This window comes from Streptomyces sp. NPDC037083 (assembly GCF_055606485.1).
In genome coordinates this window covers 339,185-391,648 of record NZ_JBVJSQ010000006.1, presented here as the reverse complement: position 1 = coordinate 391,648, position 52,464 = coordinate 339,185, and the positions used below count along the sequence as shown (strand labels likewise).

Sequence of the window (52,464 nt, the reverse complement as noted above, 5' to 3'; positions counted from 1 at the left end):
GGGATAGCTGAAATGGGATGCTCCGACCCCCCCGTGGGGGTGTGGAAACTTCCGAGGACCCACACCTGTTTTTTTGGGACCCCCCTGCCTTCCCCCCGCCCCCAGGGGCGCGGGGGAACTGCGCGGCGCGCCGTGGACGGCCCGCAGACCGCTTCACGGCCCGGCAGTTCCCCGGCCACCCGCGGGGCTACTCGCGCCGCAGGGACGGCTTGAGCTCCTTGAGGCGGCCGAGCAGGCCGTTGACGAACGAGGGCGACTCGTCGGTCGAGAATTCCTTCGCCAACTGCACCATCTCGTCGAGAACGACCGCGTCCGGGGTCTCGTCGGCCCAGATCAGCTCGTAGGCGCCGAGCCGCAGGATGTTGCGGTCGACGACCGGCATCCGGTCCAGCGTCCAGCCGACCGAGTACTGGCTGATCAGGTCGTCGATGCGCCGCGCGTGCTCCGCGTAGCCCTCGACCAACTGCATCGTGTACTCGCTCACCGGCGGCTGCCGAGTGTCGGCCCGGGAGAGCCGGACCCAGTCCGCGAGGACCGTCAGGACATCGGCTCCGCGCTGGTCGCCCTCGAAGAGGATCTGGAAGGCGCGCTTGCGGGCCGTGTTGCGAGCAGCCACGGTTAGCTGTTCACCCGGCCGAGGTAGTCGCTGGTGCGGGTGTCGACCTTGATCTTCTCACCGGTGGTGATGAAGAGCGGGACCTGGATCTGGTGACCGGTCTCCAGGGTGGCGGGCTTGGTGCCGCCGGTGGAGCGGTCGCCCTGCAGGCCCGGCTCGGTCTCCTGGACGACGAGCTCGACGGCGGCCGGCAGCTCGACGAAGAGCACCTCGCCCTCGTGCTGCGCCACGGTGGCCGTGAACCCCTCGATCAGGAAGTTGGCGGCGTCGCCGACGGCCTTGCGGTCGACCATCAGCTGGTCGTAGGTCTCCATGTCCATGAAGACGAAGTACTCGCCGTCCATGTACGAGAACTGCATGTCGCGCTTGTCGACAGTGGCCGTCTCGACCTTGACGCCGGCGTTGAAGGTCTTGTCGACCACCTTGCCGGACAGCACGTTCTTGAGCTTGGTGCGCACGAAGGCCGGGCCCTTGCCGGGCTTGACGTGCTGGAACTCGACGACGGACCAGAGCTGGCCGCCTTCGAGCTTGAGCACCAGGCCGTTCTTGAGGTCGTTCGTGGAAGCCACGGTTGCGGAATCTCCTGGACTGACGTGGACGACCCCGGGGCACGCACTCCTACAGCGCGAGCAGCTCCTTGGTCGTGATGGTGAGTAGCTCGGGTCCGCCGTCCGCCTCGGGGCGCACGACGAGCGTGTCATCGATCCGGACGCCGCCCCTGCCCGGTAGGTGGACCCCGGGTTCGACGGTGACCGGCACGCAAGCGTCCAGTTTACCCATGGCCGCGGGAGTCAACTGCGGGTCCTCTTCGATTTCGAGTCCGACACCGTGCCCGGTGAGGGCCGGGAGCCCCTCGGAGTACCCCGCGGAGCCGAGCACCTGGCGGGCCGCGCGGTCCACGTCACGGCAGGCCGCGCCGGGTGCCAGGGCCTCGCGTCCGGCGCGCTGAGCGGCGAAGACGAGGTCGTAGAGCTCGATCTGCCAGTCGGCCGGGGAGGTCCCGATCACGAAGGTGCGGCCGATCTCGCAGCGGTAGCCCCGGTAGGCCGCCCCCAGGCAGACGGAGAGGAAGTCGCCCTCCTCGACGCGCCGGTCGGTGGGCCGGTGCCCGCGGTGGCCGGAGTGGGGGCCGGTGCCGACGGACGTGGCGAAGGCGGGGCCGTCGGCGCCGTGGTCGACGAGGCGTCGCTCCAGTTCGAGGGCGAGATGCCGTTCCGTGCGTCCGACCAGGATCGATTCCAGCAGCTCCCCCAGGGCCTGGTCGGCGATCTCGGCGCCGATCCGCAGACAGGAGATCTCCTCCTCGTCCTTCACCACCCTCAACTGCTCCACCGCGCCACCCAGGTCGGCCAGGCGCAGCCGGGGCGCGACCGAGCGGAGTTCACGGTGCCGGGCGACCGTGAGGTGATGTTCCTCGACGGCGAGGGAGTCGCCGCCCTCGGCCATGAGGAGGCCGGCGGCCGCGACCGCCGGATCACCGCCGGAGCGCGGCAGGGCGTGGACGCGCAGGGCGTCGTCCGGCCGGCCCTCGCCCGGACGGTCGTCGGGCGGGCCGCAGCAGACCAGGAGGTCCTCCCGGCCGCCGAGCAGCAGGACGGCGCCGTTCGGGGCGGCGCCCGCGAGATACCTCACATTGGCGGGGCGGGAGATCAGCGCTGCCGCGCTGCCGGCCGCACTGCAACGTTCCCGTAGTCGGGTTCGGCGGGACGCGTAGACCTCTGACATGACACGAGCGTAGGAGCGGCGGCCCGATCGCGCCGGTTGGGACGGCGTTCGGGGGAACGGGACGGACCGGACGGCAGCCCGGCGGCCATGGCCCCCCTGCGGACCTCGCGCGGTCCCCGTGCGACGTGAGCGCCGGAGGCGCTCAGCCCTGCGTGCCCGGCAGGGCGTCCACGAGAGTGCTCACCACTTCGGCGGGCTCGCGATCGCCCGGGCCAGCACCTCGTCCAGGACCCGTGCCGTGGTCGGGACGTCCAGCTGCGAGTTGTCGATGATGGGCAGGCCGGAGCCGTACCAGCCGGCCATGCGGCCGTGGATGCGGGCGACCTCCTCGTCGGTGAGACGGCGGTTGCCGGAACGCTCGGCGTTGCGCTCCAGGACCACTTCGAGGCCGGGCAGAAGGACGACGGGCAGGAGGCCGGGGCCCACATGGCGTTTCCAGCCGCCCAGGCCCACCGCCGGGCGGTCGGGGAAGATCGCGTCGTCCAGGATGCACGAGATGCCGTTGGCCAGGAAGTTGCGCGCGGCGAAGCCGCAGGTGCGGCGGGCCAGGCGGTACTGGGCCTCGGAGTGGTCGTTCCATCCCGACTGCGGGTCGGCGAAGCCCGAGCGGACCCATTCGCGCACGTCGTCGAGGCTGACGTGGGCGGTGGGCACCCGGCGGTGGTCGGCCCAGTACTTGGCGACGCTGGTCTTCCCGGCGCCCGCGGGGCCGATCAGCAGCACCGCGAGCGTCGTGGCCGCCGGGTCGGGGACCGTCGGGGCGGGCGGCGCGCTGGGCATCGGGACGGGCCCGCCGGGCGGCAGCGGGACGTGCCCGGTGGTATCGGCGCCCTGCGGGACGGGGGCGTGCTGCGGGGCGGGCGGGGGCGGCACGGCCGGTACCGGCGGCTGGGGCGCGGACGGGACCGGACCCGAGGGGGCGCCGAGGTAGCCCGGCTGGTGCTGGGGGGTGCTGCCCGGCTGGTGCGGGCCGGGGTGTTGGGCGGCCGGCGACCAGCCGGCGGCCGGACCGTGCCCCGGCTGATGGGGCGGCGGCAGCGGAGAACCCACTGCGTGCTGCATCCGGTGCCACTCCGTCTCGTACAGGCAATGGGCGCTGGCTGTGGGGGCGCGGCCCCCTCTTCGCTACTGAACGGTACCGCCCCCGACCGTCGATTGGTGAACGGCCAAGGGCGGCCCGAAGTGCCCGGTGGGGAAAGCGAATCGGGCGGAAGCCGACCGGGCGGACGTACGCGACCGCCCGCGGTCCTACTCGCCCACCTCGCCGTACGCGGCGAGCAGGACGGCCGGGTCGGGGCCCTCGAGAACGGTCGGCTTGGCCAGGCCGTCCAGGACGATGAAGCGCAACAGGTCGCCGCGGGACTTCTTGTCGACCTTCATGTTCTCCAGCAGCTTGGGCCACTGGTCGTGGCGGTAGTGCAGCGGGAGACCCACCGACTCCAGGACCGTGCGGTGGCGGTCGGCCGTGGCGTCGTCCAACCGGCCCGCCAGGCGGCCCAGTTCGGCCGCGAAGTGCATACCCACCGAGACGGCCGCGCCGTGCCGCCACTGGTAGCGCTCGTTCTTCTCGATGGCGTGCGCGAGGGTGTGGCCGTAGTTGAGGATCTCCCGCAGGCCGGACTCCTTGAGGTCGGAGGACACGACGTCCGCCTTCACCCTGATGGAACGCTCGATGAGCTCGGCGGTGTGGGGGCCCTGCGGGGTGCGGGCGGCCTGCGGATCGGACTCGATGAGGTCCAGGATCACCGGGTCGGCGATGAAGCCGGCCTTGATGATCTCGGCCAGTCCCGAGACGTAGTCGTTGACCGGGAGGGAGTCCAGCGCGGCCAGGTCGCACAGCACGCCGGCCGGCGGGTGGAAGGAGCCGACGAGGTTCTTGCCCTCGGCGGTGTTGATGCCGGTCTTGCCGCCGACGGCCGCGTCGACCATCGCGAGCACGGTCGTGGGGACGGCGATCCAGCGCACCCCGCGCAGCCAGGTCGCGGCGACGAACCCGGCGAGGTCGGTGGTAGCGCCCCCGCCGACGCCCACCACGACGTCGGTGCGGGTGAACCCGGACTGGCCGAGCGCCTTCCAGCAGTAGGCGGCGACCTCGGCGGTCTTGGCCTCCTCGGCGTTCGGCACCTGGATGGCGACGGCCTCGAAGCCCTGCTCGGCCAGGTCGGCGCGGAGCGCGTCCCCGGTCTCGGCGAGCGCCTCGGGGTGGATGACGGCGACCCGCTTGACCCGGTCGCCGATCAGCCCGCCGAGCTCCCCCAGCAGCTGACGGCCCACCAGCACCTCGTAGGGCTCCGACCCCGCGCTGCCGCCGATCCGGATCCGCGTCACGGACTCGCTGCTCATGCTTCCTTCAACTCCAGTGCGTCCAGGGCTGCTTGGGTGACCTCTTCGGGCGTACGGCCGTCCGTCGTCACCACGGCCGTGGCCACGGACTCGTACAGGTGACGGCGGGCCTCCATCAGCTCGCGCCACTGCTTGCGCGGGTTCACGGCGAGCAGCGGGCGGGCCGCGTTGAGGCCGGTGCGCTTGACGGCCTCCTCGACGTCCATGGCCAGGTAGACCACGCGCTGCCCGGCCAGCAGGCCGCGTGTGTCCGCGTCCAGGATCGAACCGCCGCCGAGCGCCAGAACTCCGTCGTGCTCGGCGAGCGCGCGGTGCACGGCCCTCTTCTCGATCGCGCGGAAGGCGTCCTCGCCCTCGTCGACGAAGATCTCGGCGATGCTGCGGCCCTGCTCGTCGACGATGTCGTCGTCGGTGTCGCGGTAGCCGACGCCGAGCCGCTCGGCCAGCAGCCGCCCGACGGTGGACTTGCCCACGCCCATCGGGCCGACCAGGACGACCAGCGGCCCGCTCATCGGATGTGCAGGTTGTCGAGGTACGACCGAACGTTGCGGCGGGTCTCGGTGACGCTGTCGCCGCCGAACTTCTCCGCCACCGCGTCCGCGAGGACGAGGGCCACCATGGCCTCGGCGACGATGCCGGCCGCCGGGACCGCGCACACGTCGGAGCGCTGGTGGTGCGCCTGGGTCGCCTCGCCGGTGACGACGTCCACCGTCTGCAGGGCCCGCGGCACGGTCGCGATCGGCTTCATCGCCGCGCGCACGCGCAACAGCTCGCCCGTGGTCAGACCGCCCTCGGTGCCGCCGGAGCGGCCGCTGGCGCGTCGGATGCCCTCGGGCCGGGTGACGATCTCGTCGTGCGCCTTCGAGCCGGGCACGCGCGCGAGGTCGAAGCCGTCGCCGACCTCGACGCCCTTGATCGCCTGGATGCCCATCAGGGCGGCGGCCAGACGGGCGTCCAGTCGGCGGTCCCAGTGCACGTGCGAGCCGAGGCCGACGGGAACGTCGTAGGCCAGCACCTCGACGACGCCGCCGAGGGTGTCGCCGTCCTTGTGGGCCTGGTCGATCTCCGCGACCATCGCCTTCGAGGCGTCCGCGTCCAGGCAGCGCACCGGGTCCGCGTCCAGCTTCTCGACGTCGGCGGGGGTCGGGTAGACGCCGTAGGGCGCCTTGGCGGCGGCCAGCTCGACGACGTGCGAGACGATCTCGATGCCGGCCGTCTCCTTGAGGTACGACCGGGCGACGGCGCCGAGCGCGACGCGGGCGGCGGTCTCACGCGCGGAGGCGCGCTCCAGGATCGGCCGGGCCTCGTCGAAGCCGTACTTCTGCATCCCGGCGAGGTCGGCGTGGCCCGGGCGCGGGCGGGTGAGCGGGGCGTTGCGGGCGAGGCCGGCCAGGATCTCCGGGTCGACCGGGTCGGCCGCCATGACCTGCTCCCACTTGGGCCACTCCGTGTTGCCCACCATGACCGCCACCGGCGAACCCAGGGTGAGGCCGTGCCGGACACCGCCGAGGAAGGTCACCTCGTCGCGCTCGAACTTCATCCGCGCACCGCGGCCGTAGCCGAGCCGCCGCCGCGCCAGGTGGTCGGCCACCATCTCCGTGGTGATCGGCACGCCGGCGGGAAGGCCCTCCAGCGTCGCGACAAGTGCGGGACCGTGGGATTCCCCCGCGGTCAGCCAACGCAGCCTGCTCAACGATGCTCCTCAGTGCTCGCGCCTGTTGTGCCCTGCCGCACGCGCGTCCACGCGTACGTCGTCGGCGTGACCAGGTGCGCGGCCCGGGCCCGCCACCTCCGATCCTCCCACGTCCGCGGGCCGCGCCGGCCGCCGGTCCACGAAGCGGACGTGTCACGGTCCGGGCGGCACGGCCGCGGGGCGGTGGAGCGGATCAGGCGGAACCGTCCCGCCGGGGCTGCTGCTGCGGCGCGTAGGCGCCGAGGAAATCGGCGCCGCTCGGCTCCCGCGTCTGCTGTGCCTGCTGCGTCTGCTGCGTCTGCTGCGGCGCGTACGCGCCCAGGTAGTCCGCGCCCCGCCCCTGCCCGTGCCCGGCCGCCGCCTGGACGGGCGCGCCGGCGCTCACCCCGCGCCTGCGTGCGATCCAGTGCTTCAGCTTGAGGCCCCACGAGATCAGAACCGCCGCGACGACCAGGGCGAGCACGGTCAGCTGCACCCAGTCCGGCAGGAACTTCAGGACGATCTCGAAGATCTCGCTCTTTCCGGACGCTATGGGCACGCCTGTGGTCATGAGTGGATACCCCCTGGTACTCCGGTCTTTGCTCCGCCCCCTGCGGAACCGAGCGGATCCTATCGGGCGTCGAGCACGTGTTCGCCCGCTTTTCGCATGGCGTCCAGGGGAACCGGGCTGCGCCCCGTCATCTGCTCCACCTGCAGCACCGCCTGGTGCACCAGCAGGTCGAGGCCGCTGACGACGGCGCCGCCGAACATGGACCAGCGGGCGGCCAGCTCGGTCGGCCAGGGGTCGTAGAGCACGTCGAAGAGGGTGGCGGGGCGTTCCGGCACCGAGGCCGCGAGTGCGTCCGTGGCCCCGGCCGGCGTCGTCGCGACGACCAGCGGGAAGTGCAGGGCGTCGGCGGCGGCCGTCCAGTCGGCGATCCGGACCTCGACGTCGAGGCGCTCGCCCCACTGCCGCATCTCGGCGGCGCGGGCGTCGCTGCGCACGTAGGCGACGATCTCACCGGCGCAGACCCGGGCCAGGGCCGCCAGCGCGGAGGAGGCGGTGGCGCCGGCGCCGAGGATCGCCGCCGACTCGACCTGTTCGACTCCACGCTCGCGCAACGCGGCGACCATGCCGGGGATGTCGGTGTTGTCTCCGAGCCGGCGGCCGTCCTCGGCGAACACGAGGGTGTTGACCGCCTCTACGGCGGCCGCCGTGTCGCTGATCTCGTCGAGCAGCGGGATGACCGCGCGCTTGAGCGGCATGGTCAGCGACAGTCCGGCCCACTCGGCGCCCAGGCCCTCGACGAAGGCGGGCAGGGCCTCCTCGTCGACGTCGAAACGGTCGTACGTCCAGCCGGTGAGCTCCAGCGCCTCGTACGCGGCGCGGTGCAGCACCGGGGAGAGCGAGTGGGCGATGGGGCTGCCGAGCACCGCGGCCCGGCGTACGTCAGTTGCCCGAGCTGGCATCGAACTTGTCCTTGAGTCGCTTGAATTCCGCGTAGGTCTTGGCGAATTCGGTGTTGCTCTTGCCGTCGGTCGCCACGAAGTAGATCCAGCCGTCGGAGGTCGGATTCAGCGTGGCCTTCAGCGCGTCCTCACCGGGATTGCCGATCGGGCCGGGCGGCAGGCCCTTGTTGGTGTAGGTGTTGTACGGGTCCTTGTTGCTGTTGATCTCGGACTCGCTGATGTGGATGTTGCTCTCGCCCTTCAGGTAGTTGAAGGTCGAGTCGAACTGGAGCAGCTGGTTGGTCTGGTCGTTGGTGGGCTTGAGCCGGTTGTAGACGACCTCCGCCATCTTGCGGTAGTCCTCGTGCGTCTTGCCCTCGGCCTGGACCAGGCTGGCGACCGTGATGACCTGCAGCGGACTGTCCAGCTTGAGCGACTTGGCCTTGGCCTCGAAGTCGTACTCGCCGTACACGTCGTTGGCGTGGGCGACCATCGCCTTCAGGACCGTCTCCGGCTTCATGCCCTTGGCCGCGCCGTACGTGCCCGGGAAGAGGAAGCCTTCCAACGGGTCCTTGATGTCCTTGTTGTCGTTCGCCCAGGCGGGCAACCCGAGGGTTTTGTACTGCTTTTCCGCGACGTTCCTGGTGGTACCCGCGGAAAGACCCAGTTTCGTGTCGATCTTCTTGTACACCGCGACGTTCCGCTGCCCCGGCGTCACCACCACGTTGGCCTGGCTCTTCGGGTCGAGCATCATCTCCACGGCGCTCTTCGCGGACATCTGCTTCTTCAGGATGTACGCGCCCGCCTGGATGCTGCCGGCGTCCGGATTGTTCGTGAACGCCGACACGAACGCGTCGACGCTCTTGACCACGCCGGCGTTCTTCAGCAGTCGGCCGATCTCGGCGCCGCCGGAGCCCTTGGGCACCTCGACGCTCACGCTCGCGCCCGTGCCCGCGCCCGCGTAGTCCGGAGCGGAGCCGTAACGATTCTTGTAGTAGTCGTAGCCGAAGTAGCCGATGCCTGCGACGCCGCCGCCGAACACCAGCACGACCACGAGACAGGCGCAGCCGCTGCGGCCCTTCTTGCTCTTCCCGCCCTTCGCGCCCTTGCCTCCGCGGCTGCGGCGGCTCCCGCGGTCCGGCTCGTCGTCGTCCTCGTCGTCGTCGGCGCCGCCGCCCGCGAAGAAGGCGTGCTCACCCTGGTCGGGCCCCGGATCCCAGTCGGTCCTCTGCTCGGCTTCCGCTTCCGGCGCGGCCTCGGGCGCCGGTTCGGGCTCGGGCTCGGCGTACCGCCGGGCGGGCGGCTCCGGCGGCGGATACGCGTCGGGGGTGCCGTAGAGGTCGGGCTGCTCGGCGCCGTAGGCGGCGGCCTGCTGGCCGTAGGGGTCTCCGGGATCGGCCGCGTAGGGGACGTGGGCATGGGTGCCCGTGCCGTCCCAGCCGCCCTCCTGGTATCCCTCGTGGTACCCGTGCTGGTTCTGGTGGGCGTACTGCTGCTGACCCTGGTCGACGTACTGCTGCTGGCCGTAGCCCTGGTACTGCGGGTCGTCCTGGTACTGCGGGTCGTACTGCTGCTGGTCGTACTGCTGCGCCTGGCCCTGGTTCCAGTCGCCGTACTCCGACTGCTGCGCCTGCTGCTGCGGGTAGTGATGCTGCTGCTGGCCGCCGTAGGCAGGCTGATGACCCGTGTGGGCCTGCTGCCCTTCCCATCCGCCGTCCCCGTACAACGGGTCCTCCGGATGCCACGGTTCGGAGCCTGGGCCCCGGCCATACTCAGTCATCGATCCCCTAGAGCCGCGAGGCGGCGATCACTCGGCCTTCGCCGGGCCCGTCACCGTTCCGCCTCTCTCTGTGCGGCGACTGTTCGAACACCACCGCATCGCGCGGAACGTTACCGTATCGCGATCAGATGACCACTTCGACGCCCTCGCCCGGTTGTTTACCTGACACTCGTTCGGATTCCAGCGCCTGTTGAAGGATGATCACAGCGGCTGCCTGGTCGATCACCGAGCGGCCCTTCTTCGCCTTCACCCCTGAGGCGCGCAGTCCCTGACTGGCCGTCACGGTCGTCATCCGCTCGTCGACCAGACGGACGGGGACGGGCGCGATGCCCTTGGCCAGCTCCTGGGCGAAACCACGCACCTTCACCGCGGCGGGGCCCTCGCCCCCCTTGAGGGAGCGAGGGAGGCCGACGACGACCTCGATCGGCTCGTACTCGTCGACGAGCTGCCTCAGCCGGCGGTGAGCCGCCGGGAGGTCCCGGCCGGGGACCGTCTCCACCGGAGTGGCGAGGATCCCGTCGGGGTCGCACGAGGCGACCCCGATCCGGGCGTCCCCGACATCGATCGCGAGTCGACGGCCCTTGCGCATCGGATCGCTCACTTGGCCGTTTCCGCCACGAGCCGCTCGACGGCGTCGACGGCGTCACCGACGGCGGCCGGGTTCTGGCCACCGCCCTGGGCGACGTCCGGCTTGCCGCCACCGCCGCCGCCGAGGGTCTTGGCGGCGGCGCGGACCAGGTCACCGGCCTTGAGACCACGCTCGCGGGCGGCCTCGTTGGTGGCGATGACCGTCAGCGGCTTGCCGTTGTTGACCGTGAACAGGGCGACCACGGCGGCCCGGCCGCCCTGGATGCGGCCGCGCACGTCGAGGACCAGCCTGCGCAGGTCGTCCGGCGTGGTGCCGTCCGGGACCTGGCCGGTGACGAGAGCGACGCCGTGCACGTCCTTGGCCGACTCGACGAGACCGGCGGCGGCCTGCAGGACCTTCTCCGCGCGGAACTTCTCGATCTCCTTCTCGGCGTCCTTCAGCTTGCCGAGCATGGCGGAGACCTTCTCCGGAAGCTCCTCCGGACGGCCCTTGATCAGCTCCTGGAGCTGGGCGACGACCGTGTGCTCACGGGCCAGGAAGTTGTAGGCGTCGACGCCGACGAGGGCCTCGATACGGCGCACGCCGGAACCGATGGAGGACTCGCCGAGCAGCTTCACCAGGCCGAGCTGGGCGGTGTTGTGCACATGCGTGCCGCCGCACAGCTCCTTGGAGAAGTCGCCGATGGTGACGACGCGGACGCGCTCGCCGTACTTCTCGCCGAACTCGGCGATGGCGCCCTGCTTCTTGGCCTCGTCGATGCCCATGACCTCGGCCTGGACGTCCAGTTCGCGGGCGAGCACCTCGTTGATCTTCTGCTCGACGTCGGTCATCACGGCCGTCGGAACGGCGGACGGGGAGCCGAAGTCGAAGCGGAAACGGCCGGGCTGGTTCTCGGAACCGGCCTGGGCGGCCGTCGGGCCGAGGGCGTCGCGCAGGGCCTGGTGGGTGAGGTGGGTGGCCGAGTGGGCGCGGGCGATGGCCGTGCGCCGACGGGAGTCGATCGAGGCCTGGGCCGTGGCGCCGACGGTGACCTCGCCGACCTGGACGACGCCCTTGTGGACGTAGACCCCCGGAACCGGCTTCTGGCAGTCGCGGATCTCGATGACGGCGCCGGTGTCGACCTTGATCCGGCCGGTGTCGCCGATCTGGCCGCCGCCCTCGGCGTAGAACGGGGTGCGGTCGAGGACGATCTCGACCTCGTCGCCCTCGATGGCGGCGGGCGAGGACACACCGTCGACAAGGATGCCGACGATGGTGGACTCGCCCTCGGTGTCCGAGTAGCCGATGAAGTCGGTCTCGCCGGCCTGGTCGGCGATCTCGCGGTAGGCGCCGACCCCGGCGTGACCGGTCTTCTTGGCCTGGGCGTCGGCCTTGGCGCGCTCCCGCTGTTCCTTCATCAGGCGGCGGAAGCCGTCCTCGTCCACGGACAGCCCCTGCTCGGCGGCCATCTCCAGGGTGAGGTCGATCGGGAAGCCCCAGGTGTCGTGGAGCAGGAAGGCCTTGTCGCCGGCGAGGACCGTGCCGCCGGAGGCCTTGGTGTCGGAGACGGCGGTGTCGAGGATGTTGGTGCCGGCCTTGAGCGTCTTGAGGAAGGCGTTCTCCTCGGCGAGGGCGACCTTCTCGATGCGCTCGCGGTCGGTGACCAGCTCCGGGTACTGCTGGCCCATCATCTCGATGACCGTGTCGATGAGGTCCTTGACGACCGGGCCGGTGGCGCCGAGGAGGCGCATGTTGCGGATGGCGCGGCGCATGATGCGGCGCAGGACGTACCCGCGGCCCTCGTTGCCGGGGGTGACGCCGTCGCCGATGAGCATCACGGACGTGCGCATGTGGTCGGTGACCACGCGCAGGGAGACGTCGGATTCATGGGCCCGGCCGTACTCGACGCCGGTCAGCTCGGTGGCCTTCTTGATGACGGCCATGGAGGTGTCGATCTCGTACATGTTCTGCACGCCCTGCAGAATCATGGCGAGCCGCTCCATGCCGAGGCCCGTGTCGATGTTCCTGCTCGGCAGGTCGCCCAGGATCTCGAAGTTGTCCTTGCCGATGCCCTCGCCGCGCTCGTACTGCATGAAGACGAGGTTCCAGATCTCCACGTACCGCTCGTCGTTGACGGCGGGGCCGCCCTCGACGCCGAACTCGGGGCCGCGGTCGTAGTTGATCTCGGAACACGGTCCGCAGGGGCCGGGGACGCCCATGGACCAGTAGTTGTCCTTCATGCCGAGGCGCTGGATGCGCTCCTTGGGCACGCCGACGACGTCGTGCCAGATGCGCTCGGCCTCGTCGTCGTCCTTGTAGACGGTGATCCACAGACGCTCGGGGTCGAGGCCGTAACCGCCCTTGTCCTGGGGCGTGGTGAGCAGCTCCCAGGCGTACTTGACGGCGCCTTCCTTGAAGTAGTCGCCGAAGGAGAAGTTGCCGCACATCTGGAAGAACGTGCCGTGGCGGGTGGTCTTGCCGACCTCTTCGATGTCGGGCGTGCGCACGCACTTCTGCACGCTGGTGGCGCGCCGGAAGGGCGGCTTGACCTCACCCAGGAAGTAGGGCTTGAACGGCACCATGCCGGCGGGGACGAGGAGCAGAGTCGGGTCGTCCGCGATGAGCGACGCCGAAGGGACGACGGTGTGCCCGCGCTCCTCGAAGAAGCTCAGCCAGCGGCGGCGAATCTCGGCCGACTCCATCAGTGGTCCTCATTCCGGTTGTACGGGTTCTTCTTCTGCGAGTACGTCGTGTCGTCGAGGTGCTCGACGTGTCGGGGGGTGCTGCGGTTGTTCTCGATGGCGGGGTACCGCCGGGGTGCGGGGAGTTCGGGGTTCTCGCGGATCCCCAGCGCCTCCCCCAACTCGGCCTCCCGTTGCGCCATGTTGTCGCGGACGTCGAGCGCGAAGCCCACCGCGCGGTCCTTGAGGCGTGCTCCCGTCTCGAGCGCCTTGTTGGCCGCGGTCGCGGCAAGGCTCTCGGGGGTCAGCTGCTTCAGCTTGCGGTTGACCTTGGTGGTGGCCCAGACACCGGCGGCGACGCCCGTACTGAACCAGAAGGTGCGGCGGAACATCGCTGGCTCTCAGTCCCTCTTTCCACGGGGCTTGCGCTTCTCCCGCCGGGAGATCGTCCGGCCCACGATCACGGTACGTCGGGGGTCCCCGGCGGGTACGTCGTCCTGGCGGCCGCCGAGGGCCCGCCGGACGCCGTAGCCGAAGGCGGCGACCTTCACCAGGGGGCCGCCGAAGGTGGAGGCGACCGTGGTGGACAGCGCCGAGGCGTTCGACGTGACTTCCTGGACGTCGGTGGCGATCGCGTCGACCCTGTCGATCTGGGTCTGCGCCGAGCGCACCGCCGTGGAGGCGTCGGCCAGCAGCGGGACGGCCTGCTCGGTCACGTCCGCGACGAGCTTGGTGGTCGCCCTGAGCGTCTGGGCCAGCCTCGCCAGCGCGACGGCGAGGAAGGACACCAGGATCGCCCAGAACACGGCCACCAGGATGCCGGCCACCTCTCCACCGGACACTGCGCACCCGCTCCCTGTGCTGACGGACAGCTGTCTCTGCAGCTTCTCTGGAGGCGAGCCTATCGCGCCGACGCCGCCGGTCCGTACCGGATTAGGGGTACGCGAAGGCCCGCCGCCCCGCCCGCCCCGAGGGGCAGGGAGACGACGGGCCGGGGCGCAGAAGTCCTACGACCGCCGCAGACCGATCCGGGAGAGGATCAGCGGGCGTAGTACTCGACGACGAGCTGCTCGTCGCAGATCACCGGGATCTCCTTGCGGTTCGGCTCACGGTCCAGGCGGAACGCCAGGGCCTTGAGGTTCACCTGGAGGTAGCGCGGGGTCTCACCCTCGGGGGCGAAGCCACCCTCACGGGCGATGGAGAAGAGGGTCTTCTCGCGGCTGCGCTCGCGGACCATCACGACGTCGTCGGGACGGACGCGGAAGGACGGCTTGTCGACCTTCTGACCGTTGACCTCGATGTGGCCGTGGACGACCATCTGGCGGGCCTGGTAGATCGTGCGGGCGATGCCCGAACGCAGGACCAGCGCGTCGAGACGACGCTCGAGCTCGATGATCAGGGCCTCACCGGTCTTGCCCTGGACCTTCGAGGCACGCTCGTAGGCGCGGACGAGCTGGCGCTCGGACACGTCGTACTGCGCGCGCAGACGCTGCTTCTCGAGCAGACGGACCTTGTAGTCCGAGTTCTGCTTGCGGCCACGGCCGTGCTCGCCCGGCGGGTAGGGGCGGGCCTCGAAGTACTTGACGGCCTTCGGGGTCAGCGCGATGCCGAGGGCACGCGACTTCTTGACCTTGGGGCGGGACTGATTCGCCACTGTCTTTGTCTCTTTCCTGAATACGGCTCACCAGGGTTAAGGGAGGTCGCATCCGCAGCCGGGGAAACCCGTTCTCCGTCCTTGCGGACGGGCCGGGCAGCCGCTCCCTGGTCTGGGCACAACGTGCAGCACGCGAGTGGCCCACCGACCTGTCCCGGAGTTCCGGATGGTGGTGGGCTGCCCGCGACACCGTTCGACGGTGCGCGACGCTCCTGGAGACCCCTGCCCGAAGGCCGGGTCTCCGGCTGGATGTCCCGTTCTGGTGAACCGGCCTGGGGCCGGACACGGGACGCAGCACTTCGGGCGAGTCTACAGGGTGCTCACGACCCCTTGCGACCGAGGTGCTGTCTGGTCCACTCGACCGCGTCCGCGTAGCGGGCCTCGGCGCCGTGCCGGGTGGGCGCGTAGTACTCACGGCCGTGGATGGCGTCCGGGGCGTACTGCTGGGCTGCGATGCCCTCGGGCAGGTCGTGCGGATACACGTAGCCCTGGGCGTGGCCCAGCTTGGCGGCGCCCTTGTAGTGCCCGTCCCGCAGGTGCGGCGGGACCGGCCCGGCCAGTCCCTTGCGGACGTCGTCCAGCGCGGCCCCGATCGCGGTCGTCGCGGCGTTGGACTTGGGGGCCAGGGCGAGGGCGATGGTGGCGTGGCTGAGGGTGAGGGCAGCCTCGGGGAAGCCGATCATGGCGACGGCCTGGGCGGCGGCGACCGCGATCGGCAGGGCGTTGGGGTCGGCGAGGCCGATGTCCTCGCTGGCGGAGATCATCAGGCGGCGCGCGATGAAGCGGGGATCCTCGCCGGCCTCGATCATGCGGGCCAGGTAGTGCAGGGCGGCGTCGACGTCCGAGCCCCTGATGGACTTGATCAGGGCACTGGCGACGTCGTAGTGCTGGTCGCCGTCGCGGTCGTACTTCACCGCCGCACGGTCGACCGTCTGCTCCAGCGTCCGGAGGCTGATCTCGGTCTCGTCCTGGTCGAGGGCGGCGCCGGCGGCGGCCTCCAGCGCGGTCAGGGCGCGCCGGGCGTCGCCGCCGGCGATGCGCAGCAGGTGGTCCTCGGTGTCCTCGGGGAGGGTGACGGCGTCCTTGAGGCCGCGCTCGTCGGTCAGGGCGCGCCGGACGAGGCCGCGGAGGTCGTCGTCCGTGAGGGGTTCGAGGGTCAGCAGCAGGGAGCGGGAGAGGAGCGGCGAGATGACCGAGAAGTACGGGTTCTCGGTGGTCGCCGCGATCAGCGTCACCCAGCGGTTCTCGACGGCCGGGAGGAGGGAGTCCTGCTGGGCCTTGCTGAAGCGGTGGATCTCGTCGAGGAAGAGGACGGTCTCCTTGCCGAAGCCGCCGATGGCGCGACGGGCGCCGTCGATGACCGCCCGGACCTCCTTGACGCCCGCGGTGATGGCGGACAGCTCGACGAACCGCTTGTCGGTGGCCTTGGAGACGACGTACGCCAGGGTCGTCTTCCCGGTGCCGGGCGGCCCCCAGAGGATCACCGAGGAGGGGCCGGCCGGGCCCTTGGCGCCCTCGCCGACCAGGCGGCGCAGGGGCGAGCCGGGCTTGAGCAGGTGATGCTGGCCCACCACCTCGTCGAGGGTGCGCGGGCGCATTCGGACCGCCAGGGGGCTCCCTGCGGGGTCCTTCTCCTGGCGGTCTTCCGCTGCGGCGGTGAACAGGTCGGGCTCCACACGTCGGAGCCTACGTCAGGGGTCTGACAGTCCTGTCCGGAGTCCTGTGCGGCGTCCCGTCAGCCGTCCTGGCCGGTGCCCGGCCCTCGCGCCGCCGTCCGGTCCGGAACCGGGCTCAGGCCCAGAGGTCGGCGCCCCAGCGGGTCAGGATCAGCATGGCGATGATGCCGACGTGGGTGAGCGGCAGGACCCAGGTGAACTCGCCGAAGAACCGCTTCAGCCAGCCCGGCGCGGGCAGGAAGCCGTTGCGCACGTTGAACGAGGTGACGTACCAGAACATGACGATCGTCGCGACCCAGGCCAGCGAGCACCACAGGCACAGGGCGTTGATCTTGTACAGGGACTGGTACTGCAGCCAACTGCAGAACGCCACGCCGAAGAGCGTGCCGAAGTTGAAGGTCAGCCAGTACCAGCGGGGGAAGCGGGCGCGGGTCAGCAGGCTCATCCCGACGCAGATCACGATGCCGTACGCGACCAGGCCGAGCATCGGGTTCGGGAAGCCGAAGGCCGAGGCCTGCTTGCTCTCCATCACGCTGCCGCAGCTGATGATCGGGCTGATGCTGCAGCTGGGCGTGAAGGTCGTGCCCGCCACCTTGGCTTCGAGGATCTTGAACTTGTCGATCGTGATGACCCAGGCGGCGAGCAGGCCGGCCGCACCGGTGATCAACAGCAGGATCGCGAACGCACGGCTGCCGCCCTCCGTCCGCTGCTCGCTCGCGGCGACGCGCTCGGGCTCGGACTCCGTGGAGACGTCTTTGACTGTCGTCTTGCTCATCACGCCGATTCCGTCACTTGAGAGTTGGACCTTCTCCGGGCAGGGGCCATTGTGCCGCACGGGACCATGTCTCCACCGTTCGGTGGACATAAGGAAGTACGTTCACCCGCGCCCGAGCGTTCGGTTTCGGCCGATGGGCGAAGCGGGACAGCACACGCGAACGAAGGGTGCCGGATCGGACGACCCGGCACCCGGCGGCGCTAGCCCAGCCTCGACTCCAGCTCGGCCACGATCTCGTTCACGCCGATCGACGTCTGCTCGCCGGACTCCATGTCCTTGAGCTGGACGACGCCCTCGGCGAGATCGCGTTCGCCCGCGACGATCGCGTAGCGGGCGCCGCTGCGGTTGGCGTTCTTCATCGCGCCCTTCAGCCCCTTCGCGCCGTAGGTGAAGTCGGCCGCGACCCCGAGCTTGCGCAACTCGGTGATCTTGGCGAACAGCACCCGGCGGGCCTCCTCGCCGAGCGGTACGGCGTAGACGGAGGTCGCCGACGGGAGGTCGAGCTCGACGCCCTCCGCCTCCAGGGCGAGGACCGTGCGGTCGACGCCGAGAGCCCAGCCCACGGACGGCAGCGCCGGGCCGCCGATCATCTCCGACAGACCGTCGTAGCGGCCGCCGCCGCCCACCGCGGACTGGGAGCCCAGGCCGTCGTGGACGAACTCGAAGGTCGTACGGGTGTAGTAGTCCAGGCCGCGGACCAGCTTCGGGTCGTCCTCGAAGGAGACGCCCGCCGCCGTGATCAGCTCGCGGACCTCCTCGTGGTACGCCTTGCAGGCGTCGCAGAGGTAGTCGCGCAGCAGCGGGGCGTCCCCGAGCTGCTTCTGGACCGAGTCCCGCTTGTCGTCCAACACGCGCAGCGGGTTGATCTCCGACCGGCGCAGGGTGTCCTCGTCCAGGTCGAGGCCGCGCAGGAAGCTCTGGAGCGCCTCCCGGTACACCGGCCGGCACTCCTTGTCGCCCAGGCTGTTGAGCAGGATGCGGAAGTTCCGCAGGCCCAGCGAGCGGTACGCCTGGTCGGCCAGGATGATCAGCTCGGCGTCCAGCGCCGGGTCCTCGGCGCCGATCGCCTCGGCGCCGACCTGGGAGAAGTGGCGGTAGCGGCCCTTCTGCGGGCGCTCGTAGCGGTAGTACGAGCCGGAGTACCAGAGCTTGACCGGCAGGTTGCCCGCCTTGTGCAGGTTGGCCTCGAGCGCGGCGCGCAGCACGGACGCCGTGCCTTCGGGCCGCAGCGCGAGCCGGTCGCCGCCCTTGGTCTCGAAGGCGTACATCTCCTTCGTCACGATGTCGGTCGACTCACCGACGCCGCGCGCGAAGAGTTCCACGCTCTCGAAGCCGGGCGTCTCGATGTAGCCGTACCCGGAGTTGCGCAGCGGGGCGGCGATGGCCTCGCGGACGGCGAGGAACTTGGCGCTGTCCGGCGGGATCAGGTCGTACGTGCCCTTGGGGGCCTGGAAGGTACTCACGGAAGGTCTCTCGTCACATTCCTCGTCGGGGAGGGGTGTTCGAACCCGCACCCTGGCCGTCGGCCGCCACCTGCCGCAGATACGGGTTGGCGGCGCGCTCCTGGCCGATGGTCGTCTGGGGGCCGTGGCCGGACAGCACCACGGTCGAGTCCTCGAGCGGCAGGCACACGCGGGCCAGCGATTCGAGCATCTCGGCCATGTCACCGCCGGGCAGGTCGGTGCGTCCGATGGAGCCGGCGAACAGCAGATCCCCGGAGAAGAAGACCGACGGGACGTCGCTCGTCTCGGGCATCCGGAAGGTCACCGACCCCTTGGTATGGCCCGGGGCGTGCGCGACGGAGAACCGCAGACCCGCCAGATCCAGCTTCGCGCCGTCGGTCAGCTCACGGACGTCGTCCGGCTCGCCCACGGTCAGCTCGCCCATCAGCGGCATCCCGATGGAGCGGCCGAGCGCCTTCTCGGGGTCGCTCATCATGTACCGGTCCTCGGGGTGGATCCAGGCCGGTACGTCGTGCGCGCCGCACACCGGGACGACCGAGGCCACATGGTCGATGTGGCCGTGGGTGAGGACGACGGCGACGGGCTTGAGCCGATGCTTTCGGATCGCTTCCTCGACGCCTGGGGCCGCCTGGTGGCCCGGGTCGATGATCACGCACTCCTCACCGGCGGCGGGGGCGACGAGATAACAGTTCGTCCCCCATGCCCCGGCGGGGAACCCGGCAATGAGCACGATCGTCCTTCGTTTGTGTCGATACGCGTGGGCTTCTGGGCGGCTGCGCCAGTGGTCAGAGCCTACCGGCGCTGCCGTTTCCTCAGCGAACCCATATACGGTACGGGGCACACGCAGGCGGTCGGCTCACAAGACGCACGCGTCCCAGTCGACGTACGAGACGCATGAGGAGAACATCCGGTGGTCACCCAGGAACAGCGGAAGCGTCAGCTCGCCCGGGAGAAGTTCTTGCGGCAGCAGCAGCGGCGCACGAGCGCGCGACGCAAGGCGCGCATGCGCAACTCGGTGATCGCGTCGGTGCTCGGCGTGGTCGTCATCGGCAGCCTGGCGCTGTACACGACCGGTGTGCTCAAGGACGACGACAAGACGAACGCCGGCTCGGAGACGACGCCGGCCGCGTCGCCCAGCGCGGCGAAGGACCCGTGCGAGAAGGCGGCCGCCGGGGCGGTCGCGAAGCAGACCTGGAAGAAGGAGCCGGCGGTCACCATCGACAAGTCGGCCAAGTACACCATGACGCTGGCGACGACCTGCGGGGACATCGACATAGCGCTCAAGGCGAAGGCCGCGCCGCACACGGTGAACTCGTTCAGCTTCCTCGCCGGCAAGGGCTACTTCGACCACACCAAGTGCCACCGCCTCACCACCAACGGCATCTACGTGCTGCAGTGCGGCGACCCGACGGGCAGCGGCAGCGGCGGTCCCGGCTACACGATCCCGGACGAGAACCTGAAGGACTCCAGCCTCAAGGCCAACGTCTACCCGGCGGGCACGGTCGCGATGGCCAACACCGGCCAGGCGCACACCGGCGGCAGCCAGTTCTTCCTCGTCTACCAGGACAGTCAGCTGCCGCCGAGCTACACGCCGTTCGGCACGGTGTCGGCCGACGGCATGAAGGTTCTGCAGAAGATCGCCGCCGCGGGCGAGAACACCGGTGCCGGTGACGGCGCCCCGAACGCGACGGTCGTGATCGACAAGGCGACGGTCACGAAGTCCTGACGACAGCCCGACGACGAGTCGGCGACAAGGGGCGGTCAACTGCGCAATTTCGCTCGCGCTGGATGCGGACAGGCGGCCCGCCGGTCGCCTATGTTGGCCGTGACGAAACTGTGGACGATGCCCAGGGGCGCCGAAGCCCCTCGGAGGCATCATGTGGAGGAGGCGCTGTGAGCAGCGACCCGTGGGGCCGCGTCGACGAGACGGGGACCGTGTACGTGCGTACGGCCGACGGCGAGCAGGTGGTCGGTTCCTGGCAGGCAGGCTCCCCCGAGGAGGCGCTGGCCTACTTCGAGCGCAAGTACGAGGGCCTGGTTGTCGAGATCGGCCTCCTCGAGAAGCGAGTGCAGACCACCGACCTGTCGGCCAAGGACGCCCAGGTCGCGATCGACCACATCCGCGAGCAGGTCGACGCGCACCACGCGGTCGGTGATCTCCAGGCGCTGCGGGACCGGCTGGACAAGCTGGTGGCGACCGTCGAGTCGCGGCGCGAGGAGCGCAAGCAGCAGCGCGCGAAGCAGTCCGACGAGGCCCGCAAGGCCAAGGAGGACCTGGTCACCGAGGCGGAGCAGCTGGCGCAGTCGGACCAGTGGCGGGCCGCCGGTGAACGCCTGCGGGCGCTGGTGGACACCTGGAAGGGTCTGCCGCGGCTGGACCGCAAGTCGGACGACGAGCTGTGGCACCGGTTCTCGCACGCGCGCTCGGCGTTCTCCAAGCGCCGCAAGGCGCACTTCGCGCAGCTGGACGCCCAGCGCGAGGAGGCCCGCCGCACCAAGGAGCGGCTGGTCTCCGAGGCCGAGGCGCTGTCCGGTTCGACGGACTGGGGTCCGACGGCGGCGCGCTACCGCGAGCTGATGGCGGACTGGAAGGCCGCGGGCCGCGCCCAGCGCGAGCACGAGGACGACCTGTGGAACCGCTTCCGCGGCGCCCAGGACGTCTTCTTCGCCGCCCGCAGCTCGGTGTTCGCCGAGCGGGACGCGGAGCAGACGGAGAACCTGAAGCTCAAGGAGGAGCTGGCCGAGGAGGCCGAGAAGCTGCTGCCGATCGGCGACCTGAAGGCGGCGCGCGCCTCGTTCCGTTCGATCAACGAGCGCTGGGAGGCCATCGGTCACGTGCCGCGGGACGCCCGGCCGAAGATCGAGGGCCGGATGCACGCGGTGGAGCGGGCCATCCAGGAGTCCGAGGAGGCCGAGTGGCGCCGGACGAACCCGGAGGCGCGTGCGCGTGCCGAGGGTCTGACCGGTCAGCTCCAGGGCGCCGTGGACAAGCTGAAGGCGCAGATCGAGCAGGCGCGTGCCCAGGGCAACACCGCGAAGGCCGACAAGCTGGAGCGGGAGCTGGAGGGCCGCCAGGCGCTGCTGGACCAGGCTCTGAAGGGCCTGCACGAGTTCGGCGGCTGATCCCCGCCCGAACCGGACGACGAAGAGGCCCCCGTGCATCGCGTACGGGGGCCTCTCGCGCGCTCCGGCTACGGCCGGCGGGCCGATGTCACCCGGTAGACGTCGTAGACGCCCTCGACCCCGCGTACGGCCTTCAGGACGTGACCCAGGTGCTTGGGGTCGCCCATCTCGAAGGTGAAGCGGGAGGTGGCCACCCGGTCCCGGGACGTCTGCACGGCCGCGGAGAGGATGTTCACGTGCTGGTCGGACAGGACGCGCGTGACGTCCGAGAGGAGGCGGGAGCGGTCCAGGGCCTCGACCTGGATGGCGACCAGGAAGACCGAGGACTGCGTCGGCGCCCACTCGACGTCGAGAATGCGCTCCGGCTCCCGGGACAGGGACTCGACGTTGACGCAGTCGCTGCGGTGAACCGATACGCCGCTGCCGCGCGTGACGAAACCGATGATCGGGTCGCCGGGGACGGGGGTGCAGCAGCGGGCCAGCTTGACCCACACGTCGTCGACGCCCTTGACGACCACGCCCGGGTCCTGGTTGCTGCGCCGCTTGCGGCTGCGGCTGCGCGACGGCGGGACCGTCTCGTCGATCTCCTCGCTGGCCGCCTCCTCGCCGCCGAGCGCCTGGACCAGCTTCTGCACGATGTTCTGCGCGGAGACGTGGCCCTCGCCGATCGCCGCGTACAGCGCGGAGATGTCCGAGTAGCGCATCTCGTGGGCGAGCGTCACCAGCGAGTCGCCGGTGAGGATGCGCTGGATCGGCAGGTTCTGCTTGCGCATCGCGCGGACGATGGCGTCCTTGCCCTGCTCGATCGCCTCGTCGCGGCGCTCCTTGGAGAACCACGCCCGGATCTTGTTGCGGGCCCGCGGCGACTTGACGAAGTTCAGCCAGTCCCGGGACGGCCCGGCCCCGGCCGCCTTGGAGGTGAAGACCTCCACCAGGTCGCCGTTGTCCAGGGTCGACTCCAGCGGCACCAGGCGCCCGTTGACCCGGGCTCCTATGGTGCGGTGGCCCACCTCGGTGTGCACCGCGTAGGAGAAGTCCACCGGCGTGGCACCTGCCGGCAGCGCTATGACGTCGCCCTTGGGGGTGAACACGAAGACCTCGTTGCGCGACAGGTCGAAGCGCAGGGACTCCAGGAACTCGCCGGGGTCCTCGGTCTCCTTCTGCCAGTCGAGGAGCTGGCGCAGCCAGGCCATGTCGTTGAGGTGGTCGTCCTTGCCGGTGGTCCTCGGCTGGTCCGAGCGCACCTTGGAGGCGCCGGCGACGGCCTCCTGCTTGTACTTCCAGTGCGCGGCGATGCCGTACTCGGCGCGGCGGTGCATGTCGAACGTGCGGATCTGCAGTTCGACCGGCTTGCCGTTGGGGCCGATGACCGTGGTGTGCAGCGACTGGTACATGTTGAACTTGGGCATCGCGATGTAGTCCTTGAACCGGCCGGGGACCGGGTTCCATCGCGCGTGCACGGTGCCGAGGGCGGCGTAGCAGTCGCGGACGGTGTCCACGAGGACGCGGATGCCCACCAGGTCGTAGATCTCCGCGAAGTCGCGGCCGCGGACGATCATCTTCTGGTAGACGCTGTAGTAGTGCTTCGGGCGGCCGGTGACGGTCGCCTTGATGCGGGCGGCGCGCAGGTCGGCCTGGACCTCGTCGGTCACTATGGCCAGGTACTCGTCCCGCTTCGGTGCCCGCTCGGCCACCAGCCGGACGATCTCGTCGTACATCTTGGGGTAGAGGATCGCGAAGGCGAGGTCCTCCAGTTCCCACTTGATGGTGTTCATGCCCAGGCGGTGGGCGAGCGGCGCGTAGATCTCGAGGGTCTCGCGCGCCTTCTTCTCCTGCTTCTCGCGCTTGAGGTAGCGCATGGTGCGCATGTTGTGCAGGCGGTCGGCGAGCTTGATGACCAGGACGCGCGGGTCCTTGGCCATGGCGACGACCATCTTGCGCACGGTCTCGGCCTGCGCCGCCTCGCCGAACTTGACCTTGTCCAGCTTGGTGACGCCGTCGACCAGCAGGGCGACCTGGTCGCCGAAGTCGCGGCGCAGGTCCTCCAGGCCGTACTCGGTGTCCTCGACGGTGTCGTGCAGCAGGCCCGCCATCAGGGTCGCCGGATCCATGCCCAGCTCGGCGAGGATCGTCGTCACGGCGAGGGGGTGGGTGATGTACGGGTCGCCGCTCTTGCGCTTCTGACCGCGGTGCCAGCGCTCCGCGACCTGGTAGGACTTCTCGATCTGGCGCAGCGTCGACGTCTCGATCTTGGGGTCGTTGCTGCGCACTATCCGCAGCAGCGGTTCCAGGACCGGGTTGTAGGGGTTCGTGCGCTGGACGCCGAGACGGGCGAGGCGGGCGCGGACGCGGTTGGAGGAGCCGGAGCGGGCGGGCGGCTGCGCGGCGGCCGGGCGGCCGGCGGGCGCGGCCGCGGCGGGCTCGGGCGGGGCCGGCTTGGGGCGGGGCGGCTCGGCCGGCCTGTCGACAGGCGCGGAACGGTCGTGCTCGACCGGCCCGCGGCCGTCGTCCTTCGCGTGCGACGCGGGCGTGGCCGCGGGGCCCGAGGCGGACTCGGGCTTGGCGGCGGTCAGGTGCTGGGCCTCGTCTGGCAAGAGGACTCCTCGTGCGCGATCCGGGTCCCCGGTCAGGCTCCGGAGAACCCATCGTAGCCATCCCGGGCCCCAGGATCGCCTTCAGGCCGGTGAGAGGGCTGTCCGCCGGCGGAACGCAAGGGGCGGGCACCGGATTCCTCCGGGCCCGCCCACGCGTGGAACGGCGCTTCTCAGATCGTCAGCAGGGACTCCAGGGGAGCTCCGCGGAGCGCCGCCTCGAGCCGGGGCCGGCCGTTGAGGAAGCCCAGCTCCATCAGCACGGCCACGCCCGCGACGTCGGCGCCCGCACGGTGGATGAGCTGGATCGAGGCCTCGGCGGTGCCGCCGGTGGCGAGCACGTCGTCGACGATCAGCACGCGGTCTGCGGCGGTCAGGTCCTCCGCGTGCACCTCGATCTCGGCCGAGCCGTACTCCAGGTCGTAGGCCTGGCCGAGGGTCGCTCCGGGGAGCTTGCCCGCCTTGCGCACCGGGATGAAGCCGAGCCCGGCGCGGACGGCGACCGGGGCGCCCAGGATGAAGCCCCGGGCCTCCAGACCGACGATCTTGGTGGCTCCGGTGCGTTCGGCGATCTCGGCGAAGGCGTCGGTGAGCGCGGTGAACGCCGCCGGGTCCGCCAGGAGCGGGGTGATGTCCTTGAACATCACGCCCGGCTCCGGGTAGTCGGCCACGTCACGGATGCGACTGAGCAGCAGGTCCTTGATCTCGGTCACCGGCGCTTCCCCGAGGGACGGCCGCGGCCCCGGCCACGGGACGCGGGCTGGTTGCGCGGGCCGACGACCGCCGGCGCGGCGTCCTCCGGCTCGTCGTCGTAGACGTCGGCGCCGCGGGTCTGCGCCGGCGCCTCCTCGGTGGCGCCCTGGGCACGCTTGGCCAGGACGCGCTTGCGCAGCGCCTTGATCTGCGGCTCGCGCTCCTTGAGGTCGGCGACGAGCGGCGTGGCGATGAAGATCGAGGAGTAGGCGCCGGCCGCGAGACCGACGAACAGCGACAGCGAGATGTCGTTGAGGGTGCCCGCGCCGAGGACGCCGCCGCCGATGAACAGCAGACCGGCCACCGGCAGCAGCGCGACGACCGTGGTGTTGATGGAGCGGACCAGGGTGCCGTTGATCGAGCGGTTGGCGATCTCGCTGTAGGTGAAGCGGGTCTGCTTGGTGAGGTCCTTCGTCTGCTCCTTGAGGGAGTCGAAGACGACGACCGTGTCGTACAGCGAGTAGCCGAGGATCGTCAGCAGACCGATCACCGTGCCTGGCGTGACCTCGAAACCGACGAGGGCGTAGATGCCGACCGTGATGGTGATGTCGTGGATCAGGGCGACGAGGGCCGCGATGGCCATGCGCCACTCGAAGGCGATCGCCAGGTAGATCACGACCAGCACCATGAAGATCGCCAGGCCCTGCCAGGCCTTGTTGGCGATCTGGTCGCCCCAGCTGGGACCGACCAGTTCGGCGGTGATCGTCTCCGGGTCGGCCTCGAGGTCCGTGGCGAGATCGTTCTTGATCTTGTTGGACTCCTGGATGTCCATGCCGGCGATCTGGATGCGCAGCGTGCCGTTGCCCAGCTTCTGCACGACCGCGTCGTGGCCGGAGGCGTCCTTGGCGAACTCCTCGGCCTGGGAGACGGAGACGCTGGTCTTCTCGGTGGTGAAGACGGCGCCGCCCTGGAAGTCGATGCCCATGTTCAGGCCGCGCACCGCCAGGCCGAGGATGGCCGTGATGGTGATCAGGATCGAGATGCCGTACCAGAGCTTGCGGTGGCCGATGAAGTCATAGCTGACCTCGCCACGGTGCAGTCGGGCGCCGAGATTGCCGAGTTTCGACATCGCTCACGCCTCCTTCGTCTCGACGGGGCCGGCGCCAGGACCGGAGGGACGGCGGGTGCGGCGGATCGGCGGTTTGGCTCCCAGGCTCTTCGGGTCGAGGCCGGACCACTTGTGGCCGCTCGCGAAGAACTTCCGCCGGGCGATGAGCGTCATCAGCGGCTTGGTGAAGAAGAAGACCACGACCACGTCGAGGACGGTGGTCAGACCGAGCGTGAACGCGAAACCCTGGACCTTGCCGACCGTGACGATGAAGAGCACCGCGGCGGCCAGGAACGACACGAAGTCGGAGACCAGGATGGTGCGCCGGGCGCGCGGCCAGGCACGCTCGACCGCGGGGCGCAGGGTGCGGCCCTCGCGGATCTCGTCCCGGACCCGTTCGAAGTACACGATGAACGAGTCCGCAGTGATGCCGATGGCGACGATGGCGCCGCAGACGGCCGGCAGATTCAGCGCGAAGTTGATGGCCGGACCGAGCAGCGCCATGATCACGTAGGTGAGCGCCGCGGAGACCAGCAGCGAGGCCATCGCGATGAGCGACAGACCGCGGTAGTAGGCCACCAGGTACAGGACGACCAGGGCGAGACCGATGGCGCCCGCGAGCAGACCGGCGTGCAGCTGGTCACCGCCGAGGGCCGCGGTCACCGTGGTGACGCTCTGCGTCTTGAAGGACAGCGGGAGCGCGCCGTACGACAGCATGTTGGCGAGGCTCTGGGCCTCCTCCTGCCGGAAGCTGCCGGAGATCTGGGCCTGGCCGCCGGTGATCGCGCTCTGCACGAACGGGCTGGAGACGACGTCGCCGTCGAGCACGATGGCGAACTCGTTCTGCGGCTGCTGGTTCTGCGCGAGCTGACCCGTGATCGTGGCGAACTTCTTGGAGCCCTTGCCGGTGAAGTTCATGTTGACCTGCCAGCCGGCCGCACCCTGCGTGTCGAAGACGGCCTGCGCCTTCTTGACGTCGGTGCCGTCGACGGCCGCCGGGCCGAGGAGGTACTTGTACCAGACCTTGTCGACCTCGCCGCAGGCCACGGTCGCGACGCCGGGCTTGGCGCCCTCGCCGGCCTTGGTGCGGACGGTCTGGTCGGAGCAGTCCAGGCTCGCGAACTTGGCCTGCAGCGCGGCGTCCGCGCCGGTGGAGGCGCCGCCGCTCGCCGGGGCCGAGGGGCTCGGGGAGGAGCCCGCCTTGGCGCCGGCGGAGGCCGACGGGGTGGCGTCGGCCTTCAGGCCGTCGGTGACGGCACGGCCCTGCGAGGTGGCCGAGGCCGACGGGGACGTCGAGGAGGTCGCCTTCTCACCGGTGCCGGAGGCGCTCGCCGAAGGGCTCGCGGACGAGCTGGGCGAGGCGCTCGAGCCGCCGCTCGCGGACGTGCTCGGCGAGGGGGTGGCAGCGGCGGGACCCGTGGCCTCCTGGGCCAGGACCGGACGGAAGTACAGCTTGGCGGTGGTGCCCACCTGCTGTTGGGCTTCCTCGGAGTTGGTGCCCTTGGGGATGTTGACGATGATGTTGCGGTCGCCCTGGGTCTGCACCTCCGCCTCGGAGACGCCCAGCCCGTTGACACGGCGGTTCATGATGTCGACCGCGGTGTCCATGTTGGCCTTGTTGATCGCGGATCCCTGGTCGCCCTTTGCCTCCAGCGTGATGCTGGTACCGCCGGCAAGGTCGATGCCGAGACGCGGAGTGGTGTGACCGGAGGCGAACATGCCTCCGGTGAGCCCCACGATGGCGATCAGGATCAGGGCCAGCGAGCGCCATGGTTTGCTCTGGGCACTCGCGCTCCGGCCCTTCTTAGGTGCTGCCACCTTCTCGTACTCCCTCTCGGGCCGCCTCGCGCCGGGTCAGCGCGGCCGCGGCCATGACATGGTGTCGGGATCCCCTGGCGAGATACGCACGCCCCGGCGCGTACGGGTGCGACCCGTGTGCGCCGGGGACGTGGCTACTTCTTCGCGTCGGAGTCGCCGTCGGTCTTCTTCGGCTCTGCGTCGGCCTCGGCCTGCTCGGTCTCGGCGGCCTTCTCCCGGACCTCGTCGGGTCCGTCCTTCTTGCCGAGGTCGACGGCCTTCTCGTCGGAGGCGGCGGCAGCTTCGTCGGCGGAGCCGTCGGTCTCGGCGGACTCGGTGAGGGAGGAGGCGTCGTCCGGGACGATGTCGGAGTCCGACTTCAGGTCGTGCTCGACGCCGTGGACGATGCGGTTGTACTCGTCGTCGGTCAGGACGGCGCCGATCGCGTTCTTCGCGAAGAGCAGTTCCACGCCCGGCCCCGCATCGAGGAGGATCGTGTCGTCATTGACCTCCTTGACCGTCGCGTACATGCCCCCGATGGTGCGGACACCGCTGCCGGGCTGCAGTTGGTTACGCATGTCGGCCGCTTGCTGCTGCTTCTTCTTGGCCGACCGGGTCATCAGGAACATGGCCCCGATGAGCACGATGAACGGGAGGAGGGTCACAGGACTCACGGGTCGGAACTTCCTTCAAACGACCGCGATGGTTGAGCGGCCTGATGGATGGGGGTTGTGTGCTGCCGACAACGGCGGCATCGGCGGAGTCTAAGCGAGTCCGCGTGCATGGAACAACGCTCAGCATGGCACCTGGGTTCCTCACCCGGCCAATGTCCCCGCCGTGACCCCACGCATCATGTACCGAACAGGTCCGGCTGCCCGCCGCCCAGGGCCTGGGGGCGGGTCGGCGTGAGACCGAGGTGCGTCCACGCGGCCGGGGTGGCCACCCTCCCCCGCGGTGTGCGGGCGAGCAGGCCCTCCCTGACGAGGAACGGCTCGGCGACCTCCTCCACGGTCTCGCGCTCCTCCCCCACCGCGACGGCGAGGGTGGACAGACCGACCGGACCGCCGCCGAACAGTTTCAGCAGTGCCTCCAGGACCGCGCGGTCGAGGCGGTCGAGGCCTCGGCCGTCCACCTCGTAGACCTTCAGTGCCGCCGCAGCGATGTCGCGGGTGACGATCCCGTCGGCCTTGACCTGCGCGTAGTCGCGCACCCGGCGCAGCAGACGGTTGGCGATGCGGGGGGTGCCGCGGGAGCGGCCGGCGATCTCGGCGGCGCCCTCGGCGTCGATCTCCACGTCGAGCAGGTCGGCGGAGCGGTGGATCACGCGCTGCAGCTCGCCGGGCTCGTAGAACTCCATGTGAGCGGTGAAGCCGAAGCGGTCGCGCAGCGGGGGCGGCAGCAGCCCTGCGCGCGTGGTGGCGCCGACCAGGGTGAAGGGGGGCAGTTCGAGGGGGATGGCGGTGGCGCCGGGGCCCTTGCCGACGATGACGTCGACGCGGAAGTCCTCCATCGCCATGTAGAGCATCTCCTCGGCGGGCCGGGACATGCGGTGGATCTCGTCGAGGAAGAGGACCTCGCCCTCCTGGAGGGAGGAGAGGATCGCGGCGAGGTCGCCCGCGTGCTGGATGGCGGGGCCGCTGGTGATGCGGATCGGGGCGCCCATCTCGGCGGCGATGATCATCGAGAGGGTGGTCTTGCCGAGACCGGGGGCGCCGGAGAGCAGCACGTGGTCGGCGGTGGCGCCCCGCGCGCGTGCGGCGCGCAGGACGAGGTCGAGCTGTTCGCGGACCTTCTCCTGGCCGATGAACTCCTGCAGGTCCTTGGGGCGCAGGGCGGCCTCGACGGCCTGGTCCTCACCGTCGGCGACAGAGCCCACCAGTCGCTCCGCGGCGGGGCCGGCGAGCCGCTCGGGGGCGGTCTCGTCGCTCGTGTCGTCCCAGTTCACTGACGTTCTCCTAGCGGGCGCGGTTCAAGGTCTGCAGGGCGGCCTTCAGCAGGTGGCCCACCTGGGGGGCGCCGTCGGCGGCCTCGGCCTGGGGGGTGACGGCGACGACCGCCTCGTCGGCCTCGCGGGTCGCGTAGCCGAGGCCGATCAGGGCGGCGTGCAGCTGGTCGCGCCAGCCGCTGGTGACCGGTGCGCCGACCGCGGGGGCGCCGAGCGGCTCGCCCAGCCTGTCCTTGAGCTCCAGCAGCAGCTTCTGGGCGCCCTTCTTGCCGATGCCCGGCACCGCGACGAGCGCCTTCTCGTCGCCCGTGGCCACGGCTCGGCGCAGCGCGTCCGGGGTGTGGACCGCGAGCATGGCCTGGGCCAGCCGGGGGCCGACTCCGCTCGCGGTCTGCAGCAGTTGGAAGACCTGGCGTTCGTCGTCGTCCACGAAGCCGTACAGGGTCAGCGAGTCCTCCCGCACGACGAGGGAGGTGGCGAGCCTGGCCGGCTGGCCGAGTCGGAGCGTGGACAGCGTGTTCGGCGTGCACTGCACGGCCATGCCGACGCCGCCCACCTCGACCACCGCGGCGTCGGGGGCGAGTGCGGCGACCGTGCCGCTGACGAAGGCGATCATGCCGTACGGCCTTTCGACGGGATCGGGGAGCGGGCCGCGTGCAGGGCGGCGGCCTGTTGGAGCCGGTTCTGCGCGGGGGCGCGCCAGATGTGGCAGATGGCGAGCGCGAGGGCGTCGGCGGCGTCGGCCGGCTTGGGCGGCGCGTCGAGTCGGAGCAGGCGGGTGACCATCGCGCCGACCTGCGCCTTGTCCGCGCGCCCGCTGCCGGTGACGGCGGCCTTGACCTCGCTGGGCGTGTGCAGGGCGACGGGGATGCCGCGCCGGGCCGCGCACAGCATGGCGACGGCGCTTGCCTGGGCGGTGCCCATGACCGTGCGCACGTTGTGCTGGCTGAACACCCGCTCCACGGCGACGAATTCGGGCCGGTACTCGTCCAGCCACTGTTCGATGCCCTGCTCCACCGCGACGAGGCGCTGCCCCAACTCGGCGTCGGCGGGCGTGCGGACGACACCCACGCCGCGCATGGTGAGGGGCCGGCCCGCGACCCCCTCGACGACACCGACGCCGCACCGCGTCAGTCCGGGGTCCACACCCAGTACCCGCACGCACCCCTCCCCTTCGCCGCTGAACCGCCGCCGCCAGGTGATCTCTGACGTCGCCAGGCTAACCGCTGCCACCGACAACGACGTCGGGCCGGTAGGACGTGTCCCACCGGCCCGACGACTGCGCTCAGTTCGCGGCAGCGTTACGCGTCGACCTTCTCCATGACCTCGTCGCTGACGTCGAAGTTGGCGAAGACGTTCTGCACGTCGTCGCTGTCCTCGAGCGCGTCGATCAGCTTGAAGATCTTCTTGGCGCCCTCCTCGTCCAGCTCGACCTGCATGGTCGGGACGAAGTTGGCGTCGGCGGAGTCGTAGTCGATGCCGGCCTCCTGCAGGGCCGTGCGGACCGCGACCAGGTCGGTGGCCTCGCTGAGCACCTCGAAGGACTCACCGAGGTCGTTGACCTCCTCGGCGCCCGCGTCGAGCACCGCGCCCAGCACGTCGTCCTCGCTCAGCTCGCCCTTGGGGACGATCACGACGCCCTTGCGGTTGAAGAGGTACGACACCGAGCCGGGGTCGGCCATGGAGCCGCCGTTGCGGGTCATGGCGACGCGCACGTCGGAGGCGGCGCGGTTGCGGTTGTCCGTGAGGCACTCGATGAGCACGGCGACGCCGTTCGGGCCGTAGCCCTCGTACATGATCGTCTCGTAGTCGGCGCCACCGGCCTCGAGGCCGCCGCCACGCTTGATCGCGGAGTCGATGTTCTTGTTGGGAACCGACGACTTCTTCGCCTTCTGCACGGCGTCGTACAGCGTCGGGTTGCCGTCCAGGTCCACGCCGCCCATGCGCGCCGCGACCTCGATGTTCTTGATCAGCTTCGCGAAGAGCTTGCCGCGCTTGGCGTCGATCACGGCCTTCTTGTGCTTCGTCGTAGCCCATTTAGAGTGGCCGGACATCTGCCTGTCTCCTTCGCGTAACCCATCTCGTCCGAACTCCCCCGGGCCTTGAGGGCTCGGGGGACCCCCAGATCCTACAAGGACTCCGCCGTCCGGTTCGCGCGCACCATGTCGACGAACAGGGAGTGCACGCGGTGGTCGCCGGTCAGTTCCGGGTGGAACGACGTGGCGAGCGCGTTGCCCTGACGGACCGCGACGATGTGACCGCCGTGCTCGGCGAGCACCTCGGCGGCGGCGCCGACGGACTCGACCCAGGGGGCGCGGATGAACACGCCCTCCACAGGATCGCCCGCGACGCCCTTGACGTCCACCGCCGCTTCGAACGACTCGTTCTGCCGGCCGAAGGCGTTGCGGCGGACGATCATGTCGATACCGCCGATCGTCTCCTGACCGGAGCGCGGGTCGAGGATCTTGTCCGCGAGCATGATCAGGCCCGCGCACGTGCCGTAGACGGGCAGGCCGGAGCGCACGCGCGCGCGGAGGGGCTCCATGACGCCGAAGAGGACGGCGAGCTTGGAGATGGTGGTGGACTCGCCGCCCGGGATGACGAGGCCGTCGACCTCGGCGAGTTCCTCGGGGCGCCGCACCGGCCTGGCCACGGCGTCGGCCGCGGCCAGGGCGACGAGGTGCTCCCGTACGTCGCCCTGGAGGGCCAGGACGCCTATGACAGGGGCTTCGTTGCTCATGAGGGCGATTACCAGCCGCGGTTGGCGTAGCGCTCGGCCTCGGGAAGCGTGTCGCAGTTGATGCCGACCATGGCCTCGCCCAGGTTGCGGGACGCGTCCGCGATGATCTTCGGGTCGTCGTAGAAGGTGGTGGCCTTCACGATGGCGGCGGCGCGCTTGGCCGGGTCGCCGGACTTGAAGATGCCGGAGCCGACGAAGACGCCCTCGGCGCCGAGCTGGCGCATCAGCGCGGCGTCGGCCGGAGTGGCCACGCCACCGGCGGAGAACAGCACGACCGGCAGCTTGCCGAGCTCGGCGACCTCCTTGACCAACTCGTACGGGGCGCGCAGGTCCTTGGCGGCGGCGTACAGCTCGTTGTTGTCGAAGCCGCGCAGACGGGCGATCTCGTTCTTGATCTGGCGCAGGTGGCGGACGGCCTCGACGACGTTGCCGGTGCCGGCCTCGCCCTTGGAGCGGATCATCGCGGCGCCCTCGGCGATGCGGCGCAGGGCCTCGCCCAGGTTGGTGGCGCCACAGACGAAGGGGGTGGTGAAGGCCCACTTGTCGGAGTGGTTGACCTCGTCGGCCGGGGTGAGGACCTCGGACTCGTCGATGTAGTCGACGCCGAGCGACTGCAGGACCTGGGCCTCGACGAAGTGGCCGATGCGGGACTTGGCCATGACCGGGATCGACACGGCCTCGATGATGCCCTCGATCATGTCCGGGTCGGACATCCGGGCCACGCCGCCGTCCTTGCGGATGTCGGCCGGGACCCGCTCCAGCGCCATGACGGCGACGGCGCCCGCGTCCTCGGCGATCTTCGCCTGCTCCGGCGTGACGACGTCCATGATCACGCCGCCCTTGAGCTGCTCGGCCATTCCGCGCTTCACGCGCGCGGTGCCGGTCTCGGGGGTCTGGTTTTCGGAGATCGTGCTGGACACGGGGGGACCTCGCTCGTTGGAAAAGGGGGATTTTGCAGCACTGAGGAAACGCGAGTGGACCAGTCCACAGCAAGGGCCAATGAACAGCCGGTGGATCCTTTTCGCCGATTCCCGCGCCCCGCCCCCGCCGCACCCCACCCCGCCCCGCCGGGCCGCTGCCGTTCCGCGCGGCTCCCCCACCGGGTCAGGTCGCCCGGTCCACCAGGGCCGCCGGCGGTTCGTCGTCCATCTCGAACGCCATCGGGAAGGGGGCGTGCCCGGCGAGCCGGAACCAGCGGACCTTGCGGTGCTCGCGCAGCCTGCGGGCCGCGCCCACGGCGTCGTTGTGGAAGCGGCGCGCCATGGGGACCCGGCGGACGGCCTCCGTGAGTTCGCGGGCCGCCGTCTCGCCCCCGGGCGCCACGCGCACCCCCTCCAGCTGCTGCGGGTCCGCGAAGACGGCCCGCAGGGCCTGGCTGAGGTCGCTCTCGGCGACCTCCCGCTGTTCCTCCTCCGCCTGCCGGGCGGCGTGCGCGGCCTCGTACAGGACGATCGAGGCCGCCGGATCGAGAACCTTGGAGGTGGCCACCTCCTGCGCCACGGAGGCGCGGCGCAGCAGTTGCGCGTCCAGCGCGGCGCGCGCGGCGTCGATGCGGGCGTGCAGCCGGTCCAGCCGGCCCGCCGTCCAGCTCAGGTAGAGGCCGATCGCGACGAGCGCGACCAGGGTCCAGATCAGGGTTGCGGTCACGGGCGGCAAGGCTACCCGTGCGCTCCACGGGCGGGCGGCTCAAGGGCGGCAGGCGTCCGCCCGGTGTGGCCCCGGGCGACCCCGGCGGCCCAGGGCGGTCAGTCCCGCGCCAGGCCGAGTCTGGACCGCAGGCCTGCCGGTCCCCGGTCGTCCTCGGCCGCCACCGCGGCGGCGCCGCCCGTCACCGTCTCGTACACCGACAGGATGTCCGCGCCGACGGTCGACCAGTCGAACCGCCGCACGTGCGCGCTGCCCCGCTCCCGGAGTTCGGCCCGGCGCCCGGGGTCGCCCAGGAGCCGCACCGCCGCCTCGGCCAGCGCGTCCGCGTCCTCGTTGGCGAAGAGCTCGCCCGCCGCGCCCTGGTCGAGGACCTGGGCGAAGGCGTCGAGATCGGAGGCGAGCACCGGGGCGCCCGCAGACATGGCCTCGACGAGGATGATGCCGAAGCTCTCGCCGCCGGTGTTGGGCGCGACGTACAGGTCGACGCTGCGCAGGAAGCGTGCCTTGTCCTGGTCGCTGACCATGCCGAGGAACTCCACGCGCGCCTGCAGCTCCTCGGGCAGGCCGGCCACCGCCTCCTTCTCGTCGCCGCGGCCGGCGACCAGCAGCCGGGCGTCCGGCCGCTCGGCGAAGATCCGCGGCAGGGCCTTCATCAGCACCGGCAGACCCTTGCGGGGCTCGTCGATGCGGCCGACGAAGCCGATCGTGCCGCCCTGCCACGCGGGGTTGGGCTCGGCCCTGGCGAAGAAGTCGACGTCGACGCCGTTGGGGATGACGACCGCGTCCCCGCCGAGGTGCTCCACCAGCGTCCGCCGGGCGTACTCGCTCACGGCGATCCGCGCGCTGATCTTCTCCAGGGCGGCCTGGAGGATCGAGTACGCGGCGATCATCGCGCGCGAGCGCGGGTTGGACGTGTGGAAGGTGGCCACTATCGGTCCCGAGGCCGCCCAGCAGGTCAGCAGGCCGAGGGACGGCGAGGTCGGCTCGTGGATGTGGACGACGTCGAACGCGCCGTCGTGCAGCCAGCGCCGCACCCGCGCGGCGGACAGGAAGCCGAAGTTGAGGCGCGCGACGGAGCCGTTGTACGGCACCGGGACGGCGCGGCCGGCCGAGACGACGTACGGCGGCAGCGGGGTGTCGTCGTCGGCCGGGGCCAGGACGGACACCTCGTGACCGAGCCGGATGAAGTACTCGGCGAGGTCGCGGATGTGGAACTGGACGCCGCCCGGGACGTCCCAGGAGTACGGGCAGACGATGCCGATTCTCACGCGAGGTCCCCGTCCGACGGGCGGGGTTCCAGGTCCGCGAGCCACAAACGCTGGAGCATGTGCCAGTCCTCCGGGTGGTCGGCGATGCCGGTGGCGAAGGCGTCTGCCAGCGCCTGTGTCATGACAGACGTCTTCTCGGCCCGGGTACCTGTCCCGGGTACCTCGATCGGGGGGTGCACGCGGCCCTTCATGACGGGCGAGTCGTCGTACCAGAGGGTGACGGGGAGCAGCAGGGCGCCGGTCTGCTGGGCGAGCAGGGCCGGGCCGGCGGGCATCCGGGTCCGGTCGCCGAAGAAGTCCACCTCGACGCCGGAGGCGGACAGGTCCCGCTCGGCGACCAGGCAGACCAGGCCTCCGTCGCGCAGCCGCCGGGCCAGGATGCCGAACGCGGTGCCGCCGTTGTGCGGCAGCACCTCCATGCCCAGACCCTCCCGGTAGGCCACGAACCGGTCGTACAGGGTCTCCGGCCTGAGGCGCTCGGCGACGGTGGTGAACGGCGTCTTCAGCGCGGTGGTGACCCAGGCCCCGGCCAGGTCCCAGTTGGCCATGTGCGGCAGGGCGAGGACGACGCCCCGGTGGGAGGCGATGCCGTCCGTCAGATGGTGCAGGCCCTCGGGGGCGAAGGCGCCCCGGACGCGCTCCGCGCTCCAGGCCGGCAGCCGGAAGGACTCCATCCAGTAGCGCAGGTAGGAGCGCATGCCCGCGCGGGAGAGCTGCGCGAGGCGCTCGGGGCCCGCGTGCGGCACCACGCGCGCGTAGTTGCTCTCCAGCCGCCGCACGCCCTTGCCGCGCTGCTTCCACGCGAGGTCGGCGACGGTGCGGCCGAGCCGTACGGCGACCGGTTCGGGAAGCTTCTTGACGGTGCTCCAGCCGAGGCCGTACAGCGCGTCGGCCAGCCGCTCCTGGGCGCTCACTTCGCGGCCTCGCTCCCCCGCGCCTCGTGTCCGTGTCCCTGGGGCTCGTGGCCCTGGGGCTCGTCCCCCCGGGCCTCCTGCGCCGCGGCCTCCTCCGCCTCGGCCGACTCCCGCCGGACCGTGACGACGCGCTGGATCAGCGTGACCACGCTGCCGACGGCGACGATCCACAGGGCGATCGGCAGCAGCACCTGGATGCCCGGCACACCGAAGCCGTGCAGGCCCGACAGGCCCGCGGCGACCAGGGAGATCACGAGGCGCTCCGCGCGCTCCACGAGCCCGTTCACCGCGACCGGCAGTCCGATCGACTCGCCGCGGGCCTTCGTGTACGACACCACCTGGCCGCTGGCCAGGCAGAAGATCGAGACGGCGCACAGGACGTTGTCGTCGCCGTTGCCCGCGTACCAGAGCGCGAAGCCGCCGAAGATCGCGCCGTCGGCGACCCGGTCGAGCGTGGAGTCCAGGAAGGCCCCCCAGCGGCTGGTGCGGCCGAGCTGGCGGGCCATGTTGCCGTCGACGAGGTCGGAGAACACGAAGAGCGTGATCACGATCGTGCCCCAGAAGAACTCCCCCCTCGGGTAGAAGACCAGCGCGCCCGCGATCACGCCGGCGGTGCCGAGGAGCGTGACCGTGTCGGGGCTCACGCCCCTGCGGATGAGAAACGCGGCGAACGGTGTGAGGACACGCGTGAAGAATGCACGCGCGTACTTGTTCAGCATGGCCTTCCCGAGGGCTCGGTGTGGCCGCGCGGCCCCTGCTGGCCACCGGCTGGCCCATCGTAGCCACGCGGCCGTGTGTGCGACGGTCGGGCACCCGGACCCCGTGTCACGGCCGGACGGCGTCCGCGTCACCGGCGGGCCGCGTCCGTCGTATGGACGCGCGGTGACGGGAGTGGAAAGCTCGAAGGACCGCGGGCGTCGCCGGAGCCGCCATCGCACGCGGGGCCGCCGTGCCCGCGCCCCCAGTGACCTCACCGTGTACGGGAGGCAAGGAAATGGGCGACAAGGCGAACACACATCCCGGAGCCGCCGGCAGGGCTACAGCGGCCGACCACCCCGCGTCCGTACGGAATGTGGTGCTGGTCGGCCACAGCGGATCGGGCAAGACCACGTTGGTGGAGGCTCTCGCGCTCACGGCGGGAGCGTTGAACCGGGCGGGCCGCGTGGAGGACGGCGGCACCGTCTCCGACTACGACGACATCGAGCACCGGCAGCAGCGCTCGGTGCAGCTCTCCCTGGTGCCCGTCGAATGGGACGGCATCAAGATCAACATCCTCGACACCCCCGGATACGCCGACTTCGTCGGGGAGCTCAGGGCCGGTCTGCGCGCCGCGGACGCGGCCCTCTTCGTCGTCTCGGCGGCGGACGGCGTGGACGGCTCGACCCGCATGGTGTGGGAGGAGTGCGCGGCCGTCGGCATGCCCCGCGCGATCGTGGTCACGCACCTGGAGGCCGCCCGTGCGGACTTCGAGGAGATGACCCGGATCTGCGCGGAGACCTTCGGCGGCGACGACCCCGACGCGGTCCTGCCGCTGTACCTGCCGCTGCGCGGGCCCGAGGGGCACGACGGGCACGCGCCCGTGACGGGACTGACCGGACTGCTGTCGCGGAAGCTGTTCGACTACTCCACCGGCGAACGCAAGGAGTCGGAGCCGGGCGAGGACCAGCTGCCCGACCTCGAGGAGGCCCGCAACCGGCTGATCGAGGGGATCATCGCCGAGAGCGAGGACGAGACCCTCATGGACCGCTATCTCGGCGGCGAGCAGATCGACGTCAAGACGCTGATCGAGGACCTGGAGCGGGCCGTCGCGCGCGGCACGTTCTTCCCCGTCCTCGCGGCCGCCCCGGCCGCCGAGGGCGCCCGGCAGGGCCTCGGCACGGTCGAACTGCTGGAACTGGTCACCAGGGGCTTCCCGACGCCCCTGGAGCGCGAGGCGCCCCGGGTGACGACCGTCGACGGCGAGCCGCGCGAGCTGGAGCGCTGCGATCCGGACGGCCCGCTGGTCGCGGAGGTGGTGAAGACCTCCTCCGACCCCTATGTCGGCCGGGTCTCGCTGGTCCGCGTCTTCTCCGGCACCCTGCGTCCCGACGAGACCGTCCACGTCTCGGGGCACGGTCTGGCCGACCGCGGTCACGAGGACCACGACGTCGACGAACGGATCGGCGCCCTGTCCGCGCCGTTCGGCAAGCAGCAGCGGATCCTGTCGCGGTGCATCGCGGGCGATCTCGCCTGCGTGGCGAAACTCGGCCGCGCGGAGACCGGCGACACCCTCTCCGCCAAGGACGACCCGCTGCTCATGGAGCCCTGGCAGATGCCCGACCCGCTGCTCCCGCTGGCCATCCAGGCGCACAGCAAGGCCGACGAGGACAAGCTCTCGCAGGGGCTGGGCCGGCTGGTCGCCGAGGACCCGACGATGCGCCTGGAACAGAACCAGGACACCCACCAGGTGGTCCTGTGGTGCCTGGGCGAGGCCCACTCGGACGTCGCCCTGGAGCGGCTGCGCTCCCGCTACGGCGTCCAGGTCGACGTCGTCCCGCACAAGGTCTCGCTGCGGGAGACGTTCGCGGCGAAGTCCGCCGGGCGCGGGCGGCACGTGAAGCAGTCCGGCGGGCACGGCCAGTACGCCATCTGCGAGATCGAGGTGGAGCCGCTGCCGGGCGGATCGGGCATCGAGTTCGTGGACAAGGTCGTCGGCGGCGCGGTGCCGCGTCAGTTCATCCCGTCCGTGGAGAAGGGCGTGCGGGCGCAGGCGGCGAAGGGCGTGGCGGCCGGGCATCCCCTGATCGACGTCCGGATCACGCTGCTGGACGGCAAGGCGCACTCGGTGGACTCCTCCGACGCCGCGTTCCAGACGGCCGGCGCGCTCGCGCTGCGGGAGGCCGCGGCCGACGCGAAGATCCATCTGCTGGAGCCGGTGGCCGAGGTGTCCGTCCTGGTCGGCGACGACTACGTGGGTTCCGTGATGAGCGATCTGTCGGGGCGGCGCGGCCGGGTGCTGGGCACCGAGCAGATCAGCGGCAGCCGCACCCTCGTGCGGGCGGAGGTGCCGGAGATCGAGATCGGCCGGTACGCGGTCGACCTGCGTTCGCTCTCGCACGGCACGGCCCGCTTCCAGCGCGCGTACGCCCGGCACGAGCCGATGCCGGCGCAGGTCGCCGAGAAGGTCCGCCAACAGGCGCAGGCCGGCTGACGGTTGGTGCCGCGCCGGTCTCAAGTGGCGGGTGCGGCACCACGGTGGAACGTTTCCCTCCGGTTCGGCGGGCGGCTTCCGGCCGTCCGCCGACGGATGCCCGCGCCTGCGGATACGCTGATGACCTGATCAACAGGTGTGCGGAGTACGGAAGTCGGGAAGGCCGCAGAAGCGAGAGCAGCGGCGATCGGGGGCGGGTATGACCGTTGGCAGCGGTTACGCGGACATCTTCGGACCACAGGTGCCGCAGATGGGCGACGGCGGGCAGACGCCCACGTTCGGCCTGGCCTCGGCGGCCTACCGGGACAACCCGGTCGAGGACATCACGAAGGCCGACAACGAGTGGCACCAGACGGCGGTGAGCACCGGCCGCAAGTGGGCCCGGATCTTCCGGCCCAACCTCGGCGAGGCGTTCTCGCAGGCGGTGATCGACCGCATGCTGGGCGTCGGCCGCAAACCGCTCATCCAGTCGTTCGGCAGCGAGCCCCAGGTGGTCGTCGAGCACTGTCTCGCGGCCAACCGGATCCGCCGCGAACGCGACAAGAAGCTGACCGGCGTCATGCTGCTGTGCGGTCTGCTCTTCCTGCCCGGCCTGCTGGTGTGGCTGCTGGTCTTCCAGCTGCGGGCCACCATGGGCAGGCAGGGCGACAGGCGGGTGTCCGGGCTCGCCACCGGCCTGCTCGTGGCCGTCGGCGCCCTCGCCGTGATCTTCCTGGTCCGCATGCCCTTCACCGGCTTCTGGGGCTGGTACGCGCGCGGGTGCGTCGTGGCGCCCGTGGCCGGCTGGTTCCTGGCCAAGCGGATCTGCGAGCACACCGCGACGGATCTGCGCGAGCGCTGGGACAGCCTGCTGTCCGGCGGCAGCGTCGGCGCCAAGGTGCCCGAGGCGGTGCCCACCAGCCCGAACCAGACGGCGGCCGAGCAGCTGCGCCAGTCGCTGGCCCGGCTCAGCGCGGAACAGCAGTCCAACTCCGTCTTCTACGCGGGCCCCAAGGGGATACTCGGCATGGGCACGCGCTGGGGCGCCTGGCACCTCGCCGAGGAACTGGTGCCGACCGACCCGAACAAGGGCGTCCACGAGTTCCGCAGCTGGACCGTCATACGGGCCATCCACGACCAGCTCACGCTGCTCAACCGGCAGAGCCTGAAGACCGGCGGCTTCCCGCCGCCCTCGGTCCGGCACTGGATCGTCACCCCGGTCGGCGAGAACGCCAAGGCGGTCGCCCGGCCGGAGGGAACCAACGTCGAGGCCTACCAGGTCAAGCCGAAGGCGATAGAGGACATCTGCAACAACCAGCAGTTCGGCGGCGGCGACCGGCACTACCTGGGCGTCCAGTGGCCGCTGTGGGACGGCCAGTTGATCATCACCATGCTGATCACGGTGACGGTGCTGCACGAGACCCTGCGCATCGAGGTCACCGGGCACGCCCTGGGCCCGGTGAACGGTCTTTTCACCACCAAGCCCGAGGCGCCCACCAAGGAGGTCGCCAAGAGCGTCCGGTTCTGGGAGACGCGGACGGTCAAGCTTCCGCTGGTCACCGCCGACGAGGTGGTCCGGCTGGCGGCGCGCGCCACGATCAGCTGGTATCCGCCGCTGCTGAAGTGGCTCGGCGGCGGCATCGGCCTGCCCGAGCCGTTCGGTCTGCGGCACGCCTGGGCCGACCAGCCCTGGCGTCACCGCTTCATGGCCGACGACGCGCTGCGGGCCGCCACCCCGGTGCTGCGCGTGGTGCACTCGGCCGCGCTCAAGGTGCTCAGGGAACACGACGTGGACATCGAGAAGTTCAGCTCGCGCTCGTCGGTCCTCAGCGGCGCGGTGCAGGACGTGTCCCCGCGCAAGGCGGACACCTACGACGCGTGAGCCTCCGGCGGTTCGGCGGGGCGTTCGCGGGCGGCCTGCCGTGCTGCCCGGGGGCTCCGCCCCCGGCCCCCGCTTCGGCCTGAACGGCCTCGTCCTCAGGCGACGGACGGGCCGGTGGATCCGGCCCCGGGTCGTCAGGCCGCGCTCGGCCAGGCCTCCGCGAGCATCTTCCTGGTGTCCGCCAGCAGCTGCGGCAGCACGCGCGTGTGCCCCACGACCGGCATGAAGTTCGTGTCGCCGCCCCAGCGGGGCACGATGTGCTGGTGCAGGTGGGCGGCGATGCCGGCGCCCGCGACCGCCCCCTGGTTCATGCCGATGTTGAAGCCCTGCGCGCCGGACGCGGTCCGCAGGGCCGTCATCGCCTGCTTGGTCAGTTCGGCGAGCTCGGCGGTCTCCGCCGCGGTCAGGTCCGTGTAGTCCGCCACGTGCCGGTAGGGCACGGTCATCAGGTGGCCGCCGTTGTACGGGTACAGGTTCAGCACCGCGTACACGTGCTCACCGCGTCGGACGACCAGCCCGTCCTCGTCGGACTTCGCCGGGATCGAGCAGAACGGGCAGCCGTCGTCGGCCCCCGGGCCGGTCGGCTTGTTCTCACCCTGGATGTAGGCCATCCGGTGGGGCGTCCACAGGCGCTGGAACGCGTCCTGCGTCCCCACTCCGATCTGCTGTTCCGGCTCACTCGTCATGCCAGGCAGCATATTGCTTCGCTCGTTCGCGGCGTGTCGGCGGGGTTCGCGACGAAGCCGCGCGGGCCAAGCTGGGCCGATGGACGAAGAGAGCCGTCAGGCCCGCTGGGAGCAGCGCACCGAGCTCCCCCTCGCGCTCGCCTCCCTGGTGTTCCTCGCCATGTACGCCGTGCTGGTCCTGGCCCAGGACCTGCCGACCGTCTGGCGGGACCTGTGCACGGCGGTGCTGGCCGCCATGTGGGCCCTGTTCGCCGTCGACTACGGAGTGCGCTGGCGACTGAGCGGGGAGGGACCGGGCTTCGTCCGCAGGCACAAGCTGGATACCGCGGTGGCGGTGCTGCCCCTGCTGCGCCCGCTGCGGGTCGTCAAGGTGTACGAGGCAGTACAGCGCCGGCGCGGTCAGCCCCGGCTGTCGCTGCACGCGCGCGTGATCACGTACGCGGGGGTGACGACGGTGCTCCTCGGATTCGCGTGCGCGCTGGCCGTCTACGACCGGGAACGGGATGCGCCGGGCGCCGACATGCACACGTTCGGCGATGCCCTGTGGTGGGCGGCCGCGACCCTCACCACGGTCGGCTACGGCGACGTCGTCCCGGTCACGACCGGGGGCCGGGTGATCGCGGTCGGCCTGATGGCCTGCGGGCTGGCGCTGCTGGGCGCCGTCACCGGCTCGTTCTCCTCGTGGCTGATCCAGGTGTTCTCCCGGGAGAGCGATGTCCGCGACCGCCGCGGGGACGGCGACGGGCCCCCGGGGAGGTGAGTCCCCGAAGGCCCGTCGCACCGCGGTGTCAGACCTGCGCCCGCTCCTCGACGACCTTCGCGATCTTCGCGATGGCCTCGTCGAACGGGATGCCGTTCTCCTGCGAGCCGTCGCGGTAGCGGAAGGACACCGAACCGGCCGCCATGTCCTCGTCGCCCGCGATGACCATGAAGGGCACCTTCTGCTTCTGGGCGTTGCGGATCTTCTTCTGCATACGGTCCGAGGAGGAGTCCACCTCGACCCGCAGGCCCTTCTTCTTCGCGGCCGCGGCGAACTTCTCCAGGTACTCCACGTGCCCGTCGCCGATCGGGATGCCCAGCGCCTGGACCGGGGCCAGCCACGCCGGGAAGGCGCCCGCGTAGTGCTCCAGGAGCACGGCGAAGAACCGCTCGATCGAGCCGAAGAGGGCGCGGTGGATCATCACCGGGCGCTGCTTGGCGCCGTCCGTGCCGGTGTACTCCAGGTCGAAGCGCTCCGGCAGGTTGAAGTCGAGCTGGATGGTCGACATCTGCCAGGTCCGGCCGATGGCGTCCTTCGTCTGCACGGAGATCTTCGGCCCGTAGAAGGCGGCGCCGCCCGGGTCGGGCACGAGCGGGAGGCCCTGCTTCTCGGCGACCTGGCGCAGCGTCTCGGTCGCCTCCTCCCAGACCTCGTCCGAGCCGACGAACTTTTCCGGGTCCTTGGTGGACAGCTCCAGGTAGAAGTCGGTCAGACCGTAGTCGCGCAGCAGGCCGAGGACGAAGGTGAGCGTCTTGTCGAGCTCCTCCGACATCTGCTCGCGGGTGCAGTAGATGTGCGCGTCGTCCTGGGTGAAGCCGCGCGCGCGGGTCAGGCCGTGCACCACGCCCGACTTCTCGTACCGGTACACGGTCCCGAACTCGAAGAGGCGCAGCGGCAGTTCACGGTAGGAGCGGCCGCGCGCGTCGAAGATCAGGTTGTGCATCGGGCAGTTCATGGGCTTGAGGTAGTAGTCCACGCCCTCGTCGAGCTGCATGGGCGGGTACATGCCGTCGGCGTACCAGTCCAGGTGGCCCGAGGTCTCGAAGAGCTTCCCCTTCGTCGCGTGCGGGGTGTAGACGAACTCGTAGCCCTCCTCCTCGTGGCGGCGGCGCGAGTAGTCCTCCATGACCCGGCGGATGACGCCGCCCTTGGGGTGGAAGACCGCGAGGCCGGAGCCGATCTGCTCGGGGATGGAGAACAGGTCGAGCTCGGAGCCCAGCTTGCGGTGGTCGCGCTTCTCGGCCTCGGCGAGGAAGTCGAGGTGGGCCTTCAGCTCCTCCTTGGACGGCCAGGCGGTGCCGTAGATGCGCTGCAGCATGGGGTTCTTCTCGCTGCCGCGCCAGTAGGCGGCCGCGTTGCGCATCAGCTTGAACGCCGGGATGTTGCGGGTGGTGGGCAGGTGGGGACCGCGGCACAGGTCCTTCCAGCACAGGTCACCGGTCCTGGCGTCCAGGTTGTCGTAGATCGTCAGCTCGCCGGAGCCGACCTCGACGTCCGCGCCGTCGTCGCTGGACGCCGAGCCCTTGAGGCCGATCAGCTCCAGCTTGTAGGGCTCGTCGGCGAGCTCCTCACGGGCGGCCTCGTCGGTGACCACGCGCCGGGCGAACCGCTGCCCCCGCTTCTGGATCTCCTGCATCTTCTTCTCGACGGCCTTGAGGTCCTCGGGCGTGAAGGGCCTGTCGACGTCGAAGTCGTAGTAGAAGCCGTCCTTGACCGGGGGGCCGATGCCCAGCTTGGCCTCGGGGAAGAGCTCCTGCACGGCCTGGGCCATCACGTGCGCGGTGGAGTGGCGCAGGATGTTCAGGCCGTCCTCGGAGGAGATCTCGACGCCCTCGACCTCGTCGCCCTCGCGGACCGCGTACGACAGGTCCTTCAGCTCACCGGCCACGCGCGCGGCGATGATCGAGCGCTCACCGGCGAAGAGGTCGGCGGCCGTGGTGCCCGTCGTCACCGTGCGCTCTTCCCGCTCGGAATCGCGTTGGATGATCACACGGACGTCTGACACCGGTCTCTCCTGACTGAAGGGGATGCGGCGCCATACCGTGAGCGCGCGCAATAGTGGATCGTACCGACCCGCACCCGCCGACCGCGAAATCAGTCCTCCGGCTGTTCCCCTCCGCAGGCCTCCTCGAAGAAGTCGAGGTTCTCCTGCAGGGACTTCAGCAGCCGGTCCCGCTCCGCCTCGTCCACCTGCACCGGTACGACACCGCAGGCGCCGGTGAGCCTGCGGAACCCGCCCCGGCTCTCCAGCCGGCCCTGCACCCGCACCGGCAGTCCGACCAGGTGGGCCTGGCCGGCGATGCGGTAGTCCTCCTCGTCGAGCGTGATCCGCAGGTGCGGGACGTCCGCGCCGGCCAGTACCCGCAGCCGTACGCTGCCGTCGCCGCGCGGCCCCGACCTGCGCATACGGACCACCGTGCCGGTGATCCGCACCCTCACGGAGGGTTCCTCGCGCAGATAGCGGGCGCCCGCCTCGCGCAGCACCGAGAGGTCGCCGGGCGAGAACTCCACCGGTTCGCCGCCGGAGGAGCAGTCCTCGGGCACTCCGGCCGCGGGCGCCCACTCGACGGCGATCCGGGCGCCCTCGGTGCCCCGCACGAGGAGGATCAGGGCCTCGGTCAGCTCACGGCTGGCGCCGGCCTCCACGGCGCTGTCGAAGGCGTCCATGCCGCCGGTGGCGCGCTGGTAGTCGATGGCCTCGCGGACGGCGTAGAGGGCCTGGTGGAGGCGGACGGCGAGGGGTCGGGCGCCATCGACCGGCGCGAAGGCCGTCAGACGGCGTCCGCCGGTCGCGGAGCCGACCAGGACGCTCTCCAAGGTCGCCTGGGCCGCGTGCCGGTGCCGGGCGCCGTAGTAGCCCGCCCGCGCGCGGGTGGCGAGGGCGCCGGCCAGCAGCATCTGGCGGGCGGCGGCGCGCAGCTGTTCCTCCACGGCCCAGGAGGCGGCTCCGGCGGGCCCGGTCGGCGAGTCCCGCCACCAGCGGATCTCGTCGCTCGGCACGGCGAGCCCGACGAGCACCTCGCGCGCGGAGGGCGTGCCGCTGCGGGCGAGCGCGAGCAGCGCCTCACCGAGCAGGTCCTCGCTGTCGGGAAAGGCGCGGCTCTCCGGCACGAGCAGGCTGGTCCCGGCGCCGCCCGGCCCGGGCGGGGTCCAGCGGCCGTAGCGTCCGGCGGCGCCGCCGCGCCGCTGCCAGCCGTGCCGGCGCAGCAGGGCGCCGAGGACGGCCGGGTCGACCCGGGCGGGCTCGGGGGGCTGGTTCCAGTGCGGCTCGGGGTGCGGCCGCACCGGTCGCAGTGGCTCGTCGAGGGGGCGGTGGGTCATGGTCTGCCTCCCGTCCCGGCCCGCGTCATGATCTCGCACAGCGCCCGGTCGTCGAAGATGCGTGCGGTGGGTATCCGCACGGTGGTCCGGGTCCGGCCGGTGACGGGGTGGCCGGCGAGATTGACCCAGTAGCAGCAGTGCCGCAGGTCGAGACGGTCGTGGCCGGCCCGCAGCCACTGGTCCTGCGAACGGGGGACGATCATCACGACGAGGATCTTGTGCACCGACACCGGGGTGCGGGCGAGCTTGCGCAGGTGGTCGTTGTCGAGGGTGAAGGAGAAGAAGCGGCCCGGCGGGTCGGGCCGGACCTGGTAGGTGGCCTTGAGCTGCACCTTGATGGTGACCTCGTCGTCGACGGTGTGTCCGGGCGCGCTGTGGCTGACGTGCCAGTCGATCCCGTTGTCGGGGAACGGCTGGGACAGCGAGCACCCCGCGGCCGCCGCGACGGCGTGCAGATAGCCCACCTGCAGCGTCTCCATGCAGGCGGTGGTGGCGAGTGTGCCGCGGTGAACGCCCGCGCGTTCAGGCAGCAGCCCGCCCCGCTCGGGCTGCGCAATCGCCATGGCCAACAGCCTTCCCGACAGAGCCAGTCCCCGTGACGGGCCGCTGAACTGCAAAGACCCGTACTCGTGTTGTGTCCTTCCGGCGTACGGCGCAAACAGCCCGGGTATCACCAAACAGGCAGAAGACGGGGCGTCAGCTGCCGTGGGTGAACGAGGGGTTGTGTAGGTATGACGTACTGGTACGAGGGCCCTCTGGCCGCATTTGACACGGAGACGACGGGCGTCGACGTGGAGACCGACCGGATCGTGTCGGCCGCCCTCGTCGTCCAGGACGCGCCGGGCGTACGGCCACGGGTGAGCCGGTGGCTGGTGAACCCGGGCGTGCCGGTGCCGGCCGGGGCGACGGAGGTGCACGGACTGACGGACGACCACCTGCAGCGCAACGGCCGCTGGCCGTCGCCGGTGATGTTCGAGATAGCCGAGCTGCTCGCCGAACAGGCCGCCGCGGGACGCCCGTTGGTGGTGATGAACGCGCCGTTCGACCTGACGCTGCTCGACCGTGAGCTGCGCAGGCACCGCGCCTCGTCGCTGGGCGCCTGGCTGGACGCGACGCCGCTTCGGGTGCTGGACCCGCGGGTCCTGGACAAGCACCTGGACCGCTACCGCAAGGGCCGGCGCACGCTCACCGACCTGTGCGCGCACTACGGCGTGACGCTGGCCGAGGCGCACGACGCGGCGGCGGACGCGCTGGCCGCGCTGGAGGTCGTACGGGCGCTGGGCCGCAGGTTCGCGGCCCGCCTGGAACGGCTGTCCCCCGCCGAACTGCACGCCCTGCAGACGGCCTGGCACGCGGCCCAGGCCCGGGGACTGCAGGCGTGGTTCGCGCGCAGCGGCACTCCGGAGACGGTGGACACCTCGTGGCCCCTGCGGCCCGAGCTGCCGGCGGCGGCCTGAGGCACGTGCGGGGCGCGGGCGGCGAAGCCAGGGGCGGCCGGACGCAAAAAAGCCGGTCCGCGCAATGCGGACCGGCCTTTCCCGGTGGGCGATACTGGGTTCGAACCAGTGACCTCTTCGGTGTGAACGAAGCGCTCTCCCACTGAGCTAATCGCCCGGGAACGCACTGAACCATACAGGTCCCCGCACGCTTCCTTCAAACCCGTTCCAGGTACGCCGCGAGACCTCGCCGTCCGGCACGCATCATCAGCCGGTGGTTGAGGCGGAACAACGGCCGCCCCGGCACGGCGAACCACCGCAGCAGGGGCTTGTTCACCCGGACCGCCTGGTCGTAGCGGGCCAGGGCGCCCGAGCCGGTGGCGGTGACCGTCCAGCGCGCCCAGCCCTCGATGTCGCCCGACACGGCGATCTCCAGGACCCCGGCCGCCGGGTCGCGGCGCACCTCGCGCGCGGTGAAGGTCAGGTCGTAGGGCAGGACGGAGCGGACGCGAACGACGCCGCTGGTGTCGTCGCCCCGGGTCACCTCGCGCACCTGAGGCCACCAGCGCGGATAGTCCTCGGCCCGCTCCAGCGCCTCGTACACGCGGGCGGGCGGCGCGGGCAGGGCCCACAGGCTGCGGAAGCGGTATCGGGTCCAGTCCATGGGCGGAGTGTGCCCGCACCGGGGGCGGATCAACGGCACATGAGTACGTTCTGAGTACGTGCACTCATGCCGTCGGACGTGGCGCGCACCACACTTTTGGGCATGACGCATTTTCCGCCACCGGCCGAGGAGCTGCGGCTCCTCGACATCGAGCTGCGACAACTGGACGCCCGCCGGACCCAGTTGCTGGCCCGCCGCGCCTGGTTGGTCGCCGCGCTTCAGCAGGCGGCGCGACCGGCCGCGCCCTCCCGGCCGAGCGGGCCGGCGGCCGCGGGGCCGTCCCCCCGCCCGGAGGCCACCGCCCCGGGCGTGCAGAACGTCCTCCTGCTGCTCGGCGGAATCCTGCTCACCATCGCGGCGATGGTGTTCACGCTGGTCAGCTGGGGCCACCTGGGGATCGCCGGCCGGTGCGCGGTGCTCGGCGCGGTGACTCTCGCGGTGCTCGGCGCGCCCGTGGCGCTGCTGCGGCGCGGGCTGCGTTCGACGGCCGAGTCGGTCGCGGGCCTCGGTCTCGCGCTGACGGTCCTGGACGCGTACGCCCTGTACGAGGTCGCGTTCACGGCGGCGGACGGCACGACGTACGCGGCGGCCGCCTCGACGGTGCTGGCGGCGGTCTGGGCGGCCTACGGCACGGCGCTGGCCGCGCTGCCGGGCGCGGCCGCGGTTCGGCTGCCCCGCCCGGCCGCCCTGACGGTGGCCCAGCTCGTGCTGCCGCTCTGGGCGGTCGCGGCCGGGGGCGGCGAGCACACGGTGACGGCCGCGGTGCTGCTGACGGCGGCGTTCGACGCGGTGGTCGCGCTGCGGGTCCCGGAGCGGTCGGTGCGTCCGGTCGCCGTGGTGTGCGCGTACGCCGCCGGCGGCTGGGGCGTCCTCGCGGCGGGCCGGCTCTCGCTGGACGCGGCCGGTGTGGTGGAGGCGGCCCGTGCGGCGGCGCTCCTCGGCCTCGCGGCGGCGATCGCCCTGGGCGTGGCCAGGTTCGCCCCTCGCCCGGACATCGTGACGGGCGCGGCCCTGGCCGCCGGCCTGTGCGTGGTCGCCGGCCTGGGCGGCGTCCTGCGGGCGTCGGTGCCCGGCGACTGGGTGGTGCCGGCGTATCTGGCCTGCGGGATCGCGTTGTGGGCGGCCGCTCGGGGACCGGAGGCGGTGCGCCGGGGTCTCGTGTGGGCTTCCGCCGTCGTGCAGGCGGGCGCGGTGCTCTGGGCGGTCCCGGCCGTCGGCGTCACGCTGCTGGGCCCGGCCGCGTGGCTGCGACACGTCTGGTCCGGAGCCCCGGCCGACGCCCGGGCCGCGGCGACGGTCGATGCCTTCTGGCCGCCGTACGCCGTCACGGTTCCCCTGATCCTCGCGGCGGTCGCCGTGGTCCTGGCGACGGCGGTCCGCGCCGACGAGTGGCGCGCCCAGGCGCGGACCGCCGCGCTCGCGCTGGTCTGCGCCGCGGTGCTGGTCGCCCCGGCGGCGCTGGAACTCCCCTATGCCGTCAGCCTGTTCGTGCTGGGCGGCATGGCGGCCGCGCTTCTGGCGCCGGGGACGTGGGCGGCCACCGGGCTCGCCCTGCTCGTCTCCCTCAGCCTCGCTCTCCTGTCCCTGGCGGCCCAGTCCGCGACGCTCACCGTTCTCGCGGTGCTGACCGCGCTGTTCGCGGTGGCCGCATGGCGTGGCCGTCCGGCGCCGGTGTGCGCCGCCGCCTCCCTCGGCTACGCCACGGCCCTGGCCACGGCCGTGGGCGCCGCGGCCGGCTGGCGGCCGGAGCACATCGCGCTGCTGGTGCTCGTGGTCCCCGTGGTCGCGGCTCTGGTGGCGCCCCGGCTCGGCGACCCCGTGACGACGGTCGCGGTGGAGGCCACCGGCGCCGTCGCGGGCCTGCTGGCCGTCGGCCTGGCGGTCCTCGACCTGCCGCTGCTCGCCCTGGTGCTGTCCCTGTGCGCCGTGATCGTCGCGGGCACGGCCGTACGCCCGGACCGCCGATCCCTCGCTCACGTGGCCGTCGTCCTGTTCGTGCTGGCCGCGTGGGTGCGGCTGGCGGCCTGGCACGTGGGGACCCCGGAGGCGTACAGCCTGCCGGTCACGGTGCCGGCGCTGCTCGTCGGGGCCCTGCGCCGACGCCGTGATCCGGCCGTCCCGTCCTGGGCGGCATACGGTCCCGGGCTCGCCGCCACGCTGCTGCCGAGTCTCGTCGCGGCCTGGGGCGACCCCGGGTGGACCCGCCCCCTGCTGCTGGGCGCGTCGGCGCTGCTGCTCACCCTGCTGGGCGCCCGGCACCGGCTGCGGGCGCCGCTCGTGCTGGGCGGTTCGGTGCTCACGCTGGTCGCGCTGCACGAGCTCGCCCCGTATCTGGTCCAGGTGACCGACGCGCTCCCCCGCTGGGTGCCGCCCGCGCTCGCCGGACTGCTGCTGCTCGCACTCGGTGCGACGTACGAGCAGCGGCTGCGGGACGTCCGGCGGGTGCGGGAGGTCCTCGGGCGGATGGACTGAGGAGCCGTCCTGCCGACCGCTACGGCATCCTGTCTCCGAGCAGCGCCAGGTTCTCGATGGCGGCGAGGCCGTAGAGCGCGGTGTCGTTGGTGGACACCCAGGCGGCCTCGCTGCCCGCGACCAGGGCGGCGGGGCCGCTCAGCGGCTCGGTCCTCCACGGCGAGGACTCGGTGTAGCCGTCGGAGCCGTAGAACTTCGCCCAGGCGCGCTTGGCGAGCGCCGCGTCGCCGGTCTGTACGGCGGCGTAGGCGTCGAGGCGCGAGTGGCCCTGGAACAGCAGCAGGGTGCCGAAGTTGGCGCCGTAGCGGGCCGCCTGTTCGGCCTTGGTGGCGTTGAAGTAGCGGCAGTAGTCGAAGTAGGCCTCGTTGAAGGCCGGCATGTCGACCAGGTGGATGAGTTCGGCGCACAGTTCGTTGAGGCCGAAGACGGCGGACAGGTGGGAGACGCCGACGACGGGCGTCGGTGCGACGGCGAACCTGCCGGTGTCGAGGTCGTACAGGCCGCTGCCCTGGACGAAGCCGTTGGGCTGGGCGGCGATGGTCTCCATCGTGGACAGGACGCGCGCCCTGGCCTTCTCCCACTTGGGGCCCTTGCGCTCCCACTCCGTCAGCCAGGCCGACACCAGACCGCTCCAGTCGGTGCCGAAGCCGATGGACAGGGCGTGCCGGTCGGGCGTGTAGGGCTCGGTGCGGATCTTGCGCAGGGGGTCCAGGGCCAGGAACGTCTCGTCGGAGTCGACGTTGGCGTGCATGAGGTCGCCGACGCGTTCGTCGGCGGTGAGGAAGTAGTAGTAGCGGCGGTAGGTGGTGTTGGCGATGCGCTGCTGCTTGGCGCTGTCTGCGTAGTGCTGGACGCCGTGCCGGGTGCCCAGGCCGGCCCACCGGCCGAGGTGGTAGACGTCGACCTCGCCGGTGTGCCGGGTCATCGCCTCGGCGAAGCGGAAGACGTCCGCGCGGCCGGAGCGCAGGTAGGCGAACCAGAGCCAGAGGTCGGGGGACAGTTCGGAGTTGTCCCAGGCGTAGCCGCCGATGTCGTACCGCCACTGGTGCCGGACGGTGTCGTAGGTGTGCATGATGTCGCCGTAGTCCCAGAAGCCGTACCAGCGGCGCTGCTCCACCTGGTCCTTGTAGTAGGTGAAGAGGAAGTCGAGGTGGTCCTCGATCCTGGCCTTGGCGGGGGTCGAGCGGTCGGGCTCGGAGTACAGGCCGGGGCCGAACACCTTGGCCTTGATGAGCTGCTTGGGCGGGGCCGCGAGCTGCGGCAGCACGCGTACGGCCTCGGCCTGTCGGGCGAGCTCCTCGGGGGCGGGCGTGGACTCGTTGGCCCAGAAGAGGAGTTCGGAGGTACGGGCGATGCCGTAGGGGGTGCCGAACCCGGGCTCATGGTCCTCGTAGGTGATGTTCAGGCCCTCGAGCTGCTCGGGGTAGGTGTCCTGGCCCATGCCGTCGTGGTAGAAGCGCAGGTCCATGGGTTGTGCCTCGGGCGACCAGAGCCAGAGGGTGACCTCGGCCTCGTCGGTGTGCGCGTCACGGATGTCGAGCTGGGCGGGGTGCTTCTCCCAGAAGTCCCTGAGTCCGAACGAGAACCCGCCGCTCACTCCGCCGACGTACCCGAACCCGGAGGCGCGCCTGCCGCCGCCGGCTCCGACCCAGCCGTAGCCCTTCTTGGTGCGCTTGCGCAGGGTGAAGCCGTCTGCGGAGAGCTGGGAGAGGGTGTAGTCGCCCCACTCGGGGATGTACTGCAGGCGGGTGGTGACGCGCTGGTCCCAGGTGGCGGGGTCGGGCAGCTTCCGGCCGGCGTACTGGGCCGCCTGGACGACCGCGCCCGGGTCGCGGCGCAGTCCGGT

General features: G+C 71.3%; 47 protein-coding genes and 1 tRNA gene (1 of these 48 running past the window's edge). 7 read left to right on the top strand and 41 right to left on the bottom strand.

The window, feature by feature from the left end; genetic code table 11:
* Positions 1-187 precede the first annotated feature (187 nt).
* From nusB to ACZ7DE_RS19130, 19 genes are all read right to left on the bottom strand, one after another.
* Positions 188-616 carry a transcription antitermination factor NusB gene (gene nusB / locus ACZ7DE_RS19220; protein WP_469183689.1) on the bottom strand — a complete coding sequence of 143 codons (429 nt, stop codon included), beginning with the start codon at positions 614-616 and terminating at the stop codon, positions 188-190.
* A 2-nt stretch (positions 617-618) separates the two neighbouring features.
* Complete coding sequence (gene efp / locus ACZ7DE_RS19215; protein ID WP_020117452.1) at positions 619-1,185, bottom strand: elongation factor P; 567 nt, start codon at positions 1,183-1,185, stop codon at positions 619-621.
* Between the two features lie 49 nt (positions 1,186-1,234).
* Positions 1,235-2,341 (bottom strand): aminopeptidase P family protein, encoded by a 1,107-nt coding sequence (locus tag ACZ7DE_RS19210; RefSeq protein WP_470762642.1) that lies wholly within the window; start codon positions 2,339-2,341, stop codon positions 1,235-1,237.
* 180 nt (positions 2,342-2,521) lie between these two features.
* Positions 2,522-3,403 carry a Pro-rich N-terminal domain-containing protein gene (locus ACZ7DE_RS19205; RefSeq protein WP_470762640.1) on the bottom strand — a complete coding sequence of 294 codons (882 nt, stop codon included), beginning with the start codon at positions 3,401-3,403 and terminating at the stop codon, positions 2,522-2,524.
* 186 nt (positions 3,404-3,589) lie between these two features.
* On the bottom strand, positions 3,590-4,684 hold the full coding sequence (gene aroB / locus ACZ7DE_RS19200; RefSeq protein ID WP_470762638.1) for a 3-dehydroquinate synthase: 1,095 nt from the start codon (positions 4,682-4,684) through the stop codon (positions 3,590-3,592).
* Positions 4,681-5,196 carry a shikimate kinase gene (locus tag ACZ7DE_RS19195; RefSeq protein WP_470762636.1) on the bottom strand — a complete coding sequence of 172 codons (516 nt, stop codon included), beginning with the start codon at positions 5,194-5,196 and terminating at the stop codon, positions 4,681-4,683. Before ACZ7DE_RS19195 ends, aroB begins: the two co-directional genes overlap by 4 nt.
* Positions 5,193-6,377 (bottom strand): chorismate synthase, encoded by a 1,185-nt coding sequence (gene aroC, locus ACZ7DE_RS19190; RefSeq protein WP_470762634.1) that lies wholly within the window; start codon positions 6,375-6,377, stop codon positions 5,193-5,195. Before aroC ends, ACZ7DE_RS19195 begins: the two co-directional genes overlap by 4 nt.
* A 193-nt stretch (positions 6,378-6,570) precedes the next feature.
* On the bottom strand, positions 6,571-6,927 hold the full coding sequence (locus ACZ7DE_RS19185; protein WP_470762632.1) for a hypothetical protein: 357 nt from the start codon (positions 6,925-6,927) through the stop codon (positions 6,571-6,573).
* Positions 6,928-6,986: 59 nt separating this feature from the next.
* Positions 6,987-7,826, bottom strand: coding sequence for a shikimate dehydrogenase (locus tag ACZ7DE_RS19180; RefSeq protein ID WP_470762631.1), 840 nt, complete (start codon positions 7,824-7,826; stop codon positions 6,987-6,989).
* On the bottom strand, positions 7,807-9,585 hold the full coding sequence (mltG, locus tag ACZ7DE_RS19175; RefSeq protein WP_470762630.1) for an endolytic transglycosylase MltG: 1,779 nt from the start codon (positions 9,583-9,585) through the stop codon (positions 7,807-7,809). Before mltG ends, ACZ7DE_RS19180 begins: the two co-directional genes overlap by 20 nt.
* Positions 9,586-9,709: 124 nt before the next feature.
* A complete protein-coding gene (ruvX, locus tag ACZ7DE_RS19170) occupies positions 9,710-10,174 on the bottom strand; it encodes a Holliday junction resolvase RuvX (protein WP_470762842.1) in 465 nt (154 codons plus the stop codon).
* Between the two features lie 8 nt (positions 10,175-10,182).
* Positions 10,183-12,855 carry an alanine--tRNA ligase gene (gene alaS / locus ACZ7DE_RS19165; protein WP_470762629.1) on the bottom strand — a complete coding sequence of 891 codons (2,673 nt, stop codon included), beginning with the start codon at positions 12,853-12,855 and terminating at the stop codon, positions 10,183-10,185.
* A complete protein-coding gene (locus tag ACZ7DE_RS19160) occupies positions 12,855-13,226 on the bottom strand; it encodes a hypothetical protein (protein ID WP_470762627.1) in 372 nt (123 codons plus the stop codon). Before ACZ7DE_RS19160 ends, alaS begins: the two co-directional genes overlap by 1 nt.
* A gap of 9 nt (positions 13,227-13,235) precedes the next feature.
* Complete coding sequence (locus ACZ7DE_RS19155) at positions 13,236-13,676, bottom strand: DUF948 domain-containing protein (protein WP_470762625.1); 441 nt, start codon at positions 13,674-13,676, stop codon at positions 13,236-13,238.
* A 197-nt stretch (positions 13,677-13,873) separates the two neighbouring features.
* Complete coding sequence (gene rpsD / locus ACZ7DE_RS19150) at positions 13,874-14,488, bottom strand: 30S ribosomal protein S4 (RefSeq protein ID WP_015661793.1); 615 nt, start codon at positions 14,486-14,488, stop codon at positions 13,874-13,876.
* Positions 14,489-14,808: 320 nt separating this feature from the next.
* Positions 14,809-16,164, bottom strand: coding sequence for a replication-associated recombination protein A (locus ACZ7DE_RS19145; RefSeq protein ID WP_470762622.1), 1,356 nt, complete (start codon positions 16,162-16,164; stop codon positions 14,809-14,811).
* A 115-nt stretch (positions 16,165-16,279) separates the two neighbouring features.
* Positions 16,280-16,939: a vitamin K epoxide reductase family protein gene (locus tag ACZ7DE_RS19140; RefSeq protein WP_470762620.1), complete on the bottom strand. Its 660-nt coding sequence runs from the start codon at positions 16,937-16,939 to the stop codon at positions 16,280-16,282.
* Between the two features lie 200 nt (positions 16,940-17,139).
* Positions 17,140-18,402, bottom strand: a complete 1,263-nt coding sequence (gene hisS, locus ACZ7DE_RS19135; RefSeq protein WP_470762617.1) for a histidine--tRNA ligase — start codon at positions 18,400-18,402, stop codon at positions 17,140-17,142.
* A gap of 13 nt (positions 18,403-18,415) precedes the next feature.
* Positions 18,416-19,132, bottom strand: a complete 717-nt coding sequence (locus tag ACZ7DE_RS19130; protein ID WP_470762615.1) for an MBL fold metallo-hydrolase — start codon at positions 19,130-19,132, stop codon at positions 18,416-18,418.
* Between the two features lie 180 nt (positions 19,133-19,312).
* On the opposite strand from ACZ7DE_RS19130, the gene ACZ7DE_RS19125 reads away from it, so the two are divergent.
* Both ACZ7DE_RS19125 and ACZ7DE_RS19120 read left to right on the top strand, forming a co-directional pair.
* Complete coding sequence (locus tag ACZ7DE_RS19125; protein WP_470762613.1) at positions 19,313-20,128, top strand: peptidylprolyl isomerase; 816 nt, start codon at positions 19,313-19,315, stop codon at positions 20,126-20,128.
* Between the two features lie 167 nt (positions 20,129-20,295).
* A complete protein-coding gene (locus ACZ7DE_RS19120; RefSeq protein ID WP_470762611.1) occupies positions 20,296-21,525 on the top strand; it encodes a DUF349 domain-containing protein in 1,230 nt (409 codons plus the stop codon).
* A gap of 68 nt (positions 21,526-21,593) precedes the next feature.
* Here the strand turns inward: ACZ7DE_RS19120 and ACZ7DE_RS19115 are convergent, their stop codons facing one another.
* From ACZ7DE_RS19115 to pgsA, 15 genes are all read right to left on the bottom strand, one after another.
* Positions 21,594-24,119, bottom strand: coding sequence for a RelA/SpoT family protein (locus tag ACZ7DE_RS19115; protein WP_470762609.1), 2,526 nt, complete (start codon positions 24,117-24,119; stop codon positions 21,594-21,596).
* 170 nt (positions 24,120-24,289) lie between these two features.
* Positions 24,290-24,829, bottom strand: a complete 540-nt coding sequence (locus ACZ7DE_RS19110; RefSeq protein WP_470762608.1) for an adenine phosphoribosyltransferase — start codon at positions 24,827-24,829, stop codon at positions 24,290-24,292.
* Entirely contained in the window at positions 24,826-25,938 is a 1,113-nt protein-coding gene (gene secF, locus ACZ7DE_RS19105) for a protein translocase subunit SecF (RefSeq protein ID WP_470762607.1), read from the bottom strand. The genes ACZ7DE_RS19110 and secF overlap by 4 nt, the downstream gene beginning before the upstream one ends.
* A gap of 3 nt (positions 25,939-25,941) precedes the next feature.
* A complete protein-coding gene (secD, locus tag ACZ7DE_RS19100; protein WP_470762606.1) occupies positions 25,942-27,735 on the bottom strand; it encodes a protein translocase subunit SecD in 1,794 nt (597 codons plus the stop codon).
* Between the two features lie 134 nt (positions 27,736-27,869).
* Positions 27,870-28,388, bottom strand: a complete 519-nt coding sequence (gene yajC, locus ACZ7DE_RS19095) for a preprotein translocase subunit YajC (RefSeq protein ID WP_470762604.1) — start codon at positions 28,386-28,388, stop codon at positions 27,870-27,872.
* A gap of 176 nt (positions 28,389-28,564) precedes the next feature.
* Positions 28,565-29,659: a Holliday junction branch migration DNA helicase RuvB gene (ruvB, locus tag ACZ7DE_RS19090; protein ID WP_470762602.1), complete on the bottom strand. Its 1,095-nt coding sequence runs from the start codon at positions 29,657-29,659 to the stop codon at positions 28,565-28,567.
* A 10-nt stretch (positions 29,660-29,669) separates the two neighbouring features.
* A complete protein-coding gene (ruvA, locus tag ACZ7DE_RS19085; RefSeq protein ID WP_470762600.1) occupies positions 29,670-30,275 on the bottom strand; it encodes a Holliday junction branch migration protein RuvA in 606 nt (201 codons plus the stop codon).
* The gene (ruvC, locus tag ACZ7DE_RS19080) at positions 30,272-30,820 is read right to left on the bottom strand and encodes a crossover junction endodeoxyribonuclease RuvC (RefSeq protein ID WP_470762598.1); all 549 of its coding nucleotides are present in this window, start codon (positions 30,818-30,820) and stop codon (positions 30,272-30,274) included. Before ruvC ends, ruvA begins: the two co-directional genes overlap by 4 nt.
* Positions 30,821-30,960: 140 nt before the next feature.
* A complete protein-coding gene (locus tag ACZ7DE_RS19075) occupies positions 30,961-31,713 on the bottom strand; it encodes a YebC/PmpR family DNA-binding transcriptional regulator (RefSeq protein ID WP_470762596.1) in 753 nt (250 codons plus the stop codon).
* A gap of 74 nt (positions 31,714-31,787) precedes the next feature.
* A complete protein-coding gene (pdxT, locus tag ACZ7DE_RS19070; RefSeq protein WP_470762594.1) occupies positions 31,788-32,399 on the bottom strand; it encodes a pyridoxal 5'-phosphate synthase glutaminase subunit PdxT in 612 nt (203 codons plus the stop codon).
* Positions 32,400-32,407: 8 nt separating this feature from the next.
* On the bottom strand, positions 32,408-33,319 hold the full coding sequence (gene pdxS / locus ACZ7DE_RS19065) for a pyridoxal 5'-phosphate synthase lyase subunit PdxS (RefSeq protein WP_470762592.1): 912 nt from the start codon (positions 33,317-33,319) through the stop codon (positions 32,408-32,410).
* Positions 33,320-33,503: 184 nt separating this feature from the next.
* The gene (locus ACZ7DE_RS19060; RefSeq protein WP_470762590.1) at positions 33,504-34,046 is read right to left on the bottom strand and encodes a LemA family protein; all 543 of its coding nucleotides are present in this window, start codon (positions 34,044-34,046) and stop codon (positions 33,504-33,506) included.
* A 98-nt stretch (positions 34,047-34,144) separates the two neighbouring features.
* The gene (locus ACZ7DE_RS19055; protein WP_470762589.1) at positions 34,145-35,314 is read right to left on the bottom strand and encodes a glycosyltransferase family 4 protein; all 1,170 of its coding nucleotides are present in this window, start codon (positions 35,312-35,314) and stop codon (positions 34,145-34,147) included.
* A complete protein-coding gene (locus ACZ7DE_RS19050) occupies positions 35,311-36,228 on the bottom strand; it encodes a phosphatidylinositol mannoside acyltransferase (RefSeq protein ID WP_470762587.1) in 918 nt (305 codons plus the stop codon). The genes ACZ7DE_RS19055 and ACZ7DE_RS19050 overlap by 4 nt, the downstream gene beginning before the upstream one ends.
* Entirely contained in the window at positions 36,225-36,947 is a 723-nt protein-coding gene (gene pgsA / locus ACZ7DE_RS19045) for a phosphatidylinositol phosphate synthase (protein WP_470762585.1), read from the bottom strand. The genes ACZ7DE_RS19050 and pgsA overlap by 4 nt, the downstream gene beginning before the upstream one ends.
* A 275-nt stretch (positions 36,948-37,222) precedes the next feature.
* Here pgsA and ACZ7DE_RS19040 point away from each other — a divergent pair, with 275 nt between their 5' ends.
* Both ACZ7DE_RS19040 and ACZ7DE_RS19035 read left to right on the top strand, forming a co-directional pair.
* Positions 37,223-39,418: an elongation factor G-like protein EF-G2 gene (locus tag ACZ7DE_RS19040; protein ID WP_470762583.1), complete on the top strand. Its 2,196-nt coding sequence runs from the start codon at positions 37,223-37,225 to the stop codon at positions 39,416-39,418.
* 199 nt (positions 39,419-39,617) lie between these two features.
* Positions 39,618-41,279: a hypothetical protein gene (locus ACZ7DE_RS19035; protein WP_470762581.1), complete on the top strand. Its 1,662-nt coding sequence runs from the start codon at positions 39,618-39,620 to the stop codon at positions 41,277-41,279.
* Positions 41,280-41,413: 134 nt separating this feature from the next.
* On the opposite strand, the gene ACZ7DE_RS19030 is transcribed toward ACZ7DE_RS19035, so the two are convergent.
* Complete coding sequence (locus ACZ7DE_RS19030; protein WP_470762579.1) at positions 41,414-41,977, bottom strand: HIT family protein; 564 nt, start codon at positions 41,975-41,977, stop codon at positions 41,414-41,416.
* 67 nt (positions 41,978-42,044) lie between these two features.
* Between ACZ7DE_RS19030 and ACZ7DE_RS19025 the strand changes: the two genes are divergently transcribed.
* Positions 42,045-42,725, top strand: coding sequence for a potassium channel family protein (locus tag ACZ7DE_RS19025; protein WP_470762577.1), 681 nt, complete (start codon positions 42,045-42,047; stop codon positions 42,723-42,725).
* 28 nt (positions 42,726-42,753) lie between these two features.
* Here the strand turns inward: ACZ7DE_RS19025 and thrS are convergent, their stop codons facing one another.
* The 3 genes from thrS to ACZ7DE_RS19010 form a co-directional block, all read right to left on the bottom strand.
* Entirely contained in the window at positions 42,754-44,730 is a 1,977-nt protein-coding gene (gene thrS, locus ACZ7DE_RS19020; protein WP_470762575.1) for a threonine--tRNA ligase, read from the bottom strand.
* Positions 44,731-44,819: 89 nt separating this feature from the next.
* Positions 44,820-46,046 (bottom strand): hypothetical protein, encoded by a 1,227-nt coding sequence (locus tag ACZ7DE_RS19015; RefSeq protein ID WP_470762573.1) that lies wholly within the window; start codon positions 46,044-46,046, stop codon positions 44,820-44,822.
* Positions 46,043-46,609: a DUF4365 domain-containing protein gene (locus ACZ7DE_RS19010; RefSeq protein ID WP_470762571.1), complete on the bottom strand. Its 567-nt coding sequence runs from the start codon at positions 46,607-46,609 to the stop codon at positions 46,043-46,045. The genes ACZ7DE_RS19015 and ACZ7DE_RS19010 overlap by 4 nt, the downstream gene beginning before the upstream one ends.
* 168 nt (positions 46,610-46,777) lie before the next feature.
* On the opposite strand from ACZ7DE_RS19010, the gene ACZ7DE_RS19005 reads away from it, so the two are divergent.
* A complete protein-coding gene (locus ACZ7DE_RS19005; RefSeq protein ID WP_470762569.1) occupies positions 46,778-47,503 on the top strand; it encodes an exonuclease domain-containing protein in 726 nt (241 codons plus the stop codon).
* Between the two features lie 85 nt (positions 47,504-47,588).
* On the opposite strand, the gene ACZ7DE_RS19000 is transcribed toward ACZ7DE_RS19005, so the two are convergent.
* Positions 47,589-47,660 (bottom strand) — tRNA-Val (locus ACZ7DE_RS19000).
* Positions 47,661-47,699: 39 nt separating this feature from the next.
* Entirely contained in the window at positions 47,700-48,146 is a 447-nt protein-coding gene (locus ACZ7DE_RS18995; RefSeq protein WP_470762567.1) for an SRPBCC family protein, read from the bottom strand.
* 66 nt (positions 48,147-48,212) lie between these two features.
* Here ACZ7DE_RS18995 and ACZ7DE_RS18990 point away from each other — a divergent pair, with 66 nt between their 5' ends.
* Entirely contained in the window at positions 48,213-50,618 is a 2,406-nt protein-coding gene (locus ACZ7DE_RS18990) for an SCO7613 C-terminal domain-containing membrane protein (protein WP_470762565.1), read from the top strand.
* A 19-nt stretch (positions 50,619-50,637) separates the two neighbouring features.
* On the opposite strand, the gene ACZ7DE_RS18985 is transcribed toward ACZ7DE_RS18990, so the two are convergent.
* A protein-coding gene (locus tag ACZ7DE_RS18985; RefSeq protein WP_470762563.1) for an exo-rhamnogalacturonan lyase family protein crosses the window boundary here: on the bottom strand, positions 50,638-52,464 show its 3' portion. It continues 909 nt past the right edge of the window; 1,827 of the gene's 2,736 nt are visible here — the last part of the coding sequence; the start codon falls outside the window, past its right edge; the stop codon is at positions 50,638-50,640.

Coding starts and splice junctions, on each gene's coding strand:
- ACZ7DE_RS19140 (WP_470762620.1), bottom strand. CDS start 16,939: ATGAGCAAGACGACAGTCAAAGACGTCTCCACGGAGTCCGAGCCCGAG.
- ACZ7DE_RS19210 (WP_470762642.1), bottom strand. CDS start 2,341: ATGTCAGAGGTCTACGCGTCCCGCCGAACCCGACTACGGGAACGTTGC.
- ACZ7DE_RS19005 (WP_470762569.1), top strand. CDS start 46,778: ATGACGTACTGGTACGAGGGCCCTCTGGCCGCATTTGACACGGAGACG.
- ACZ7DE_RS18995 (WP_470762567.1), bottom strand. CDS start 48,146: ATGGACTGGACCCGATACCGCTTCCGCAGCCTGTGGGCCCTGCCCGCG.
- ruvA (WP_470762600.1), bottom strand. CDS start 30,275: ATGATCGCCTTCGTCAGCGGCACGGTCGCCGCACTCGCCCCCGACGCC.
- pdxT (WP_470762594.1), bottom strand. CDS start 32,399: ATGAGCAACGAAGCCCCTGTCATAGGCGTCCTGGCCCTCCAGGGCGAC.
- ACZ7DE_RS19035 (WP_470762581.1), top strand. CDS start 39,618: ATGACCGTTGGCAGCGGTTACGCGGACATCTTCGGACCACAGGTGCCG.
- ACZ7DE_RS19025 (WP_470762577.1), top strand. CDS start 42,045: ATGGACGAAGAGAGCCGTCAGGCCCGCTGGGAGCAGCGCACCGAGCTC.
- ACZ7DE_RS19040 (WP_470762583.1), top strand. CDS start 37,223: ATGGGCGACAAGGCGAACACACATCCCGGAGCCGCCGGCAGGGCTACA.
- ACZ7DE_RS19030 (WP_470762579.1), bottom strand. CDS start 41,977: ATGCTGCCTGGCATGACGAGTGAGCCGGAACAGCAGATCGGAGTGGGG.
- alaS (WP_470762629.1), bottom strand. CDS start 12,855: ATGGAGTCGGCCGAGATTCGCCGCCGCTGGCTGAGCTTCTTCGAGGAG.
- ACZ7DE_RS19185 (WP_470762632.1), bottom strand. CDS start 6,927: ATGACCACAGGCGTGCCCATAGCGTCCGGAAAGAGCGAGATCTTCGAG.
- ACZ7DE_RS19195 (WP_470762636.1), bottom strand. CDS start 5,196: ATGAGCGGGCCGCTGGTCGTCCTGGTCGGCCCGATGGGCGTGGGCAAG.
- ACZ7DE_RS19015 (WP_470762573.1), bottom strand. CDS start 46,046: ATGACCCACCGCCCCCTCGACGAGCCACTGCGACCGGTGCGGCCGCAC.
- aroB (WP_470762638.1), bottom strand. CDS start 4,684: ATGAGCAGCGAGTCCGTGACGCGGATCCGGATCGGCGGCAGCGCGGGG.
- pgsA (WP_470762585.1), bottom strand. CDS start 36,947: ATGCTGAACAAGTACGCGCGTGCATTCTTCACGCGTGTCCTCACACCG.
- mltG (WP_470762630.1), bottom strand. CDS start 9,585: ATGACTGAGTATGGCCGGGGCCCAGGCTCCGAACCGTGGCATCCGGAG.
- ACZ7DE_RS19180 (WP_470762631.1), bottom strand. CDS start 7,826: ATGCCAGCTCGGGCAACTGACGTACGCCGGGCCGCGGTGCTCGGCAGC.
- ACZ7DE_RS19205 (WP_470762640.1), bottom strand. CDS start 3,403: ATGCAGCACGCAGTGGGTTCTCCGCTGCCGCCGCCCCATCAGCCGGGG.
- ACZ7DE_RS18990 (WP_470762565.1), top strand. CDS start 48,213: ATGCCGTCGGACGTGGCGCGCACCACACTTTTGGGCATGACGCATTTT.
- ACZ7DE_RS19075 (WP_470762596.1), bottom strand. CDS start 31,713: ATGTCCGGCCACTCTAAATGGGCTACGACGAAGCACAAGAAGGCCGTG.
- ACZ7DE_RS19010 (WP_470762571.1), bottom strand. CDS start 46,609: ATGGCGATTGCGCAGCCCGAGCGGGGCGGGCTGCTGCCTGAACGCGCG.
- ACZ7DE_RS19160 (WP_470762627.1), bottom strand. CDS start 13,226: ATGTTCCGCCGCACCTTCTGGTTCAGTACGGGCGTCGCCGCCGGTGTC.
- ruvX (WP_470762842.1), bottom strand. CDS start 10,174: ATGCGCAAGGGCCGTCGACTCGCGATCGATGTCGGGGACGCCCGGATC.
- secF (WP_470762607.1), bottom strand. CDS start 25,938: ATGTCGAAACTCGGCAATCTCGGCGCCCGACTGCACCGTGGCGAGGTC.